Genomic DNA, 56,456 nt, shown 5'->3' with positions numbered 1-56,456 from the left:
ACTTCCACGACATCGCGCTGCTGCTCGAAGTGATCCACCGGCTGCGCGACCAGGGCAACACGGTCGTGATCATCGAGCACAACCTCGACGTGATCAAGACGGCCGACTGGGTGATCGACCTCGGTCCCGAAGGCGGCGCCGGCGGCGGCCAGATCATCGCGCAGGGCACGCCCGAACAGGTCGCGAAGACGAAGGCGAGCTTCACCGGCAGGTACCTCGCGCCGCTGCTCAAGCGCAACGCCCGCAAGGTCGCGGCGGGCTGATCCCGCTCCGGTCACCGCGCGCTGCCGGGAGGCCGCGCGCGCCGCCTCCCCTCCCCCACCCATCGGCAGCCGTCGGCCGCGCGCTTCATCGTTTTCCCTTCTGCGTTTACACCACGCGCCAAACGCCCGGTTGCGGACCATAATGACGGCTATACTTTACGGTCGTAAGGTTCGCCATCCGCACCAATCCGGTGCAGCGACGGGCGGACGCCGCCCGGCCGGACTCGCAAGGTCCGGCGCACGAACAATCGCTTTGCATGGGGCCGGAGCAAGCGCCGAAGCGCTCACTCCGATCGACCGCGAAGCATGGGATCGGAGTAAGTGCTAACCCGCCAACTCCGACCGACCGCGAAGCATGGGATCGGAGTAAGCGCTAAAGCGCCAACTCCGATCGACCGCGAAGCATGGGATCGGAGTAAGCGCTAAAGCGCCAACTCCGATCGACACAGGAAAACACGATGGAGAAACAAGAGTCGCCCCGCGAAGCGCAGAACAAGGAGCCGCACCTGCGCAGCGTGCGGCTGACGAGCGACTTCAGCCTGCCGAAGCTGTCGGCGATCGAGATCGGCAGCTACCTGCTGGCGCTCGTCGCGATGTGGCTCGTCCTCGACCTGAAGCTGCTCGGCGGGCTGCTGGCCGGACTGTTCGTGTACCAGCTGATCCACACGATCGCGCCCGTGATCGAGCGCCATACGACGAGCATGCGGGCGCGCTGGGTCGCGGTCGTGCTGCTGTCCGCCGCGATCGTCGGCGGGCTCGCGAGCCTGACGATCGGCATCATCGAACATTTCGAGCACGCGGTGCCGAACCTGCAAAGCCTGCTCGGCCAAGTGATGCAGATCGTCGAACAGACCCGCGCGCGCACGCCGGCCTGGATCGCGAACCTGCTGCCAGTCGACGTCGAGCAGATGAAGGCGAAGGCCGCCGTGATGATGCATGCGCACATGGACCAGCTGCAGCAGAGCGGCAAGAACGTCGCGCGCGGCTTCGGCCACGTGCTGTTCGGGATGATCATCGGCGCGATGATCGCGATCGGCGTCGAGCACGGCAAGGTGCGCCGGCCGCTGTCGACCGCGCTCGTCACGCGCGTATCGCGCTTCGCCGACGCGTTCCGCCGGATCGTGTTCGCGCAGATCAAGATCTCCGCGATCAACGCGTTCTTCACGGGCATCTACCTGCTCGTCGCGCTGCCGATCTTCCACGAACGGCTGCCGCTGTCGAAAACGCTCGTGCTCGTCACGTTCATCGTCGGCCTGCTGCCGGTGATCGGCAACCTGATCTCGAACACGCTGATCGTCGCCGTGTCGCTGTCGGTCAGCATGGGCACCGCGATCGCGTCGCTCGTCTTCCTCGTGGTCATCCACAAGCTCGAATACTTCCTGAACGCGAAGATCATCGGCGGCCAGATCGAATCGCGCGCGTGGGAGCTGCTGCTCGCGATGCTCGTGATGGAAGCCGCCTTCGGGCTGCCGGGCGTGATCGCCGCGCCGATCTTCTACGCATACCTGAAACGCGAGCTGTACATGCTGCGGCTGATCTGACGCATTGCGCTGCGGCCCGCTCGCGGCACCGGCTCCAGACGAAAACGCCGCGCCCGTTGCCGGGTGCGGCGTTTTTCATTTGACGCAGTCGGACGGCGCGTCAGCGGAACACGACCGTCTTCGTCCCGTTCAGCACGATGCGGTGCTCGACGTGCCACTTCACCGCGCGCGCGAGCGTCACGCACTCGACGTCGCGGCCGATCGCGGTCAGCTGGTCCGGCGTCATGCTGTGGTCGACGCGCTCCACTTCCTGCTCGATGATCGGGCCTTCGTCGAGGTCGGTCGTCACGTAGTGCGCGGTCGCGCCGATCAGCTTCACGCCGCGGTCGAACGCCTGGTAGTACGGCTTCGCGCCCTTGAAGCTCGGCAGGAACGAATGGTGGATGTTGATCGCGCGCCCGGCGAGCTGCTCGCACATGTTCGGCGACAGGATCTGCATGTAGCGCGCGAGCACGACGAGATCGGTCCGGTGCTCGTCGATCACTTCCAGCACGCGCGCTTCCTGCGCGGCCTTCGCGGCGTCGGACGAGCCGCCGACGAGCGGGAAGTGATGGAACGGGATGTCGTAGCTCGCGGCGAGCTGGTAGAAATCCTTGTGGTTCGACACGATCGCCGGAATCTCGATCGGCAGCTGGCCCGTGCGATAGCGGAACAGCAGGTCGTTCAGGCAATGGCCGATCTTCGACACCATGATCACGACGCGCGGCTTCACCGCCGCGTCGTGCAGCTCCCAGCGCATCGCGAACTGCTCGGCGAGCGGCGCGAACTGCGTGCGCAGCGCGTCGAGCGCCGTCGCGACGTCCGCGCTGCTGCCGTCCTGGTCGAAATGCACGCGCATGAAGAATTCGCCGGTGCGGCTGTCGCCGAACTGCGCCGAATCGAGGATGTTGCTGCCGCGCTCGAACAGGAAGCCCGAGACCGCGTGGACGATGCCGTGCCGGTCGGGGCACGACAGTTTCAAGATAAAGCTGTGATCGGCCGACATGACCGCTACTCCCTTCGTTTCCGTATTCGTGATATGGCCCGTGCGGGGCCGCCCGGGCGCACCCGGCGCGCGGGTCAGGCCGCCGGCGCGAACAGCGCGTCGATCCCCGCCGCATCCGCGGACGCGATCCACCGATGCCGCAGCAGCGTGTCGAGCATCGCGAGGCTCGCATCCATCGTCGCGTCGCCGTGCCGCAGCCAGCCAATCACCTCGGGCACGCCGGCCAGCAGGTGCTCGGCGACCTCGCCATCCTGGTTGTGCGGCGCGAAGTCGCGCGGCAGCGGCAGGTCGTAGACGAAGATCAGTTCGGACTGCGTGCCTTCCGGCAGCGAGCACAGCACCTGCACCGCGCGGCCCGCGATCGCGCGCGCCGCCAGTTCGGCCGGAATGCCGGCCTCTTCCCAGCATTCCTTCGTCAGCGTCTCGTGAACGCCGAGCCCCCAGCCGATGCCACCCGCGACGACGTTGTCGAGCATGCCGGGGTCGGTTGCCTTGGTCGCGCTGCGGCGGCCGAGCCACATCTGCGGCGCCGCCGCGCTGCCTTCCTGCCCCGGCGCAGCCGTATATTCTACGATGCCGTTCAGGTGCACCGCATAAGTCTGCGTGCCGAAGAACCGCGACGCGGCCCGCTCGATGTACGCGAGCGGCGGATCGTCGAAACGGTTGCGGATCGCGTAGATCTCGTCGCGCCAGCCGGGAATCGCGCCTTCGGCCGCGAGCGCGCCGATCGCGCTCGCGAGCGCCATGCTGCGCGCGTCGACCGTGTCGTAGCGCTCGGACAGCACGACGCGCTCGTCCGTCAGTTCGAACACGTCGGGCCAGCGCGCAAGCCGTGCGGCGTCGGCACGGCGCACCCAGCCGACCGGTACGCCCGCGATCTCGAAGCGCAGGTGCGCGGCCGGATCGAAATGGCGCGCGGCGGCGATGCAGGGAAACGTCATCGGCCGCTCCGTCAGTCCTTCAGCGCGACACGGATGCCGATCGCGATGAACGTCGCGCCTGCCAGCCGGTCGAGCCACACGCCGACCTTCGGCCGGCGCTTCAGCCACGTGCCGATCGCGCCCGCGCACACGCCGAACAGCGAGAAGATCGCGGCCGTCTGCAGCATGAACAGCGCGCCGAGCTCGAACATCTGCAGCGCCACGCTCTGCACGCCGTGCGGATCGACGAACTGCGGCAGGAACACGACGAAGAACAGCGTGACTTTCGGATTCATCAGGTTGCCGATCACGCTCTGCCGGAAGATCGACCACAGCGGCTGCGGCGGACGCGCGTGCGCGGTCGCGAGGCCCTGGCTGCGCAACGCCTTGATGCCGATCCACACGAGGTACGCGGCGCCCGCGAGCTTCAGGATCTGGAACGCGACCGGCGACGAACGCAGCACCGCCGCGACACCGAGCGCCGCGAGCGTCGTATGGAACGTCACGCCGGCGGCGAAGCCGAGCGCAGCAACGAGGCCCGCCGCACGCCCCTGCGAGATGCCGCGCGCGAGCACCTGCAGGTTGTCGGGGCCGGGCGCGAACGTGATCGCGATCGACGTGGCGAGAAACAGCATGAAATTCGGCATTGTGGCCTCGCTTCGTGGGGGCCGGCGCTCAGTGGCCGGCGAACTCGGTAACGGTGTAGACGGGCAGCCCCGCATTGCGCAGCAGCGCCGAGCCGCCGAGATCCGGCAGGTCGATGATCGCCGCGCCCTCGACGACGACCGCGCCGAGCCGCTGCAGCAGGTTGCGCCCCGCCATCATCGTGCCGCCCGTCGCGATCAGGTCGTCCATCACGATCACGCGGTCGCCGGGCCGGCACGCATCCTCGTGGATCTCGACGGTCGCGCTGCCGTATTCGAGCTCGTACGACTCGCGCTGCGTCTTGTACGGCAGCTTGCCGACCTTGCGGATCGGCACGAAGCCGACGCTCAGCTCGTACGCGACGATCGGCGCGATGATGAAGCCGCGTGCGTCGAGGCCTGCGACATAGTCGAGCTTCGCATCGACATAGCGTTCGACGAACAGGTCGACGAGCACGCGCAGCGCCTTCGGGCTCTGCAGCAGCGTCGTGATGTCGCGGAACTGCACGCCCGGCTGCGGCCAGTCGGGCACCGTGCGGATCTGGCTGTGGATGAAGGCGGCAGGATCGAGCGGTGCCCCCGACGACGAATGCGGCATGAAACTCTCCGAAAAAAACGGTGCGCGACGTTTCGGGCACCGTTCGACAATACGGGTCAGATTATGTATGTGGATGGCCGACGCTCAGACCGCCGCGGCCGGCGGCTCCCGCCGGTGGCGCGACAGGCGCTCCTCCGCGAGCGCGAGCGCTTCGGGCAGCCCGCGCAGCACGACGATGTCGCTCGCGCGCAGCTTGGTCTGCGGATCGGGTTCGACGCCGCGGATCCCGTGCCGGCGGATCGCCGTCACCTCGAGTCCGAGCGCGAACAGCCCGAGCTCGTCCAGCGAGCGTCCGACCGCGTCCGCGCGCGCATCGACCGGCACCGATTGTAGCCGCACCTGCTCGTGGTCGTCGTCGTCCGTGTCGTCGGCACCGCGGAAATAGCCGCGCAGCAGGCTGTAGCGCTCGTCGCGCATCTCCTCGACGCGCCGCACGACCTTGCGCATCGGCACGCCGACCAACACCAGCGTATGCGACGCGAGCATCAGGCTGCCCTCGACGATTTCCGGAATCACCTCGGTCGCGCCGGCCGCGAGCAGCTTTTCGAGGTCGGCGTCGTCGACGGTGCGCACGATCGCCGGCAGCGTCGGCTCGAGTTCGTGCACGTGATGCAGCACGCGCAGCGCGGACGGCGTGTTCGCATAGGTGATCGCAACGGCCGCCGCGCGGTGGATACCGGCCGCGAGCAGCGACTCGCGGCGCGCGGCGTCGCCGAACACGACCGTCTCGCCCGCCGCCGCGGCCGCGCTCACGCGATCGGGGTCGAGGTCGAGCGCGACGTACGAAATGCCCTCCTGTTCGAGCATCCGCGCAAGGTTCTGGCCCGCGCGGCCGTAGCCGCAGATGATCACGTGGCCGCGCTGCTTGAGGCTTTGCGTCGCGATCCGGGTCATCTGCAGCGACTGCATCATCCATTCCGTCGACGACAGCCGCATCACGATCCGGTCCGCGTTCTGGATCAGGAACGGCGCCGCGAGCATCGACAGCAGCATCGACGCGAGGATCGCCTGCAACAACGTCGTATCGACGAGATGCCGGTCGAGGATCAGGTTCAGCAGCACGAAGCCGAATTCGCCGGCCTGCGCGAGGCCGAGGCCCGTGCGCATCGCGACGCCCGGCGTCGCGCCGAACAGCCGCGCGAGCCCCGTGATCATCGTGCCCTTGAACAGCACCTGCCCGACGAAGAAACCAATCACGAGAAGCGGGTGCTCCCAGATCACGCGCGGATCGAGCAGCATCCCGGTCGTCACGAAGAACAGTCCGAGCAGCACGTCGCGGAACGGCTTGATGTCCTCCTCGACCTGGTGGCGGAACGGCGTCTCGGAAATCAGCATCCCCGCGATGAACGCGCCGAGCGCGAGCGACAGGCCGAACTTGTCGGTGATGAACGCAGCGCCGAGCGTGACGAGCAGCAGGTTCAGCACGAACAGCTCCTGCGAGCGGCGCCGCGCGACGACGTTGAGCCAGCGGGTCATGAAGCGCTGCCCGACGATCAGCAGCAGCGCCAGCGCGATCACGATCTTGACGGCCGCGAACCCGAGCGTCAGCGCGAGATCCTTCGACGACTCGGCGCCGAACGCGGCGATCACGATCAACAGCGGCACGACCGCGAGATCCTGGAACAGCAGCACGCCGAAGATGTTGCGGCCGTGCTCGGTCTCGATCTCGAGGCGTTCGGCGAGCATCTTCGACACGATCGCGGTCGACGACATCGCGAGCGCGCCGCCGAGCGCGATGCTGCCCTGCCACGTGATGTGCACCCAGCGCTCGAACAGCATGCCGAGCACCAGCGCGAGCACGAGCGTCGCGACCACCTGCAGCAGGCCCAGGCCGAACACGAGCCGCTGCATCGCACGCAGCTTCGCGAGCGAGAACTCGAGGCCGATCGAGAACATCAGGAAGACCACGCCGAATTCCGCGAGATGCTCGGCCCGTTCGAGATCCGCCGCGATGCCGAACGCGTGCGGGCCGACCAGGATGCCGACGGTCAGGTAGCCGAGCATCGGCGGCAGGTTCAGCGAGCGGAACACGACGACGCCCACCACTGAAGCCAGCAGCAGCATGAGCGTCATTTCGAGCGGGGAAATCACGGGCAAAGCGTCCTCGTTCGTCGGGGCCACGGCAATGCGGGCGCGGGTGGTGGCGGTGGTCCGGCAACATCGGACGAGTCCGACGAGCCGGCGCGGCGAACAAACGCCTTTGCTATACTCCGCGCATGATAGCGAAAATCAATGATGATCGGGCGCTCGCGCTCGCCCGCGACGTGCTCGACATCGAGGCGGACGCCGTGCGCGCGCTCCGTGACCAGCTCGACGGCGACTTCGTCGAAGCCGTCGCGCTGCTGCTCGGCTGCAGCGGCCGCGTGGTGGTTTCCGGAATCGGCAAATCGGGGCATATCGCCCGCAAGATCGCGGCCACGCTGGCCAGCACCGGCACGCCCGCGTTCTTCGTCCATCCGGCCGAGGCGAGCCACGGCGACCTCGGGATGGTCACGTCCGACGACGTGTTCATCGGCATCTCCTACTCCGGCGAATCGGAAGAACTCGTCGCGATCCTGCCGCTCGTCAAGCGCATCGGCGCGAAGCTGATCGCGATCACGGGCCGCCCGGATTCCAGCCTCGGCACGCTCGCCGACGTAAACCTGAACGCCGCTGTGTCGAAGGAAGCGTGCCCGCTGAACCTCGCGCCCACCGCGAGCACGACGGCCGCGCTCGCGCTCGGCGACGCGCTCGCCGTCGCGGTGCTCGACGCGCGCGGCTTCGGCTCCGAGGATTTCGCGCGCTCGCACCCGGGCGGCGCGCTCGGCCGGCGCCTGCTCACCTACGTGCGCGACGTGATGCGCACGGGCGACGAGATCCCGTCCGTCGGGCTCGACGCGACGCTGTCGGACGCGCTGTTCCAGATCACCGCGAAGCGGCTGGGCATGACGGCCGTGGTCGGCGCCGACGGCAAGGTCGCGGGCATCTTCACCGACGGCGACCTGCGCCGCGTGCTCGCGTGCGACGGCGACTTCCGCACGCTGCCGATCGCCGACGTGATGACACGCAACCCGCGGACGATCGCGCCGGACCATCTGGCGGTCGAGGCCGTCGAACTGATGGAGCGCCACCGGATCAACCAGATGCTGGTGGTCGATGCCGATGGTGCGCTGATCGGCGCGCTGAACATGCACGACCTGTTCTCGAAGAAGGTGATTTGATGACCGCTCCGCTGACTGCGGCCGAACGCGCGAACCGCGTGAAACTGATGATTTTCGACGTCGACGGCGTGCTGACCGACGGCGGCCTGCTGTTCACGGCCGCCGGCGACGCGATGAAGTCGTTCAATTCGCTCGACGGCCACGGCGTGAAGCTGCTCGGCGAAGCCGGCATCGCGACCGCGATCATCACCGGCCGGAAGTCGGAGATCGTCGCCGCGCGCGCAAAGGAAATGAAGATCACGCACCTGTTCCAGGGCGTCGAGAACAAGCTGGCGGTGTTCGGCGAGCTGATCGGCTCGCTCGGCCTCGCGCCCGACGCGTGCGGCTACATGGGTGACGACTGGCCCGACCTGCCCGTGATGCTGCGCTGCGGCTTCGCGGCCGCGCCGGCGAACGCGCATCCCGAGGTGATCGCCCGCGCGCACTGGGTCGCCGAGGCCCGCGGCGGCCAAGGCGCCGTGCGCGAAGTCTGCGACACGGTGCTGCGCGCGCAACGCCGCTACGACGCGCTGCTTGCGGCCGCCTGCGGAGCCTGACGGATGAATACCCATTTCCGCTGGACCCAGCTGCTGCCGCTCGCCGCGGTCGCCGCGCTCGCGGGCATCACGTGGTGGCTGCTGCAGGCGACGCTGCCGCCGCCCGGCGAAGGCCCCGCACAGCAAAAGCGCCACACGCCCGACTACTTCGCCGACAACTTCTCGGTCACCGAGCTCGACCAGTCCGGCGCGACCCAGTACCGGCTGACGGCGGAGAAGCTGATCCACTACGAAGATACCGAATCGAGCGACCTGACCGATCCGGCGATGCGCGCGTTCCAGCCCGGCAAGCCGGTCGTGACGACCACCGCGAAGCGCGGCACCGTCAACGGCGATGTGTCGATCGTCGACCTGTACGACAACGCGCGCATCCTGCGCGCGGCAGGCGGCGGCGATCCGCAGATGCAGGCCGATTCCCAGCATTTCCGGATCTTCGTCAATGACGATGTGATCCAGACCGAAAAGCCGGTTAAACTTCAGCGCGGCCTGTCGCTCGTCAACGCGACCGACGGCATGAAGTACAACAACGTCACCCGGGTCATCGAGCTGTATGGCAACGTGCGCGGCACGATTGCCGCGTCGGATGCGTCCGGCGGCTCGAAAGGTCAACCCAAGTAACGCATCCCACACGTGACTGCATGAACGAATCGTTCCCTCGTCAGAATACCGGCGGCGCCGCGCGCGCCGTCCGCGCCGCGCTTGCCGCGACGCTCGTCGCGCTCCCGCTGGCCGGGATGGCGCCGCTCGCCCATGCCGAGAAGGCGGACCAGAGCAAGCCGATCAACGTCGAGGCGGACAACCTGACTTATGACGACCTGAAACAGGTGACCGTCGCGACCGGCAACGTCGTGATCACGAAGGGCACGATCGTCATCAAGGGCGATCGCGTCGAAGTGCGGCAGGATCCGGAAGGCTACCAGTACGCGACGTCGTACGGCAGCAGCAAGAAGCACGCGTCGTTCCGCCAGAAGCGCGAAGGCCTCGACGAATACATCGACGGCGACTCGGAACGCATCGACTACGACGGCAAGCAGGACCTGACGACGCTCACGACCGCCGCGACGGTGCGCCGCCTGCAGGGCACGTCGACGATCGCCGACACCGTGCACGGCAGCGTGGTCACGTACGATGGCCAGCACGACTTCTACACCGCGAAGGGCGGCAAGGACGTCGCGGCGCCAGGCAACCCGAACGGCCGCGTGCGCGCGATGCTGTCGCCGAAGAACGGCGGCCCCGCGCCGCTGAACGGCGCGCCGGCCAAGCTCGCGCCGTCGACCTCGATCCAGGGGGCGCCGGGCCAATGAACGCACTACCGAACCGCCAGCCGGCCGGCACCAGCAGCTCGCTCGTCGTCCGCAACCTGAAGAAGCGCTACGGCTCGCGCACGGTCGTCAAGGACGTGTCGCTCGACGTGAAGAGCGGCGAAGTCGTCGGCCTGCTCGGCCCGAACGGCGCCGGCAAGACCACGTCGTTCTACATGATCGTCGGGCTCGTACCGCTCGACGCGGGCGAGATCTCGCTGAACGGCAGCTCGATCAGCCTGCTGCCGATCCACAAGCGCGCGTCGCTCGGGCTGTCGTACCTGCCGCAGGAAGCGTCGGTGTTCCGCAAGCTGACCGTCGAGGAAAACATCCGCGCGGTGCTCGAGCTGCAATACGGCGACGACGGCAAGCGCCTGTCCAAGGACGCGATCGCGTCGCGCACCGAAGCGCTGCTCGACGAGCTGCAGATCGGCCACCTGCGCGAGAACCCGGCGCTGTCGCTGTCGGGCGGCGAACGCCGGCGCGTCGAGATCGCGCGCGCGCTCGCGACCAACCCGAGCTTCATCCTGCTCGACGAACCGTTCGCGGGCGTCGACCCGATCGCGGTGCTCGAGATCCAGAAGATCGTCAAGTTCCTGAAGCAGCGCAACATCGGCGTGCTGATCACGGACCACAACGTGCGCGAAACGCTCGGCATCTGCGACCACGCGTACATCATCAGCGACGGCTCGGTGCTCGCGGCCGGCGCCCCCAGCGAAATCATCGAGAACGAAAGCGTGCGCCGCGTGTACCTCGGCGAACACTTCCGCATGTAACGCACCGTCACGGCAACGCCCTGTGCGGCCCCGCCCGGCTCTGCCGCGCGGGGCCGCGCCCCGTTTCGCCCCCATTCCTTGCCGCGCGTAATCGCGGATGGCCCAATGCACCTGCGTCGTGGCAAACTCCGGGTATGACTCCCTCCTTGCCATGAAAGCCAGCCTTCAACTCCGCCTGTCGCAACATCTGGCGCTGACGCCGCAACTGCAGCAGTCGATCCGGCTCCTGCAGCTGTCGACGCTCGAACTCCAGCAGGAAGTGGCGATGGCGGTCGCCCAGAATCCACTGCTCGAGAACGACGACGAATGGATCGCGAGCCCGCTGCGCGTTGCAGCGGACGGTTCGCTGATCGCGCAGACGCCGCCCGCATCGAACCCCGAGCCGATGGCCGGCACCAATGGCACCGGCCAGACCGGCGAGCGCGCCGAGCGCGACGAGCCGTCCGGCGGCGACGATTACGACGGCTACGCGAACAGCGACAGCGGCGACGGTCCGCAGTGGAACCTCGACGAATTCGGCCGCGCGAGCGGCGCGTCCGACGACGACGACCTCCCGCCGCTGCAGGTGCAGGAAGCCGCGACGTCGCTGCGCGACCATCTGTCCGCGCAGCTGCGCGTCACGCAGGCCGGGCCGCGCGACCGCGCGCTCGTGATGTTCCTGATCGAATCGCTCGACGACGACGGCTACCTGACCGCGACGCTCGACGAGGTGCTCGCCGACCTGCCGCCCGAGCTCGAGGTCGACTGCGACGAATTGAACGCCGCGCTCGCGCTGCTGCACAGCTTCGACCCGTCCGGGGTCGGGGCCCGCTCTGCATCCGAATGCCTGAAGCTGCAGTTGCTGCGGCTCGATCCGTCCCCGGCGCGCACGCTGTCGCTCGAGATCGTGTCGCAATACCTCGAACTGCTGGCCGCGCGCGACTTCACACGGTTGCGCAAGCACCTGAAGACGACCGACGACGCGCTGCGCGACGCGCACGCGCTGATCCGCTCGCTGGAGCCGTTCCCCGGCGCCGCATACGGCAAGGCCGAGGCCGACTACGTCGTGCCCGACATCATCGTGAAGAAGGCCGGCCAGGGCTGGCAGGCGGAACTCAATCCGGAAGTCGTGCCGCGCCTGCGGATCAACAATCTCTACGCGAACATCCTGCGCAACAGCCGCGGCGATCCGTCCGCCGGTTCGCTCAAGCAGCAACTGCAGGAAGCGCGCTGGCTGATCAAGAATATCCAGCAGCGCTTCGACACGATCCTGCGCGTCGCGCAGGCTATTGTCGAACGTCAGAAGAATTTCTTTGCGCACGGCGAAATTGCGATGCGCCCCTTGGTTTTGCGGGAGATTGCTGATACGCTGGGCCTACACGAGTCAACTGTCAGCCGTGTGACAACCGGGAAGTACATGCTGACCCCGTTCGGGACGCTTGAATTTAAGTACTTCTTCGGATCTCACGTCTCGACCGACACCGGTGGCGCCGCATCGTCGACCGCCATCCGTGCCCTGATCAAGCAACTGATAGGAGCCGAAGACCCAAAATCGCCTCTTTCGGACAGCCGAATTGCCGAACTGCTGGCAGAACAAGGCTTCGTGGTCGCGCGCCGCACGGTTGCCAAGTATCGCGAAGCCCTCAAGATCCCGGCAGTGAATCTGCGCAAGTCTCTTTAAGCCTGCTGCCTGCCCGGCGGCAGGCGTGTTCCGGCCGCCGCGCCTTCGGCGGACAAGCCGGGCGACCTGTCCGCAATCGGCCGCCTCGGGCGGCACGGGCAAGTCGACCGGACGACCGCATCGAAGCGGATTGGTGGTCACTCGCTTGGAGAAGCACTATGAACCTGAAGATCAGTGGACATCATCTCGAAGTCACGCCTGCAATTCGCGAATACGTGATCACCAAGCTGGACCGGGTGCTACGGCATAGCGATCAGGTGATCGATGGCACTGTGATCCTCTCGGTCGACAACCACAAGGAAAAGGACAGGCAACAACGCGCGGAAATCAATCTGCATCTGAAGGGCAAGGACATCTTCGTCGAAAGCGCAAACGGCAACCTGTATGCGGCCATCGATCTGCTGATCGACAAGCTGGACCGCCAGGTCGTCAAGCACATGGAGCGCCTGCAAACGCACGCGCACGAACCGATCAAGCATCAGCCGGCCGTCGAACAGATCGAACTGCCGCCGCAATGACCGCTTCATAACCGCTTCATCGCATCAGTACGCCGCCCGGTTCGCCGGGCGGTTTTTTTATGCCCGCGTGCAACGGCGCGGGCACCGTGCCCCACTCGCGCCAGGCGCCCGAGCGCGTCGCGCCACGCGCTCGGCTGTGTTCTATAATGCTCCGGTTATTGCCGGGGGGCGTTGGGTACGGTCACCGTGCCTTGCAGGTCTCCATCGCCTAACGCCTTGATATTGCCAACCATGGAAAATCAGTCTGCCGCCGCGAGGAGACCCCAGGCCGCCCAATCGCCTGCCAACATGAATCGCCTAGCCAAAATCCTGCCCCTAGAGAACGTCGTCATCGACCTCTCCGTCACCAGCAAGAAACGCGTCTTCGAACAAGCCGGGCTGATGTTCGAGAATCAGAACGGCGTCGCCCGCAGCACCGTCACGGACAACCTGTTCGCGCGCGAGCGCCTCGGCTCGACCGGGCTCGGCGAAGGCGTCGCGATTCCGCACGGGCGCATCAAGGGCCTCAAGCATCCGCTCGCCGCGTTCGTGCGGCTCGCCGATCCGATTCCGTTCGAGGCGCCCGACGGCCAGCCGGTTTCCCTCCTGATTTTCCTGCTCGTCCCCGAGCAAGCCACCCAGCAGCACCTCGAAATCCTGTCGGAGATCGCGCAACTGCTGTCCGACCGCGATGCGCGCGAGCGTTTGCACAACGAAACGGATCGCGTCGAGTTGCATAGCCTGCTCACTCAGTGGCAACCTTGAGTTGATCCGGGCGTAAATTTTCCCGAACGAGGCGGCGCAAGCCGCCGTCCCGGGCCGCCCGGCGCCGGCCCGGCATGGCGACGCCCGTCGCCACGCGCAAGCACCGGCTCACTGGAGTGACGGACTCATGGATACGTCCAGCATCAACGCCCAGAGCATCTTCGACGACAACGCGGCCACGCTGAAGCTGAGCTGGCTGACGGGGCATGAAGGCTGGGAACGCGGCTTTTCGGCCGACACCGTCGCCAATGCGACGTCGAGCGCCGACCTCGTCGGCCACCTGAACCTCATTCACCCGAACCGGATCCAGGTGCTCGGCGAAGCCGAGATCGACTACTACCAGCGGCAGACCGACGAGGACCGTTCGCGCCACATGGCCGAGCTGATCGCCCTCGAGCCGCCGTTCCTCGTCGTCGCCGGCGGCGCCGCCGCGCCGCCCGAACTGGTGCTGCGCTGCACGCGCTCGTCGACCCCGCTGTTCACGACGCCGATGTCGGCCGCCGCGGTGATCGACAGCCTGCGCCTCTACATGTCGCGCATCCTCGCACCGCGCGCGACGCTGCACGGCGTGTTCCTCGACATCCTCGGGATGGGCGTGCTGCTGACGGGCGATTCGGGTCTCGGCAAGAGCGAACTCGGCCTCGAGCTGATCAGCCGCGGCCACGGACTCGTCGCCGACGACGCGGTCGACTTCGTGCGTCTTGGCCCCGATTTCGTCGAAGGGCGCTGCCCGCCGCTGCTGCAGAACCTGCTCGAAGTGCGCGGCCTCGGCCTCCTCGACATCAAGACGATCTTCGGCGAGACCGCCGTGCGCCGGAAAATGAAGCTGAAGCTGATCGTTCAGCTCGTGCGCCGTCCCGACGGCGAGTTCCAGCGCCTGCCGCTCGAAAGCCAGACCGTCGACGTGCTCGGATTGCCGATCAGCAAGGTGACGATCCAGGTCGCGGCCGGCCGCAACCTCGCGGTGCTCGTCGAGGCGGCGGTCCGCAACACGATCCTGCAGTTGCGCGGAATCGACACGTTGCGCGATTTCATGGATCGGCAACGACTCGCGATGCAAGATCCCGATAGCCAGTTCCCCGGCAAGCTTGTGTAACTCGCACCGGCCGGTCGCGCAGCGCGGGTGCGTGTTGCCGGTGCTATGATGAAACGTCAGGATTTTCTGCTTCCCATGCGCATTGTTCTCATCACCGGCATTTCCGGCTCCGGCAAATCCGTCGCGTTGAACGCGCTGGAGGACGCAGGCTACTACTGCGTCGACAACCTGCCGCCGCACGTGCTGCCCGAGTTGACCCGCTACCTCGCCGAAGAGGGCCAGCAGCGGCTCGCCGTCGCGATCGACGCGCGTTCGAGCGCATCGCTCGACGAAATGCCCGGCCTGATCCGCACGCTGTCGTGCGATCACGACGTGCGCGTGCTGTTCCTCAATGCGAGCACGCCGGCGCTGATCCAGCGCTTTTCCGAAACGCGCCGCCGCCATCCGCTGTCCGGCTCCCCGTCGCACGACGCCGACGTCGGCCTGCTGTCGTCGCTCGAGGAGGCAATCGAGCGCGAGCGCGAACTCGTCGCGCCGCTCGCCGAATTCGGCCACCAGATCGACACGAGCAACCTGCGTGCGAACGTGCTGCGCACCTGGGTCAAGCGCTTCATCGAGCAGAAGAACAACGACCTGATGCTGATGTTCGAATCGTTCGGCTTCAAGCGCGGCGTGCCGCTCGATGCCGACCTGATGTTCGACGTGCGCGCGCTGCCGAACCCGTATTACGACCATGAATTGCGCCCGCTCACCGGGCTCGACCAGCCGGTCATCGCGTTTCTCGACGCACTGCCGATCGTCCATCAGATGATCGACGACATCCATGCGTTCCTGATCAAATGGCTACCGCACTTCCGCGAGGACAACCGCAGCTACCTGACCGTCGCCATCGGCTGTACGGGCGGCCAGCATCGCTCGGTCTTCATCGCGGAAACGCTCGCCGCGCGCCTCGCGCGCGAGGCGAACGTGATCGTGCGGCATCGTGACGCGCCCGTGGATGTCGACGCGTCGTCGCGGCTCGTGACCGAGGTCGACAGACCTTAGCGACGCCGCTTCTCCGCAAGCGCCATGTCCTCTCTATCGACCACCCTGCTCGACCTGCCGCTGTTTCCGCTACATACGGTGCTGTTTCCTGGAGGCCTGCTGCCGCTCAAGGTCTTCGAGGCGCGTTATCTCGACATGGCGCGCGCGTGCCTGCGTGACGACGCACCGTTCGGCGTCTGCCTGCTGAAGAGCGGACCGGAAGTCGCGCAGGAAGGCGCCGTATCGGTGCCCGAAACGATCGGCTGCATGGCACGCATCGTCGAATGCGACACCGGCGAATTCGGGATGCTGTTTCTGCAGGCGATCGGCACCCAGCGTTTCGAGCTGCTGTCGTATCGCGTCGAGGCCAACGGGCTGATCGTCGGCATCGCCGAACCGCTGCCCGACGACATTCCGCTCGAGGGCGAGCAGGCGCTCGCACAGTTCGGTGCATGCGCCGAGGTGCTGGAACGCATCATCGACGCACTGAAACAGAAGATCGACAAGGACAAGGAAAAGCTGCCGTTCTGCGAGCCGTTCCGGCTCGACGATCCGAGCTGGGTGTCGAACCGTCTTGCGGAACTGTTGCCGCTCGACTTGCGCGCGCGGCAGAAGCTGATGGAGTTTCCCGACGTCGGTGCGCGCATCGACGCCGTGCATCACGTGCTGAACCGGCACGGCTGGCTCTGACGCGACGGCGCACGCACCGCGGCGCGCGCCCCGCGCATTACATCACATCAGCGGTCACAACAGCGAACCGCCCAATCCGTCGAGCAGCTTGCGCACCGGCGCGGGCACGCCGTACGCATCGAGCCCGCTCAGCGGCACCCATGCAGTCTGCGCGTCCTGTGCGACGAATTCGGCGCCACCGTCCGCCATCTCGCTCAATCGCGGCTCGATCTCGAGCTTGAAATGCGTGAACGTGTGCGTCAGCGGCGCGAGCGGCACCGGGCCGCCGCCGCCGAATCCGCGCGCGCGCTCGGCCAGCGCGGCGTCGCCGTCGGCCTCCGGCAGGCTCCAGAGCCCGCCCCAGATGCCGGTGGGCGGACGCCGCTCGAGCAGCACGGCATCGCCGTCGCGCAGCACGAGCATCCACGTCTTCTTCGTCGGCACCTTTTTCTTCGGACGCGCGGCCGGCAACTCACGCTGGCGGCCCGTCGACTGCGCGACGCAATCCCCCGCGAACGGGCAGCGCGCGCAATCCGGCTTGCCGCGCGCGCACAGCGTCGCGCCGAGATCCATCAGCCCCTGCGTGTACGCGCTCACGTCGGCCGCGTTGGCGGCGTCGGGCAAAAGCGATTCGGCAAGCGCCCACATGTCGTTCTCGACGCGCTTCTCCCCCGGGAAACCCTCGACACCGAACACCCGTGCGAGCACGCGCTTCACGTTGCCGTCGAGAATCGTCGCGTGCGCGCCGAATGCGAACGACGCGATCGCCGCGGCGGTCGAGCGGCCGATGCCGGGCAGTTCGGCGAGCGCGTCAGGCGTCGACGGAAACGCGCCGCCGTGCTCGGCGACCACGACCTGCGCGCAGCGGTGCAGGTTGCGCGCGCGCGAGTAGTAGCCGAGGCCGGCCCACAGCGCCATCACGTCGTCGATCGGCGCGGCCGCGAGCGCGGCGACGTCGGGGCAGCGTTCGAGAAAGCGCAGGTAGTACGGCACGACGGTCGAGACCTGCGTCTGCTGCAGCATGATTTCCGACAGCCAGATGCGATACGGGTCGCGCGTGTTCTGCCATGGCAGGTCGTGGCGTCCGTGCACGCGCTGCCACGCGATCAGGCGCGTGGCGAACGTGCGGTGCAGCGGCGTGACGGGAAACGGAACGGGAGCGGTACGGGGTGGCTTCAAGGTTGCAAGAATGTGGCGAAAGGTTTAACGCTGGCAGGCCGGACAATAGTAGGTCGACCGCTGGCCCTGCACGATCTGCCGGATCGGCGTGCCGCACACGCGGCAAGGCTGCCCGGCGCGATCATAAACGAAGCAGTCGAGCTGGAAGTAGCCGCTCTCGCCGTTGCTGCCGACGAAATCGCGCAGCGTGCTGCCGCCGCGGTCGATCGCATCGGCGAGCGTCGCGCGCACGGCTTGCGCGAGCCGCTCATAGCGCGGCAGCGACACCTTGCCGGCTGCGGTGGTCGGCCGGATGCCCGCGCGGAACAGGCTCTCCGACGCATAGATGTTGCCGACGCCGACGACGATGTCGCCCGCGAGCAGCGCCTGCTTGACCGACACCGAGCGCCCGCGCGTGCGCGCGTGGAGCAGCGCACCGGTGAAGGCCGGCGAAAACGGCTCGACGCCGAGGCCGGCGAGGAGCGGATGGGCGTGCACGTCGCCGGCCTCGCGCGGATGCCACAGCACGGCGCCGAAACGCCGCGGATCGCGAAAGCGCAGCACGAACTCGTCGAAAATCCAGTCGATGTGGTCGTGCTTCGCGGCGGCGGGCGGTGCGCCGGCCGTCGGCAGCACGCGCAGCGTGCCCGTCATGCCGAGGTGCACGATGAACCAGCCGGCATCGACTTCGAACAGCAGATACTTGCCGCGCCGCTCGACGCCGAGCACCTCGCGTTCGCGCAACTGCTCCGCGAGCCCGGCGGGCACGGGCCAGCGCAGCATCGCGGTGCGTACATCGACGCGCTCGACGCGACGGCCGGCGACAAAGGGTTCGATACCCCTGCGCGTCACTTCGACTTCTGGCAACTCTGGCATGTTCTCGGGGTCTTAAACTCGATAATGTCGATCGTGCGTGTATTGTAGCGAGCGCGTTACAATCGGCTGAAACATCGAACGGATTTCCATGACTCTGCCCTCGAAGCTGCTTCAGAAGCGCCCCGCCGCCGACGCGCGTGGCTCGCGCGCCTTCCCGATCCGCCGCGCGCTCGGCGCCGCGCTGGTCGCCGCATGGACGCTCGCCGCCTTCCCGGCCCACGCCCAGGATCCGGCTCCGGACGATGCCGAGTCTCAGAGCACGTTCGATCACGTGTTGCCGGACGAGAAAAAGGATCTCCCGAACGTCGCGCTGACGAGCCAGATCGTCTACCAGGTGCTCGCCGCCGAAGTGGCGCTGCAGCGCAACCAGCCGGCGCCTGCGTTCCAGACCTACATCGCGCTTGCACGCGACACGCGCGATCCGCGCATGGCGCAGCGCGCGACCGAAATCGCGCTCGGCGCGCAGAGCCCGGCCGATGCGCTGTCCGCCGCGAACCTGTGGCGGGAGTACGCGCCCGATTCGAATCGCGCGTCGCAGGTCGACGCCGCGTTGCTGGTGCTCTCCGGCAAGCCGGCCGACGCGCAGCCGATGCTCGCGCGCGAACTGGCACGCGCGGCCGGCGACACGCGCGGCCCCGCGATCCTCGCGCTGCAGGCGCTGCTCGCACGCGGTGCCGACCGCGTCGGCGGCCTCGCGGTGCTGAAGGACATGCTGAAGAACGACATGAACCGTCCCGAGGCGCAGCTCGCGATCGCCCGGCAGCAGCTCGCGGTCGACGACAAGGACGGCGCCGCGCAGTCGCTGAAGCAGGCGCTGCAGCTCCGGCCGGACTACCTGCCCGCGGCGCTGATGCTGTCGCAGATGGGGCCGGCGGAGCGCGCGGCGGGTATCGTGTCGTTCGAGAAATATGTTCAGCAGAATCCGAAGTCGCGCGACGCGCGCCTCGCGCTGTCGCAGCTGTATCTCGCCGACGACCGGCTCGGCGAAGCGCAGAAGCAGTTCGAGACGATGCGCAAGCTCGACGCGAAGGACCCGACGCCGCTGATGGCGCTCGCGCTGATCAAGATCCAGCAGAAGAAACTCGACGATGCGACGGCCTACCTGAAGCAATACGTGCAGCTCGGCGAGAAGGATCCGAATCTCGACGTCGGCCAGGGCTACATCTACCTCGCGCAGATCGCGATCGACCAGGGCAACGACGCGCAGGCGTCGCAGTGGCTCGACAAGGTCGACCAGACGAGCCAGCACTACCTCCCCGCGCAGATCACGCGCGCGGAGCTGCTGCAGAAGCAGGGCAAGACCGACGAGGCGCGCAAGGTGCTCGACAACCTGTCGGTCACCGATCCGCGCGACGCCGCCGTGATCGCGCGCACCGACGCGTCGATCCTGTTCACCGCGAAGCGGTACAACGAAGCGGAAGCGCGCCTGTCGCGGGCAGTCGACGATTTCCCGGACGATCCGGACCTGCGCTACGACTATGCGATGGCGGCCGAGAAGACCGGCCACTACACGACGATGGAAAAGCAGCTGCGCGAACTGATCCGCACGCAGCCCGACAACCCGCAGGCGTACAACGCGCTCGGCTATTCGCTCGCCGATCGCAACCAGCGCCTGCCCGAGGCCAGCAAGCTGATCGAGAAGGCGGTCGCGCTCGCGCCGAACGACGCGTACATCATGGACAGCCTCGGCTGGGTGAAGTACCGGATGGGCGACACGGCCGGTGCGACGAAGATCCTGCAGCGCGCGTACGACCTGCAGCCGAATGCCGAAATCGGCGCGCATCTCGGCGAGGTGCTGTGGAAGACCGGCGCGCAGGAAGAGGCGCGTTCCGCATTGCGTGCGGCGCAGAAGCTCGAGCCGGACAACGACACGCTCGTGCAGACGCTCAAGCGCCTCCAGATCAACGGCCTCTGATGCAGGTATTCCGGATGTTTTCCCCGTCTTCCCGTGTGGCGCGCGGCGCTGCAGCGGCCGCTGCGGCGCTCGCGCTGGCCGGCTGCGCGAGCACGCCGCCATCGGCGAGCGCGCCGTCCGGCGGCGTGCTGCAGAGCGCCGCGACGCACGCGTATCACGGCCGCTTCGCGGTGCAGTACAGCGACCGCCTCGGCAAGCCCCAGAACGTGTACGGCAACTTCGACTGGCAGGAGCACGGCGACGACGTGTCGCTCGAACTGCGCAGCCCGCTCGGCCAGACGCTCGCGATCGTCAGGTCGTCGCCGCGCGAGGCGTCGCTCGAGCTACCGAACCGCCAGCCGAAATTCGCGCCGGACGTCGGCGAGCTGATGCAGAACACGCTCGGCTTCGCGTTGCCGCTCGCCGGCCTGCGCTACTGGCTGCTGCCGACCCCTGCCCCCGAAACGCCTGCGCAGACGGTACGCGACCCCGACGACGGCACGCGCATCAAGCAGATCCGCCAGGACGGCTGGACCATCGATTACCTTGCATACGCGGATGCGCCGGCCACCGGCGTCAAGCGCGTGAACCTCGTGCGCGAGGCGCCTCCGCTCGACATCAAGCTCGTGCTCGACCAGTGAGCACGCACGCAGCCCGACACGACACCAGCATGACCGACTCGACCCGCTCGCTGCGCAACTGCCTTGCGCCCGCGAAACTCAACCTGTTCCTGCACATCACCGGCCGCCGTCCGAACGGCTACCACGACCTGCAAAGCGTGTTCCAGCTGCTGAACTGGGGCGACACGCTGCACTTCACGCTGCGCGACGACGGCAAGGTCGCGCGCGCAACCGACGTGCCCGGCGTGCCCGAGGAAAGCGATCTCGTCGTGCGCGCGGCGAACCTGCTGAAGGCGCACACGGGCACCACGGCCGGCGTCGACATCGAAATCGACAAGCGCCTGCCGATGGGCGCAGGCCTCGGCGGCGGCAGCTCCGATGCGGCGACGACGCTGCTCGCGCTGAACCGCCTCTGGCAAGTGAATCTGTCGCGCGCCGAATTGCAGTCGCTCGCGGTGAAACTCGGCGCGGACGTGCCGTTTTTTATTTTTGGAAAAAATGCATTCGCAGAGGGTATCGGAGAAGAATTAGCTGAGGTAGAATTGCCGACTCGCTGGTTCCTGGTTGTGACGCCGCGAGTTCATGTCCCGACTGCTGAAATTTTTTCAGATAAGTTGTTGACAAGGGATACGAAGCCAGTCACAATAGCAGACTTTCTTGCACGACAAAGCAGCGACGCAGGATGGCCAGACAGCTTCGGCCGGAATGACATGCAGCAAGTTGTGACAAGTAAGTACGCGGAAGTTGCGCAGGTGGTCAAATGGTTGTATGATGTGACCCCCGCGAGGATGACCGGCTCCGGAGCAAGCGTGTTTGCAGTGTTTCGCAGCAAACAGGAGGCAGAAGCGGTGAAAGCCAATCTGCCCGCCGGTTGGAACGGCGCAGTTGCCGAGAGCCTGAACGAGCATCCGCTCTTCGCTTTCGCGTCATGAAGTTTTACTTTGCCGGATGACCTACAGTTCGGCGAGGTTCAAGTTAAGTGTAGGGGAGTCGCCAAGTTGGTCAAGGCACCGGATTTTGATTCCGGCATGCGAGGGTTCGAGTCCTTCCTCCCCTGCCAAAAATTTTCCCGCATTTCCCGCCCAAGCCCGAAGCAGGTGCACGATGAGCAGCCACAGCCATGACGGCCTGATGGTCTTTACTGGCAACGCGAATCCCGCGCTTGCTCAGGAAGTCGTCAACATTCTTGGTATTCCCCTCGGCAAGGCAATGGTCAGCCGTTTCTCCGACGGCGAGATCCAGGTCGAGATCCAGGAAAACGTGCGCGGCAAGGACGTCTTTGTCCTGCAATCCACGTGCGCACCGACCAACGACAACCTGATGGAACTGATGATCATGGTCGATGCGCTGAAGCGCGCATCCGCAGGCCGGATCACCGCAGCCATCCCCTACTTCGGCTACGCCCGCCAGGACCGCCGCCCGCGTTCGGCGCGCGTCGCGATCTCGGCGAAGATCGTCGCGAACATGCTGGAAATCGCCGGCGTCGAGCGGATCATCACGATGGATCTGCACGCCGACCAGATTCAGGGCTTCTTCGACATTCCGGTCGACAACATCTACGCAACGCCGATCCTGCTGGGTGACCTGCGCAAGCAGAACTACTCGGATCTGCTCGTCGTGTCGCCGGACGTCGGCGGCGTGGTTCGTGCCCGTGCACTCGCGAAGCAGCTGAACTGCGATCTCGCAATCATCGACAAGCGTCGCCCGAAGGCGAACGTCGCCGAAGTGATGAACATCATCGGTGAAGTCGAAGGCCGCACCTGCGTGATCATGGACGACATGGTCGACACCGCCGGCACGCTCTGCAAGGCCGCGCAAGTGCTGAAGGATCGCGGCGCGAAGCAGGTATTCGCTTACGCGACGCACCCGGTGCTGTCGGGCGGCGCCGCTGACCGTATCGCCGCTTCGGCGCTCGACGAACTCGTCGTCACCGACACGATCCCGCTGTCCGCCGAGTCGCTGGGCTGCTCGAAGATCCGCTCGCTGACAAGCGCGAGCCTGCTGGCCGAGACGTTCTCGCGGATCCGCCGCGGCGATTCGGTGATGTCGCTGTTCGCGGAATCCTGATCGGATACCGACACACAAAGCATGCGTAGAAAGCGAAGCGGCAACGCTTCGCTTTTTGCACAATCGGCCGGGACTTACGAAACCCCGGTCATTTCATCGGGGGCCGCGCTGTCGTCGGCCCCGTTTTACTGCCTGGTCGCGGGCAGCAAATGGAGAAACACATGAAAGTCGTCGCTTTCGAGCGCCAACTGCAAGGTACGGGTGCGAGCCGCCGCCTGCGCAACGCCGGTAAGACCACGGGTATCGTCTACGGTGGTGAAGCAGCGCCGCAAATGATCGAGCTCGATCACAACGCCCTGTGGCACGCGCTGAAGAAGGAAGCCTTCCACTCGTCGATCCTCGACCTCGAAGTGGCCGGCGCATCGCAGCAAGTCCTGCTGCGTGATGTTCAGTACCACCCGTTCAAGCAACTCGTGCTGCACGTGGACTTCCAGCGCGTCGACGCGAAGAAGAAGCTGCACACGAAGGTGCCGGTTCACTTCGTGAACGCCGAGACGAGCCCGGCCGTGAAGCTGGCAAGCGCGATCATCGCGCACGTCGTGACGGAAATCGAAGTCGAGTGCCTGCCGGCCGACCTGCCGGAATTCGTCGAAATCGATCTGTCGAAGATCGAAGCAGGCCAGTCGCTGCACGCGAAGGACATCGCACTGCCGCAGGGCGTCGCGCTGACCTCGCACGTCGAAGCTGAAAACCCGGTCGTCGCGTCGGCAGCCCTGCCGGCTGGCGCCGTGGCGGACGCGGCTGAAGGCGAAACGCCGGCAGCCTAAGCGCCCTTTCGATCCGTTTCACGAAACGGTCGACGCAACCCGCCGCGGCTTGCCCGGCGGGTTTTTCTTTTTTTGCGCCCAGGCGGCTTGCGGCCGCCATCGAAACGTCATGATCAAACTGATCGTCGGCCTCGGCAATCCCGGGGCGGAATACACCGCGACGCGCCACAACGCCGGCTTCTGGCTGATCGACCAGCTGGCCCGCGACGCGGGCGCGACGCTGCGCGACGAGCGCCGCTTCCACGGCTTTTACGCGAAGGCCCGCCTGCACGGCGAAGAAGTCCACCTGCTCGAGCCGCAGACCTACATGAACCGCTCCGGCCAATCGGTCGTCGCGCTCGCGCATTTCTTCAAGATCCTGCCTGACCAGATCCTCGTCGCGCATGACGAGCTCGACCTGCCGCCCGGCACCGTCAAGCTGAAGCTCGGCGGCGGCAGCGGCGGCCACAACGGTCTCAAGGACATCTCCGCGCACCTGTCGACGCAGCACTACTGGCGGCTGCGGATCGGCATCGGCCACCCGCGCGACCTGATCCCCGAAAGCGCACGCGCCGGCGCGAAGCCGGACGTCGCGAACTTCGTGCTGAAGCCGCCGCGCCGCGAAGAGCAGGACGTGATCGACGCAGCGATCGAGCGCGCGCTCGCCGTGATGCCGATGGTCGTCAAGGGCGAACTCGACCGCGCGACGATGCTGCTGCATCGAAACGGCTGACACCGCGCCGCACACGGCACGCCGCTTGCGCGCGGTGCACGAACGGGAACGCGCACGCCACGTCGCACCGCGCGGCGCGCATGAGGTAATCTCGTGCTTTTACCCGTCAGGAGCCAAGCGGTGAGCCGTTACTGGAGCGACGTCGTTCAGCAACTCGTGCCCTACGTGCCGGGCGAACAGCCCGCACTCGCGCACCCGGTCAAGCTGAACACCAACGAGAATCCCTATCCGCCGTCGCCGCGCGTCGTCGCGGCAATCGCGCATGAACTCGGCGAGGCCGGCGACGCGCTGCGCCGCTATCCCGATCCGCTCGCGCGCAAGCTGCGCGAGACGGTCGCCGCCCATCACCACATCGCACCCGAGCAGGTCTTCGCCGGCAACGGCTCCGACGAAGTGCTCGCGCATACGTTCCAGGCGCTGCTCAAGCACGACCGGCCGCTGCGCTTCCCCGACATCTCGTACAGCTTCTACCCAACCTACGCGCGCCTGTACGGCGTGCGATACGACGCGCTGCCGCTCGCCGACGATTTCTCGATCCGCGTCGACGACTACCTCGGCGATGCGGGCGGCGTGCTGTTCCCGAACCCGAACGCGCCGACCGGCCGCGCGCTGCCGCTCGAGGACATCGAGCGGATCGCGGCGGCGAACCCGTCGTCGCCCGTCGTGATCGATGAGGCCTACGTGGATTTCGGCGCGCAGTCGGCAATCGCGCTGATCGACCGCTACCCGAACCTGCTCGTCGTCCATACGACGTCGAAGGCGCGTTCGCTCGCCGGGATGCGGGTCGGTTTCGCGTTCGGCCACGCCGGGCTGATCGAGGCGCTCAACCGCGTGAAGGACAGCTTCAACTCGTATCCGCTCGACCGGCTCGCGCAGGTCGCGGCACAGGCGGCGTACGATGACGACGCCTACTTCGACGCGACCTGCCGGCGCGTGATCGACAGCCGCACGCGGCTCACGCAGGCATTGGAGGGATTGGGATTCGAGGTGGTGCCGTCGGCCGCGAACTTCGTGTTCGCACGCCATCCGGCGCACGACGCGGCCACGCTCGCGGCGCGGCTGAAGGAACGGGAGATTTTCGTGCGGCACTTCAAGCTGCCGCGGATCGACCAGCATCTGCGCATCACCGTCGGCACCGACGCCGAATGCGACACGTTCGTCGCGGCACTGGGCGACCTGCTGAGGTAAGCAGCGAACGAAGCCGCGAACGGCACAAGCGCGGCGCGGGCGGCACATGCCGCCCGGCCTGTCATTGCGTCACGATGCGTCGTCGCCCTTCGCGGCGATCAGCGCGTGGTACTTCGCCATCAACTGCTCGTGCGTTTCCTCATGCTGCGGGTCACGCGGAATGCATTCGACCGGACACACCTGCTGGCACTGCGGTTCGTCGAAATGGCCGACGCACTCGGTGCACTTGTTGGGGTCGATCACGTAGATTTCCGGGCCCATCGAAATTGCGCCGTTCGGGCACTCGGGCTCGCACACGTCGCAATTGATGCACTCGTCGGTAATCGTCAAAGCCATACTGATCTCACTTCATCGGGCCGGGGGCCGATTTCGCGGAGAAACCGGCCGGCGCCACTTTACGCGGCAGGGCCTGGGGCCTGTTCCCCCGAATAACGCACGTTCCCGTTATTACCAAAATTCACTCGTGGGGCTGGCCGCCAGAAGGGCCGATCGCCACGTCATGCTCCTTGCGAATACGCCGCTGCGTCCCATTCCTTGCGCTCGGCCCTTCTGGCGGCCAGCGCAAGCCCGTTATTCGGGGGAACAGGCCCCACCCATCGTGGCCACTTTTTCCGTCAGCCACTTCTCGACCGACGGGAACACGAACTTGCTGACATCTCCGCCCAACTGGGCGATTTCGCGCACGATCGTCCCGGAAATGAACTGGTACTGATCGGACGGCGTCATGAACATCGTCTCGACGTCCGGCAGCAGATAGCGGTTCATCCCCGCCATCTGGAACTCATATTCGAAATCGGACACGGCGCGCAGGCCGCGCACGATCACCCGCGCGTTGTTGATGCGGACGAAATCCTTCAGGAGGCCGGTGAAGCCCATCACCTTCACGTTCGGGTAATGGCCGAGCACCTCGTTCGCAATCTCCAGCCGCTCTTCCAGCGAGAAGAACGGCTTTTTCGCGCGGCTGTCGGCGACGCCGACTACCAGCGTATCAAAAATGCTCGACGCGCGCCGCACGAGATCTTCGTGCCCACGCGTCAGCGGATCGAACGTACCCGGATACACGGCGACTACCATGTCGCTCCTCCTGTCATCACGCAAATGAGGGTGCAGCCGTGCGACGCGCACACCACTGCCGAGATGGGCGCACGTCGCGGGGACCGCGCGACGCCTCTTTTGGAACGCGCATTATTCATCATTTTCGCGTCGCAGCAAATGATAGTGAACCGCGCCCGCCTTGCCATGCTTTGCAATCTGCCAGCCGGCGAGCGCGTCGTGCGCGGCCGGATCGAGTTCCTCGCCGGTCTCGACGTACAGCGCGCCGCCCGGCGCGACCAGCGGCGCGGTCAGCGCGATCGCGCGGGCGAGCACGGCCGCGTCGCCGAACGGCGGATCGAGGAACACGACGTCGAACGCGCCCGGCGTGAGCCCGGCCGCAAGGCGCAACGCATCGGCCTCGGCGACCTCGACCGCGCGCGCGCCGAGCTTGTCCTTGATCGCGCGCAACTGCTGCGCCGCACGCGGATGGCGCTCGACCATCACCACGCTCGCCGCGCCGCGCGACGCGGCCTCGAAGCCGAGCGCGCCGGTGCCGGCGAACAGGTCGAGACAGCGCTGCCCGTCGAGATCCTGGCCGAGCCAGTTGAACAGCGTCTCGCGCACGCGATCGGGCGTCGGCCGCAGGCCGTCGAGATCCAGCACCGCGAGCGGCGTGCGTTTCCAGTCGCCGCCGATGATGCGGACCATGTGCGGCTTGCCGCGGCTGGTGGGGGCCGCTGGGCGGCCGGGAGATGAACGGGACATACGGAAGGAAGATCGACTACGGAGGACCGGGCGCGCACGGGGCGCGCCGCCAAACAGGCGCACGTTACCACAAGCGGCGCCGCAAGCTGGCGCAAGCGCAGCGCGCTCGCCTGATAAAATGCGTGGTTTCGGCAGTCGCGCGCTGCGCCCGCACGGGTGTGCGCGACGGCCCGCACGCAGTCCGCGCGCCCACCGGTGGCGGCCTGCCCTCTTCCCGACGTCAGACCATGTTCAGTTTCTTCAAACGATTCAAGAAAACGCAGGAGCCGACTCCCGCGGAATCGCTGCCGGAAGACTTGCCGCAACCGGAAGCGCAGCCCGCCGACAGCCGGCCGGCCGATGTGTCTCCGGCGAGCGTGCCGCAAGCACCGCCCGCACGCGCAACGGCTGCGCAGCCGCCGGTTTCGGCCGAACCCGCCGCGCCATCCGTCGTGATGACGGTCACGCCGACCGGCAACGGCCGCGACGAAGTCGTCGAGACGGTCGAGATCGTCCCGCCGCCCGCGCAGGATCCGTCCGCCAGGAAGTCGTGGCTTGCCCGGCTGAAGTCGGGTCTCGCGAAGACGGGCTCGAACATCACGAGCGTCTTCGTCAACACGAAGATCGACGAGGATCTTTACGAGGAGCTCGAAACCGCGCTGCTGATGTCCGACGCGGGCGTCGACGCGACCGAGTTCCTGCTCACCACGCTGCGCGAGAAGGTGCGCGCGGGCCGACTGACCGATCCGCAGCAGGTCAAGGCCGCGTTGCGCGACCTGCTCGTCGAGCTGCTGAAGCCGCTCGAGAAATCGCTGATGCTCGGCCGCGCGCAGCCGCTCGTGATGATGATCGCGGGCGTCAACGGCGCAGGCAAGACGACCAGCATCGGCAAGCTCGCGAAGCATCTGCAGAGCTTCGACCAGTCGGTGCTGCTGGCCGCCGGCGACACGTTCCGCGCAGCCGCTCGCGAACAGCTGACGGTCTGGGGCGAGCGCAACAACGTGACGGTCGTGCAGCAGGAAAGCGGCGATCCGGCTGCAGTGATCTTCGACGCAGTCAGCGCCGCACGTGCGCGCGGCATCGACGTGATGATGGCCGACACGGCCGGGCGCCTGCCGACGCAGCTGCACCTGATGGAAGAGCTGAAGAAAGTGAAGCGCGTGATCGCGAAGGCGCACGACGGCGCGCCGCACGAGGTGCTGCTCGTGATCGACGCGAACACGGGCCAGAACGGGCTCACGCAAGTGAAGGCATTCGACGATGCGCTCGGGCTGACTGGCCTCATCGTCACGAAGCTCGACGGCACCGCGAAGGGCGGCATCCTCGCCGCGATCGCGCGCCAGCGTCCGGTGCCGGTCTACTTCATCGGCGTCGGCGAGAAGGTCGAGGACCTGCAGCCGTTCAGCGCAGAGGAATTCGCCGACGCACTGCTCGGCTGAGCGCGATACGCGGCTGCGAACCCTGGGCGCCATGCAGGCGCCCTTTTTTCATCCCGCGGCGGCCGGCCTCGAGCGGGCTTCGGTCGGCCGCAGTCGACTTCACTCGGCGTCGGGCTGCGCGCCGGGCGCGGCCGCCTCGAACGCGTCGAGCGTCGCCGCGTGGTCGGCAATCCGCTGGATCGTCGGATAACGCGCGGTATCGATCGAGAAGCGATTCGCGTTGAACACCTGCGGCACGAGGCAGATGTCGGCCAGCGTCGGCGTATCGCCGAAGCACAGCTTGCCGGTGCGTGGATCGTTCGCAAGGCGCGCCTCGAGCGATGCGAAGCCCGTCTCGATCCAGTGGCGGTACCAGTCGTTCTTCGCGTCTTCCGGCACCTGCAGCATGTGCTTCAGGTACTTCAGCACGCGCAGGTTATTGAGCGGATGAATCTCGCACGCGATCTGCAGCGCGATCGCCCGCACGTACGCGCGATCGACCGGCTGCTTCGGCAACAGCGCCGGCTCCGGGTGCGTCTCTTCCAGGTATTCGATGATCGCGAGCGACTGCTGCAGCGTCGCGTCGCCGTCGATCAGCGTCGGCACGAGCGAATCCGGGTTCAGCGCGCGATAGTCGTCCTTCAGTTGCTGGCCGCCTTCGCGCAGCAGGTGCACGGGCACGTAGTCGAACGGCAGCTGCTTCAGGTTCAAGGCGATCCGCACGCGATACGCGGCGGAACTGCGGAAATAGCTGTAAAGCTTCATCGGATGTCTCTCGTTGTCGTGATCGGCCGGCGGCGGCGCACGCCGGAAACCGGCCTGCGCGGCATGGGCATCGCGCGTCGCGCCGGCCGGCGGGGCCGGTGCCGGGGCCCGGTCGGGTCGGATCGCGCGTCGCCGGGATCATGAGTGTAGCGCGCCGGCACGCCGCCGCGCGCTTGCAAGAACCGCCCGAATGCGTGCGATACTCGGTAGGTTCCCCATCTGTCACTGCGCGGCCCGCTCGCCGATGCGACGCGAGCCGCCCCACACGCTTCGATGACCGCTACCCACGATCCCGCCGCAGCCGCGGCCGAACCGTTCCACTGCGCCCGCTTCATCAAGGAAATCGGCCGCGGTCCGCATGGCGCCCGCGCGCTGTCCGCCGAAGACACGTTCGAGCTGTATCGCGCGATGCTCGATGCGCGCGTGTCGGACGTCGAACTCGGCGCGATCCTGATCGCATACCGTCTGAAGGGCGAGACTGCCGACGAGCTCGCCGCGATGCTCGCCGCCGCGCACGCGTCGTTCGAGCCCGTGCATGTGCGGGACAGCGCGTTCTGCGCGGTGTCGATCCCGAGCTACAACGGCGCGCGCAAGCAGCCGAACCTCGTGCCGCTGCTCGCGCTGCTGCTCGCGCGCGAAGGCGTGCCGGTGCTCGTGCACGGCGTCACGCGCGATCCGGGCCGCGTGACGAGCGCGGAAATCTTCGCTGCGCTGTCGATCGCGCCGTCGGCGTCGCACGACGCGATCGAGGACATGCTCGCCGAACGCCGCGTCGCATTCGCGCCGATCGACGCGCTCGCGCCGCGGCTCGCACGCCTGCTGGCGATGCGCAGCGTGCTCGGCGTGCGCAACTCGACGCATACGCTCGTGAAGATCCTGCAGCCGTTCGCGCCCGCGGGCCTGCGGCTCGTCAACTACACGCATCCGCCGTATCGCGACAGCCTCGCGCAGCTGTTCCGCGACCATCCGGACGCCGCGCAGGGCGGCGCGCTGCTCGCGCGCGGCACCGAGGGCGAGGCCGTCGCCGACACGCGGCGCCAGGTGCAGGTCGACTGGCTGCACGACGGCGTGTGCGACACGCTGATCGATGCCGAGCGCTCGTCGGCCGACGCGCCGCCCGTCGCGCTGCCGGAATCGCGCGATGCGGCCACCACCGCCGCGTGGACGGACGCGGTGCTGCGCGGCGAGATTCCAGTGCCGGAGACGGTCGCCCGGCAGGTCGACACGATCGTGCGGATCGCGCGCATCGGCACGTGAGTGTGTGCCGGCGCATCGGCGCGCGGCCTCGTGCCGATGCGCCGGGCGCATGGCACCGCCGCCGCACCCGCTACGTCCGTTCCGTAACACCCCGTGAAACGACCCATTTGACACGCGCAGGCGACTTCGCATAGAGTTGTCGCCATGCGTTCCTTTCCGAACACCCTCCGAATTACCTCCGGTCGCCTAGCGCGGCCGCTATCGCTACGCCTAGCCTAAGGCTGTCGTAGCGCCGTGTGCTGTCCGCACGGTCCCTCCTCAGCAGTTCCTCGCAGTACCTTCTCGCAGTTTTTTACAACCCGAAGTCGTCAGCCTTCGTCCGTCTATCCGTCGGCCGAACCGCGAAGATCATCCGCATCCGCAGTGCCATCCGGCGCCACGGTGCGAGGCAGCGTCTACCGCCGCTCATGCCGTCCGTCTTCGCTCGCGACTCGAGACCCGAGGTCCATGAAGATGAAACGCAACCCGCAAGAGAAGTACCGATCGTTCGAACCGGTCCGCATCAACGGCCGCAAATGGCCGACCCGCACGGTCGAGCGCGCGCCGGTCTGGATGAGCACCGATCTGCGCGACGGCAACCAGTCGCTGATCGAGCCGATGAGCATCGAGCAGAAGCTCGAGTTCTTCGAGATGCTCGTCGCGATCGGCTTCAAGGAGATCGAAGTCGGTTTTCCGTCGGCGTCGCAAACCGACTTCGATTTCGTGCGCAAGCTGATCGACGAGAAGCGCATCCCCGACGACGTGACGATCGAAGTGCTCGTGCAGTCGCGCGAAGACCTGATCGCGCGCACGTTCGACGCGCTCGAAGGCGTGCCGCGCGCGATCGTGCACCTGTACAACGCGATCTGTCCGTCGTTCCGCCGCATCGTGTTCGGGATGTCGAAGGAGGACGTGAAGGCGCTCGCGGTCGAGGGCACGCGCGTCATCAAGGAACACGCGGCGGCGCGCCCCGGCACGCACTGGACCTACCAGTATTCGCCCGAGACCTTCAGCATGACCGAGCTGTCGTTCGCGCGCGAGGTGTGCGACGCGGTCGCGCAGACCTGGCGGCCGACCCGCGACCACAAGATGATCATCAACCTGCCGGCAACCGTCGAAGCCGCGACGCCGAACGTGTTCGCCGACCAGATCGAATGGATGGACCGCAACCTCGGCTATCGCGACAGCATCGTGCTGTCCGTGCATCCGCACAACGACCGCGGCACCGCGGTCGCCGCCGCCGAACTCGCGCTGCTCGCGGGCGCCGACCGCATCGAGGGATGCCTGTTCGGCAACGGCGAGCGCACCGGCAACGTCGACCTCGTCACGCTCGCGCTGAACCTCTACACGCAGGGCATCGATCCGGGCCTCGATTTCTCCGATATCGACGCGGTGCGCCGCGTCGTCGAGCGCTGCAACCAGATTCCCGTGCATCCGCGTCATCCGTACGCGGGCGACCTCGTGTTCACCGCATTCTCGGGGTCGCACCAGGACGCGATCCGCAAGGGCTTCGCGCAGCAGCGTCCCGACGCGATCTGGGAAGTGCCGTACCTGCCGATCGATCCCGCCGATGTCGGCCGCAGCTACGACGCGGTGATTCGCGTGAACAGCCAGTCCGGCAAGGGCGGTGCGACGTTCCTGCTCGAACGCGGTCTGGGCTTCACGCCGCCGCGCCGCGTGCAGATCGAATTCAGCCATGCGGTGCAGACGCTCGCCGACGTGTCGGGCGAGGAAGTCACGGGCGACGCGATCTGCGCGCTGTTCTCGCGCGAGTTCCTCGAAACCGACGGTCCCGCTGCCCGCAATGGCGGCAGCGTCCGCTGGGAGAACCGCGAAATCGCCGGCGCGGGCCCGGCCGATGCATCCCCGGAACAGGTCGTGCAGCGCGCGGCCGCGGCGTTCGCGGCGGCCGCGGGTGCGGCGCTCGACGTCGGTTCCTGCGAGCACATGCGCACCGCGGACGGCCGCACGGCCGTGTTCGTCGGCTGCCGGGTCGGCGACGCGCCGGCGCGGCACGGGATCGGTGTGCATGCCGATGCGGCGACCGCCGCGCTGGATGCCGTCGTCAGCGCGGTCAACCGCTCGGCATGGCATTGCGCCGATCGCCGTGCGGCGGCCTGACGGTTCGCATCAGGGTTTGAAGCAGGTCGGCAAGCAGTGCGAGACCGCCCGTGCAACGCGCAACCCGCGCTGCACGCGCCAACAAAAAGCGGCCCAGGAGGCCGCTTCAGACGGGACACGAAAAGGAATGCCACGCGCGTTCATGTCTCGGTCGCGCACCGCGTCGCCTGCCATGCGAGCAGGCGCCAGCGCCCCTGCTCCTGCGTCTGCACGGCCGTGTACGCAATCGGAAACACGAGGCCGCCGTTGTTCGTCTCCATCTCGATCAGTGCGCGCCCGGTGACGATGCAGGTCTCGTCGCCGACGGGCAGCACGTCCTGCGACTGGATCTCGATCTGGCGATAGCGGCGGCGGCCGGCGGCAATGGCGTCGATGAACTGCTGCTTCGTTTCCCGTTTGCCGTTGGTGTGGACATAGAACACCTTGTCCGACAGCAACGACTCGAGCGCCTCGCCGTCCCCGTCCACCATTGCACGGAACCGATCGCGCTCGAGCGCGCGGATCGCATCGACCACCTTCGCCATCGCCTGACTCCTCGGCAACGCGCACGCCGTGCGCGGGCGTGCGGATCAGAAGTTGTACTGCACGTAGAACTGGTGGAAATTTATACCAGGATTCGGCTCTTTGATACCCGCGTTAGACACATGTTGAAAACGGTAGCCGACCTGATACTGTTGGCGTTCTCCGAACTGCGCGCCGACGCCGACCACGTCCACGAACTGGAACGCGGTCGACAGCGACAGATTGGTCGCAATCGTCGGATGGGACAGCAGCCGCACGCCCGCGCCGGCCTCGACGAACGGTCGCACCTCGCCCGCGCTCTTGATGAAGCGGAACATCGGCGTCCCGCCGACTTCCCAGATGCTGCTGTGGATGTTGCCGCCCGTATGCCAGTAGCCGACGTGGCCTTCCATCACGAACGCGAAGTGCCAGCCGCCGACCTCCCACCACGTCCAGCCCGGATCCCAGACGACGCCGAGGTCGCCCTTGTCGATCCCGTGGCGATCGGAAAACCCGCCGCCCGCCTGGATCCCCCAACGATCCGCAAACGCCGCTCCGGACCCGCCAAGCAATGCCGCAGCCAGGACCGCATGCATCGCAAGCCGGCCGCGCAGCCGACCATTCTTCTTATTGTTCATCTGACACTCCAACTCTGTGGGTTGAATGGCACCGGCCGCGGCGCGGCCTGGCACGAGCGAACAGAATGGTATGGTAAAGGACTTTTCCGATCGGCATCGCGTAGCGAAATGGTTTGCTTCCCAAACGACAAAAATCGAAATCGTCTACTGATTCCTCGGAAAAACAACGAGTTACGGAACTTGCTGGCGTTCGAGCGGTCACGCCTAATACTATCGACATCGCAAGATCGATAGAAAACCGGGAACTTGAAAGCCCGTGCCCTCTCTAAGGAATTAGCACTCAGTTGGCTGGAGTGCTAAGATTGACCGCGGAATCATCCGAGTCCGGGGTTCATCCCTGATTCCAAAGGAGTTTTCTTAAGTGAGCAACGCTCTGACCCTCCCGAACACCCTGAGCCCGGCGTCTGCTAAGGCCGAATCGGCAGGCTCGCTGGCGCTCGCAACCCATTCGATGTTGCCGGGCCAGCTGGGCAACATCGACGCCTATATCCAGGCGGTCAATCGTATCCCGTTGCTGACGGCCGAGGAAGAACGCCAGTACGCGACCGAGTTCCGCGAGCAGAACAACCTCGACTCGGCCCGCCGTCTCGTGCTGTCGCACCTGCGGCTCGTCGTGTCGATCGCGCGCAACTACCTCGGCTACGGCCTGCCCCACGGCGACCTGATCCAGGAAGGCAACATCGGCCTGATGAAGGCCGTGAAGCGCTTCGATCCGGCGCAGAACGTGCGTCTCGTGTCGTATGCGATCCACTGGATCAAGGCCGAGATCCACGAATACATCCTGCGCAACTGGCGCATGGTGAAGGTCGCGACGACGAAGGCGCAGCGCAAGCTGTTCTTCAACCTGCGCAGCCACAAGAAGGGCATGCAGGCGATGACGCCCGAGGAGATCGACGGCCTCGCGCAGGAACTCAACGTCAAGCGCGAAGAAGTGACCGAGATGGAAACGCGGCTGTCGGGCGGCGACATCGCGCTCGAGGGCCAGGTCGAGGACGGCGAGGAAAGCTATGCGCCGATCGCGTATCTCGCCGATTCGCACAACGAGCCGACCGCCGTGCTCGCCGCGCGTCAGCGCGACACGCTGCAGACGGACGGCATCGCGCAGGCGCTCGACGCGCTCGACGCGCGCAGCCGCCGCATCATCGAGGCGCGCTGGCTGCACGTCGACGACGACGGCTCGGGCGGCTCGACGCTGCACGACCTCGCCGCCGAGTTCGGCGTATCGGCGGAACGCATCCGCCAGATCGAAGCGAGCGCAATGAAGAAAATGCGCACGGCACTCGCCGCGTACGCATAAATCAGCCGATTCAGAGTATCGCCCCCAAAAACCGCTGCCTGACCGGCAGCGGTTTTTTTTCGTCGATTAATTGACCTGATTTATCGGGTATTCGACGTTCAATGACCATTCCCCGCAACTATTGATCCAGCGCAAGTTCCGGCGCACCGTTCGCGACGGAGTGCCGCAGCGCAGCACTCGGCGCGGAAAAGGCGGCATTTTAAAATTGGCATGTCCGGCGCAACAGGATTAAAACAGCTTAACGGCCGTCATATATCCGACGTAAAGTCGCCCCCAACCCGCGTTAAATCGAATCAGGATTATGGCCTTGACCTCGATCAATAAAGCGGCCGCACGCCCGGCCAGCGCGCCCGGCTGGCGCGGCCGCATCGCCGCTTGGGTACGCGGCCCGACACTCGCCCGCGACATCGCCATTGTGCTGATCATCAAGCTGATCCTGCTGATGGCGCTCAAATACGCGTTCTTCAATCATCCGCAGGCCGAGCACATGTCGCTGCCGCCTGCCGCCGTCGCCGAGAAGCTGCTCTCGGTCCCGGCGCCCCCTTCTACCCAGGGAGACCACCATGATAAGTAGCGAAGTCGTCGATCTGTCACGACTGCAGTTCGGCATCACAGCGCTCTACCACTTCCTGTTCGTGCCGCTGACGCTCGGGCTGTCGTGGCTGCTCGTGATCATGGAAGCCGTCTACGTGATGACCGGCAAGCAGGTCTACAAGGACATGACCCAGTTCTGGGGCAAGCTGTTCGGCATCAACTTTGCGATGGGCGTGACGACCGGCATCACGCTCGAATTCCAGTTCGGCACGAACTGGTCGTACTACTCGCACTACGTCGGCGACATCTTCGGCGTGCCGCTCGCGGTCGAGGGCCTGATGGCGTTCTTCCTCGAATCGACGTTCGTCGGCCTGTTCTTCTTCGGCTGGAACCGCCTGTCGAAGGTCAAGCACCTGATGGTCACGTTCCTCGTCGCGCTCGGCTCGAACCTGTCCGCGCTGTGGATCCTCGTCGCGAACGGCTGGATGAACAACCCGGTCGGCGCCGAGTTCAACTACCAGACGATGCGCATGGAGATGACGAGCCTGTTCGACGTGCTGTTCAACCCGGTCGCGCAGGTGAAGTTCGTGCACACCGTGTCGGCCGGCTACGTGTCGGCTGCGATGTTCGTGCTCGGCGTGTCGTCGTGGTATCTGCTGAAGAAGCGCGACATCGATTTCGCACTGCGCTCGTTTGCGGTTGCGGCCGGCTTCGGCCTCGCGGCGACGCTGTGCGTGATCGTGCTCGGCGACGAATCGGGCTACACGACCGGCGAAGTGCAGAAGATGAAGCTCGCGGCGATCGAATCCGAATGGGAAACGCAGGCGGCGCCCGCGTCGTTCACGCTGATCGGCTTGCCGAACCAGAAGGAGCAGCGTACCGACTACGCGATCAAGATTCCGTACGCGCTCGGCCTGATTGCGACGCGTTCGATCGACGAGCCGGTGATCGGCCTGCGCGAGCTCGCGAAGCGCAGCGAGGAGCACATCCAGAGTGGCATGATCGCGTACGGCGCACTGCAGAAGATCAAGGAAGGCGACACGAGCGACGCGACGCACGCACTGTTCGACCAGCACAAGCAGTATCTCGGCTACGGGCTGATGCTCAAGCAGTTCACGCCGAACGTGACCGACGCGACGCCCGAGCAGATCAAGGAAGCCGCGAAGAAGACCATCCCGCCTGTGGCGCCGGTGTTCTTCTCGTTCCGGATCATGGTGTTCCTCGGTTTCCTGTTCGTCGCGACCTTCGTCGCCGCGTTCTGGTTCTGCGCGCGCCGCGAATTGCTGCAGGACAACCGCCGCTGGTTCCTGCGCTACGCGGTGTGGGCGATCCCGCTGCCGTGGATCGCCATCGAATTCGGCTGGATCGTCGCCGAACTGGGGCGCCAGCCGTGGACGATCGCCGGCGTGCTGCCGACGCACCTGTCCGCGTCGAGCCTGACGCCAACCGATCTGTACCTGAGCCTCGCCGGTTTCATCGTGTTCTACACGGCGCTCTTCATCCTCGAGATCACGCTGATGTTCAAGTACGCCCGCCTCGGCCCGTCGTCGCTGCACACCGGCCGCTATCACCACGAGCTGGCCGCCGCCGAGCGCGCGTCCGCATGACGGCACACGCGTACCCGACACCGAACAAGGAATCGCTATGGACTATGCAACTCTCAAGCTGATCTGGTGGCTGCTCGTCGGCGTGCTGCTGATCGGCTTCGCCGTCACCGACGGCTTCGACATGGGCGCGACTGCGCTGCTACCGTTCCTCGGCAAGACCGACGACGAGCGCCGCATCATCGTCAACACCGTCGGCGCGACCTGGGAAGGCAACCAGGTGTGGCTGATCACCGCCGGCGGTGCGATGTTCGCCGCGTGGCCGCTCGTCTATGCGGCGTCGTTCTCCGGCTTCTACTTCGCGATGCTGCTCGTGCTGTTCGCGCTGTTCTTCCGGCCGGTCGGCTTCGACTACCGCAGCAAGCGGCCCGATCCGCGCTGGCGCGCGGGCTGGGACTGGGGCCTCTTCATCGGCGGCTTCGTGCCCGCGCTCGTGTTCGGCGTCGCGTTCGGCAACCTGCTGCAGGGCGTGCCGTTCCAGTTCGACACCGATCTGCGCGTCACCTATCACGGCAGCTTCTGGGCGCTGCTGAACCCGTTCGCGCTGCTGTGCGGCCTCGTCAGCCTGACGATGCTCGTCGCGCACGGCGCCGCGTTCATCAAGATGAAGACGGACGGCGTGATCGCGCGCCGCGCGTCGGTCGCGCTGCGCGTGTCGGCGTTCCTCGCCGTCGTGCTGTTCGTGCTCGCCGGCGTGCTGATCGCGTCGTACATCGGCGGCTTCCACATCACGCGCGCCGCGCCCACCGACGCGGTCGCGAACCCGCTGCTGAAGGACGTCGCCGCGGGCTCGGGCCTGTGGCTCGCGAACTACGGCGAATATCCGTGGATGATCGCGGCGCCGGTCGTCGGCATCGCGGGCGGCGTGCTCGCGCTGCTGCTCGCGGGCTCGCGCCTCGAGAAGACCGCGTTCGTCTGCACGGGCCTGATGATCGTCGGCGTGATCCTGACCGCGGGCTTCTCGATGTTCCCGTTCATCATGCCGTCGTCGCTCGATCCGCGCAGCAGCCTGACCGTGTGGGATTCGACGTCGAGCCAGAAGACGCTGCAGGTGATGCTGTTTGCCGTGATCGTGTTCCTGCCGATCATCCTGCTCTATACGAGCTGGGTCTATCGCGTGATGCGCGGCAAGGTCACGCGCCAGACGCTCGAAGAGAACACGCACTCGATGTACTGAACCCGGCCGGGGCGCGCACGCGCCCTCGCCCCCCGTTTCGCAAGGAGTCGGATCATGTGGTATTTCAGCTGGATTCTCGGTATCGGCGTCGCGCTCGCGTTCGGCATCATCAACGCGATGTGGCTCGAGGCGCGGCAGCGCAAGCAGGAAGCGCCGGTGCGCGCAAACTGACGCTGCCCGCTGCGTGCGCCGCCTGACGGCCCGCGCAGCGCAAACCCGTCAAAGCAACACGGCGCCCGAGGGCGCCGTGTTGCTTTTCCAGGCGCGGCAACGATCGGGGATCGCTGCCGCGCGAGCCCAGGCCGCTCAGGCAGGCTGGGCAGCCGTACCACCGCCCGCTGCCGGCAGGCGCGCATTGAGCTGTTCCGCGTAGCGCGCGGCCGCGCTGCCGCAGACGATGTGGAACGTGTCGGCGCCGACCCACGCAACGTCGAGCGACTCGAGGCGCTGGCGATCGACCGCCGACGGATCGAGCACGACGACGCGCAGGCGCGTGGTTGCCACCGCGTCGAGCGACGCGACGTTCGTCGCACCGCCGAACACCGCGAGCCAGCGTGCCGGATCCGGATCGAGCGGACCGGCCGCAACGCCCGCGGCCATACCCGCCGGCGCAGCCGCCGCCTTCGGTGCGCTCGCGGCTGCAACTGCGCCGCTGCCGATCGCCGTGCGCATTTCGTCGGCGATGATGTCCGCCTCCGGCCCGATGATCACCTGCACGCTGTTGCCGCCGCGCTTGAGCACGCCGCGCGCGCCGACCGACTTCAGGTCCGCTTCCGACACCTTGCCCGGATCGACGACGGTCAGGCGCAGGCGCGTCGTGCACGCGTCGACGACCGTCAGGTTGCCGGCGCCGCCGAGCGCGGCGATGTAGCGCTGCGCGCGCGGCGCGGCGGCCGCTGCAGCCGCACCTGGTGCGACATAGCCGCCCGCCTCGAACGACTCGGCCGCCGCTTCGGCCGTTGCCGGCTCGCGGCCCGGCGTCGCCATGTTGAACTTGCGGATGAAGAAGCGGAACAGCCCGTAGTACGCGATGCCGTACGCGATGCCGAGCGGAATCGCGACCCAGCCCTTCGTCGACAGCCCGTAGTTCAGCACGTAGTCGATCGCACCGGCCGAGAACGTGAAGCCGAGCTTCACGTCGAGCAGCTGGCAGATCGCGAGCGACAGCCCCGTCAGCACCGCGTGGATCACGTACAGCACCGGCGCGAGGAACATGAAGCTGAATTCGATCGGCTCGGTCACGCCGGTCAGGAACGACGTGAGCGCCATCGAGAACAGCAGGCCGCCGACCACCGCGCGGCGCTCCTTCGGCGCTTCATGCAGCATCGCGAGACACGCGGCCGGCAGGCCGAACATCATGATCGGGAAGAAGCCGGCCATGAAGGTGCCCGCGGTCGGGTCGCCCGCGAAGAAGCGGTGCAGGTCGCCGTGCACGATGTCGCCACCGGCGGCCGGCGTGAAGTTGCCGAACACGAACCACGCGAGCGAGTTGATGATGTGGTGCAGGCCCGTGACGAGCAGCAACCGGTTCAGGAAGCCGAACACGAACGCACCGATCGCGCCCGCGGTCGTCAGCCACTGGCCGGCCGCGTCGATTGCGTGCTGGACCGGCTGCCACACGTAGCCGAACACGATGCCGAGCACGACGCACGCGAGCCCCGTGATGATCGGCACGAAGCGCTTGCCGCCGAAGAACGCGAGGTAGTCGGGCAGCTTGATGTCCTTGTAGCGGTTGTACAGCAGCCCCGCGACCACGCCCGCGATGATCCCGGACAGCACGCCCATGTTCAGCTTCGGATCGATGTCCTTCATGATCGCGGTTTCGATCAGGTAGCCGATCGCACCCGCGAGCGCCGCGACGCCGTTGTTGTCCTTCGCGAAGCCGACCGCCACGCCGATCGCAAACAAGAGCGGCAGGTTGTCGAAGATCGCGCCGCCCGCGTCGGCGATCATCTTGATGTTGAACACGTCCGGCTGGCCGAGACGCAGCAGGATGCCGGCGACCGGCAGCACCGCGATGGGCAGCATGAGCGCGCGGCCCAGGCTCTGTATCTTCAGAAACGGATTCCCGTCCATTCAGTCCTCCTATCCTTGTCTATTCGTTGACCTGATTGCTTTCATATCGAATCTGCGTTGATGCCGAAACGGCACGCGAGTCCTGCCGACGACGCTCAGTCGAGCGGCCAGACCTCGCGGCTTGCTGCCCTTACCGCCTGAGCCGAATCGAGCGCGAGCAGGTCCTGCGCGCGCTGGCGGCACAGCGGGTAATCGAGTCGGCGCACGCGCGCCTTGATGCCTGGCACCGACACCGGATCGACCGACAGCTCGGTCACGCCGAGGCCGACGAGGATCGGCACCGCGAGCGGATCGCCGCCGAGCGCGCCGCACACGCCGACCCACTTGCCGTGCTTCCCGGCGCCGCGCACCGCGATGTCGATCAAGCGCAGCACGGCCGGATGCAGGCCGTCCGCCTGCGCGGCGAGATCGGCCTGGCAGCGGTCCATCGCGAGCGTGTACTGGGTCAGGTCGTTGGTGCCGATCGACAGGAAGTCCGCGTGCTGCGCGAGCTGGTCGGCGAGCAGCGCCGCCGACGGCACCTCGATCATCACGCCGACCTCGATCGGCTCGGTGCGGCCCTGCTCGCGCGCGAACTCGTCGATACGCTTCCTCAGCCGCACCAGTTCGCCCGCGTCGGTGACCATCGGCAGCAGGATGCGCACCGCGCCGAACGGCTTCACCGCGAGCAGGCCCTGCAGCTGGTCGTCGAGCAGGTCGGGACGCACCTGCGCGAGCCGGATCCCGCGCAGGCCGAGCGCCGGGTTCGGCTCGGGCGGCAGCGTCAGGTAGTCGACTTCCTTGTCCGCACCGACGTCGAGCGTGCGGATGATCGCGGTGCGGCCCTGCAGCGCGTCGACGATCGACTGGTAGCTCTGCTGGTGTTCGATGACGGTCGGCGCGGCCTGGCGGTGGATGAACATCAGCTCGGTGCGCAGCAGCCCGACCGCGTCCGCGCCGTTGTCCACCGCGGTGTTCGCGTCGTCGAGCGTCGCGATGTTCGCGGCGACCTCGATCGCGCGGCCATCGGCGGTCGCGGCGGCTTCGCCCGCCAGCTTCCGGTTCGCCTCGCGCACGCCGGCGAGACGTTCGCGCTCGTGGCGCGCGCGCTCGACGTCGAGCGCGGTCGGCGCGTGTTCGAGACGGCCCGCGCTCGCGTCGACGACGACCTGCGTGCCGTCCGGGAGCGCGTACAGCGCATCGCCGACCGCGACGAGCGCCGGGATACCGAGCTGGCGCGCGATGATCGCCGCGTGCGATGTCGCACCGCCGCGCGCCATCACGAGCGCGGTCACGCGCTGGCGATCGAGCGACGACAGGTCCGACGGCGTGAATTCCTCGGCTGCGAGCACGGCCTCGTCGGGCAGCGCGCGCGCCGCGCCGTTCGTGTGGTCGAGCGCGCGCAGCACGCGTTTTTCGATGTCGCGCAGGTCGGCCGCGCGCTCGGCGAGCAGCGCGTCGTCGAGCTTCGACAGCGTGTCGATCTGCGCGCGGATCGTCGCGCGCCACGCGAAGCCCGCACTTTTGCCGAGACTGATCAGGTCGCGCGCCGCGTCGATCAGCGTCGGATCCTCGAGCAGCACGCGGTGCACCGCGAAGATCCCCGCTTCGCCGACCGCGCCGCGCGCCGATGCATTGCGCACCGTGTCGTCGAGTTCGGCGTCGACGGCCTTCAGCGCCTGGTCGAGCTGGCGGCTCTCCGCCGCAGGCGTGCCGGCCGCTTGCTCGGGCGGCACGATCTCCGCATCGTCGAGACGCACCAGCGTGCCGACTGCGATGCCGGGCGCCGCGCACACGCCCGCGAGCGTGTTCGGGTCAAGCGGTGCGCCAACGCTGCGCGTCACGGCCTGCGGCGCGGGCGAAAACGTGCGCGCCGGCTTTTCCTCGACCTCGCCGTGCGCTTCGCGCAGCAGCTCGTGCTCGACCGCGTCGACGGCCTGCTGCGCGTGCGCGCCGCGGCCGACCAGTTCGACCGTCGCCCCAACGCCTGCGCCGAGACCGAGCAGCCCGACGACGCTCACGATGGACGCGTGGTGGCCGTCGAAAAGCACGTCGACGTTCGCGTCGAAGCCGCGCGCGGCCTCCCGTGCACGCGCGGCCGGCCGCGCGTGCAAGCCGCCCGGCTGCGTCAGCACGACCGTGCGACGCACTTCATCGGTCACTGCCGCGCCGGCCCCGGCCGCCTGCGCGGCCGCGCCGCCCTTGCCGCGCAGCAACAGCAGTGGCGTCTCGCCAGCCGTCGCGAAACCGTGCGCGCGATCGATCACCTCGAACGCGTCGGAATTCGCGATCGCGATCACCGACACGAGCGAATGCGCGTTGCGCGCCACCGCGTCCTGATCGAATTCGATCAGCAGGTCGCCCGCGTCGACGCGCGCGCCGGCGTCGACGCGTGCGATGAAGCCCTGCCCGTTGAGCTCGACGGTGTCGATGCCGATGTGCAGCAGCACCTCCGCGCCCTGCGGCGTCGTGATCGTCACCGCGTGGCCGGTGCGCGCGAGGTGCGACACGACGCCCGCGCACGGCGCGACGAGCTTGCCCGCGAGCGGGTCGATGCCGATGCCGTCGCCGAACATCCCGCCGGAGAACACCGGATCGGGCACGTCGGCCAGCGGAACGATCGGCCCCGTCAGCGGGGCCAGCAGAACGATCTGATCGTGGGTGGGGCTCTTCAACTGGGACTCCTCGGCGCGTCTCATCGGCTGTCTCGGCTCGTCAATGCGTTTCGGTGACTTTGTTCAGGTGGCGCGGCGTGTCGGGATTGCGGCCGCGCGCGACGGCGAGATCCGCCGCCATCACGTAGAACGAAAGAATGGCGGCGATCGGATCGAGCGCCGAATGGGCGGTTTGCGCGAGCGGCAGCACCGTGCCCGATACGCCGGGCGTGCCGGCGGGCGCGGCGAGCAGCACGGCGGCGCCGCGCGCGCGCATGTCGCTCGCGAGCTGCAGCAGGCCGGCCTGCTCCGGCCCCGGCGGTGCGAACACGAGCAGCGGGTAGTCGCGGTCGATCAGCTCCATCGGGCCGTGTCGGACTTCGGCGCTCGAGAACGCCTCGGCCTGGATGCCGGACGTTTCCTTCAGCTTCAGCGCGGCTTCCTGCGCGATCGCGAGGCCGAGGCCGCGGCCGATCACGATCATCCGTTCGACCTCGGCGAGCGCCGCGACGGCCGGCGCCCAGTCGAGCGCGCCCGCCTGCGCGAGCGCGTCGGGCAACCCGCGCAACGCGCTCACGAGCTCGGCGTCGCGCTGCCAGAATGCAACGATCTGCGCGGACAGCGACAGCATCGCGATATAGCTCTTCGTCGCCGCAACCGACAGCTCGGGGCCGGCGAGCAGCGGCAGCTGGTGCTCGCACGCGTCGGCAAGCGGCGACGGCAGCACGTTGACGGCCGCGACGGTGCGCGCGCCCGCTTCGCGCAGCGCGGCCATCGTGTTGACGAGATCGGGGCTCTTGCCCGACTGCGAGAATGCGATCGCGAGCTGGTCCTGCACCTTCAGCGGCGCCTGCTGCAGCGTCGCGACGGACATCGGCAGCGACGCGACCGGTACGCCGAGGCGGCTCATCGTCAGGCTTGCGAAATAACTGGCGGCGTGATCCGAGCTGCCGCGCGCGACCGTCAGCGCAACGGCCGGCGGATGATCCGTCAGTTGGCCGGCGAGCGCTTCGACGCGCGACGTGTCGGCGAGCTGCGCGGCGACGACCTGGGCGGCTTCGCGCGCTTCGTTAAGCATATTCGACAATCGATTCTCCTTCGACGTAGGTCGCGGTGAGGTTCAGGTCGCGATCGAACACGACGAGGTCGGCCCACGCGCCGCGCGCGAGGCGACCGCGATCGGCGATGCCGAGGTAGTCGGCCGCATAGCGCGACATCCGGTTCGACACGTCGGCGATCGGCAGGCCGAGCGACACGAGGTTGCGCAGCGCCTGGTCCATCGTCAGCGTGCTGCCCGCGAGCGTGCCGTCGGCGAGGCGCACGCCGCCGAGGCACTTCGTCACGTGCTGGCTGCCGAGCCGGTATTCGCCGTCGGGCATGCCGGTCGCCGACGTGCTGTCGGTCACGACGTACAGGCGCGGAATCGCGCGCAGCGCCGCGCGGATCGCGCCCGGATGCACGTGCAGCAGGTCGGGGATGATCTCCGCGTATTCGGCATGCGCGAGCGCCGCGCCGACGAGGCCCGGGTTGCGGTGATGCAGCGGCGACATCGCGTTGAACAGGTGCGTGAACCCGCACGCGCCGTGCTTGAGCGCGGCGACCGCGTCGTCGTAGGTCGCGAGCGAGTGGCCGAGCTGCACGCGCACGCCGCGCGCGGCCATCTCGCCGATGATCTCGATGTGCCCGGCGATTTCCGGCGCGAGCGTGACGACGCGGATCGGCGCGATCGACAGGTACTTCAGCACTTCGTCGAGCACGGCCGACACGGCCGCGTCCGGCTGCGCGCCGAGCTTGCCGGGGTTGATGTACGGCCCTTCGAGGTGCACCCCGAGCACGCGCGCGCCGCCCGGCGTGCGGGTGCGCGCCACGGTGCCGAGGTTCGCGACGACCTGCATCAGCTCGTCGCGCGGCGCGGTCATCGTCGTCGCGAGCAGGCTCGTCGTGCCGTACTGCGCGTGCGTGCGGGCGATCGTCTCGATCGCGTCGCCGCCTTCCATCACGTCGGCACCGCCGCCGCCGTGCACGTGCAGGTCGATGAAGCCGGGCAGGATGTACGGCGCATCGTTCTTCGCGGGATCGGCAGGCGCGCCGGTGAGCTCGGTGATGCGGCCGTTCTCGCAATCGAGCGAACCGTGGATCCAGCCGTCGGGGGTGAGGATGTTGCCAGTCAGCATGACGTTCTCTTGATGATCTGGTGACGCGGCCATCCGCGTCGTGATTTGCAAATCTGCCGGTTGCGCCGGTTGCCGCACGCCGCGGCAGTCTCGCGCGTCAGCGTTTCAGTTCGGCGACGAAATCATGGTAGTCGTCGCGGCAATACGTTTCGGTCACTTCGATCGCGCGCTGGTCGGCGCCGTAGCCGATGCGCGTGATCACGAGGAGCGCCGCGCCTGGCGCTACCGCCATCCATTTCGCGATGTCGCGCGTCGCATTCACCGCGCGAAAGTGTTGCAACGCACGCACCACGACCGTGCCGCGCGCTTCGAGGTACTCGTACAGCGACGCACCGAGCGCCTGCGGATCGGGCACCCGTTCGGACCAGCCGATTTCCATGAGCCTCCGGGGAGTCGGGCGACGGACGCGAGCCGTCGAATGTGGAGGCATTATATAACCACAATAGTACCAGTCAACGAACTGGTATTAGCCTCGTGAGAATCGCCGGAAGCCTTGTGCGGCAAGCGTTTTAGTCGCCACAAAGCCTTTGTTTACAACGCATTCCAGGATAGGGATTTACCCGGATCGGTATGCAAGGGGCCAGTTCCGGCGCGCCGCCCGTCGGGTTGCAACGCGTGAAAACGAGACCGGAATAGAACCAATCGACGAAGTGGTATGGTTCGCTCGCGTCGGCGGAAGGCGCACGGATTGAAATGGATTGAAATAGAGACGACGCTGCGCACGGCGCTTTCCGAAGATCGCTTTATTTTTCGTCGGCGCACCGTCGCTACAATCGTTTCGTCCGTTCCAGGTTCGGCCATTCGCCCCTGAGCGGCCTCGGGCGGCCTCGGGCGGCCTCGGGCGGCCTCGGGCGGCATACGGTACCGATTTCATCCGACTGTCAGCGGTACATGCCGGTCGTCCTTTGCGGGCGGTGCAACCGGCGCCGGTTCGACCGCGCGTGCCGGTGACACACGCAGGACACGCATGTCGGACGAAAATCGCCCGTTCGTGCCGGTTCCCATGACGAAGGAGTGCATGTTCGACCACGACGCATTCACCGACCCCAAGCCGTGCGCCGCGGGCATCGCAGGCGATCCCGGCAGGCTCGCCGCCGGAAGCCGCGGCACCTTCGCCCCCGGTCTGCCGGACCGGGCGACCTCATGATCCCCTGATGAACGAGGCACGATGAACGGATCGCACGCGCGAATGCAAGGCGGCGGCAGCGGTCGCGCGATCGGCGCGGCGCTGGTGGCAGGGACGGTCGCGTTTGCGGCGGCCGAGTTCATGAGGAAAGCGTTCGGCGCCGGCGTGCCGCTCGCGCCGCTTGCCGATCTGTTTGAACTCGCCGCGCTGCTCGGCATCGTCTACACGCTGATCGCAGCATGCCTCGTCGGCCGCTTTTTCGCGCGCGAGCCCGTCGTGCCCGCCCGCTTTCCCGCCATCACGATCGTCAAGCCGTTGCACGGCAACGAATGGCATCTCGAAGAGCATCTCGCGAGCTTTTTCGAGCACGACTATCCGGGCCCGGTCCAGTACCTGTTCGGCGTGCACGACGCGAAGGACGTCGCGTTGAACACGGTCGACGCGCTGCGGATGCGCTATCCGGACGCGCACGTGACGATCGTCGCGGACGCGCGCCTGTACGGCCCGAACCGGAAGATCGGCAACCTCGTCAACATGCTCGAGCAGGCGGAGCACGACGTGCTGTGCTTCGCGGACAGCGACGTGCAGTTCGGCCCCGACACGTTGCGCCAGCTCGTCGGCGCGTTGCAGCAGCCGGGCGTCGGCCTCGTCACCTGCGTGTACCGCGGGATGCGCGCACCGGGATTCTGGCCGCGCGCGGCCGCGGCATCGACGAATTACCTGTTCCTGCCGGGCGTCGTCACAGGCCTCGCGACCGGTCTCGCACGCCCCTGCTTCGGACAGACGATCGCGATCACGCGCGCGACGCTCGACGAAGTCGGCGGTCTCGCGCAGTTCGCGCATCATCTGGCCGAGGATCATGCGCTCGGCGAGGCGGTTCGCGGCATCGGTGCGAGCGTCGCGATTCCGCCGACGCTCGTCGGGCACGCGTGCGTCGAAACGACGTTGCGCGAGCTGTTCATTCATGAGCTGCGCTGGAGCCGGACGATCCGGGCAGCCGACCGGCTCGGGCACCTCGGCTCCGCGCTGATGCATCCGGTGCCGTTCGCGCTGCTCGCGGCGATCGCGTCCGGCGGCACGCCGCACGCATGGGCGCTCGCCGGTACGGCGCTGGTGGCGCGCTTCGCGCTCAAGTGGCGGACCGATCGGGCGATCGGGCAACCGTTCGCCGACTGGGCCGTGCTGCCGCTGTCCGATCTCGTTCAGTTCGCGGTGTTCGTCGCGAGCTTCTTCTCGTCGCATGTGATCTGGCGCGGCACGCGCTTTCGCGTCGACCGGCACGGACGGCTGTCCAAGGCTGGCGAGTCGTGATCGGTCGCGGCATGGGCACCAACGATCCGCGTGCGCGAGGCAGCGCGTGGACCCGGTATTCGGGACGGGCAGCGGCGCTGGTCGGGCTGGCGATCGCCGGATGGTTGATCTGGCGCGCGCATCCGCTGGACGTGCTGCATCGGCTGCAGACCGCGGGCGTCGGGCTGGTGCTCGCGGCGCTGGCCCACATCGTTCCGATGCTCGCGAACGCGTGGGACTGGCGGATGCTGATACGCGGCACGCGGCGGCCCACCTTCGCGGCCATGCTGAAGCTCGTGTGGATCCGCGAATCGATCAACGGGTTGCTGCCGGTCGCCCGGATCGGCGGCGAGATCGCGTCGTTCGGGCTGCTCCGGCGCATGGGCGTGCGGCCGGCGGCGGCGGCGGCGAGCCTCGTCGTCGACATGCAGCTCACGCTGATCAGCCAGCTGGTGTTCGCCTTCGCAGCGATCGGCTACGTGCTCTGGAACGTGCCGTCCGGCGTCGCGCACGCGGCCGCGCAACTCGCGCTCGGCGTCGCGGCGCTGGTACCGGTGCTGCTGCTGTTCGCGCTGGTTCAGCACGTCCGGCCTTTCGAGCGCACGATGCGCGCGATCAACCACGTGACGAGCGGCAAGGTCTATGCGCTCGTCGGCGAATCGGCGCGTATCGATCAGACGATCCGGCTGCTGTGGCGCAAGACGGATGTCGTGATGTCCTATCTCGCGATCTGGCAAACGCTGCAGTTCGCGGGATACGCGCTCGAGATCTGGATCGCGCTCCACTTTCTCGGCGCGAATCCGACCGTGTTGCAGGCGCTCGTGATCGAGGCGCTGATCCAGCTCGTCAGCAGCGTTGCGTTCCTGATGCCGGGTGGCCTCGGCGTGCAGGAAGGCGGATTCGTGCTGATCGGCGGCCTGATCGGTTTCGATCCGCCGACCTGTCTCGCGCTGGCGGCCTCGCGACGCGTGCGCGATCTGCTGTTCTACGTTCCGGGACTGCTGGCCTGGCAGTTTGCCGCCGCCTCCGGAGATCGTCACGGTTCCTCGAACCGGTCGGCGCCGCGCGCCTGCGAGCCGGACGAACCGCGCTAGGGGCCGTTCACGCCGATAGCGGGCCCGGGCCTGACGGCACGCGTGCCCGGACGCGCGTCAATGGAACTCGCGGCTCGACGTGCGCAGGCCGCCGAGCAACGGCGTCAGATCCTCGAAATGCTGCGCGACGAGGTGCCTCACGTCGCTCTCGACCTGCCAGACGCCCGACGCCGCGAGCAGCCGCGAATCGAGCGTCTCGCGGCGTTGCCGCGCGAGCAGTTCGGGCCGGACGATCACGTTCACGCAGCCCGTTTCGTCCTCGAGCGTCATGAACATCACGCCTTTCGCGGTGCCCGGCATCTGCCGCGCGATCACGAGCCCGCACGCGCGCGCAAGCCGGCCGTTGCGGCGGTCGCGCAGCTCGGCCGCGGATGACAGCCGCTGCGCGCGCAGCACCGGACGCAGCAGCGCGACGGGGTGACGGTTCAGCGTGAGGCCTGTCGTGCTGTAGTCGGCGAGGATGTCGTCGGCTTCCGACGGCGCGCCGAGCGCGGGCCGTTCGGGTTCGTCGATCGGCGCAGCGGCGAGCAGGTCGCGCTCCGGCGCCGCGGCGACGGCCTGCCACAGCGCATCGCGGCGGTGCCCGGCGAGCGTCGCGAGCGCGTTCGCGGCGGCGAGCGCTTCGAGGTCGCGGCGTTCGAGCTGCGCGCGGCGCGCAAGCGCGTCGACGTTCTCGAACGGCCCCGCCGCGCGCGCCGCTTCGATTCGCCGCGCGGCCGCCTCGCCGAGACCGAGCACGAGCGACAGGCCGAGCCGCACCGCGGGCCGGCCATGCGGCGGCGCCTCGCCGGGCAGCGCTTCGAGCGCGGCTTCCCAGCCGCTGTGCGTCGCGTCGATCGGCAACACCGTCACGCCGTGGCGCTTCGCGTCCTGCACGAGCTGCGCGGGCGCGTAGAAACCCATCGGCTGGCTGTTCAGCAATGCGGCGAGGAAGATCTCGGGTTCGTGGCATTTGAGCCAGCTGCTCGCGTAGACGAGGTGCGCGAAGCTCGCCGCATGGCTTTCCGGGAAGCCGTATTCGCCGAAGCCCTTGATCTGCTCGAAGATCTGCTCGGCGAATTCCGGCGGATAGTCGCGTTCGCGCATTCCGTCGACGATCTTGCGGTGATATTTCTCCAGATTGCCCTTGCGCTTCCACGCGGCCATCGCGCGGCGCAGCTCGTCGGCCTCGCCGGGCGTGAAGCCCGCCGCGATGATCGCGATCTGCATCACCTGCTCCTGGAAGATCGGCACGCCGCAGGTGCGCGCGAGCGCGGGCTTGAGATCGTCTTTCGGATAGACGATGGGTTCGATCCCCTGCCGCCGTTTCAGGTACGGATGCACCGCGCCGCCCTGGATCGGCCCGGGCCGCACGATCGCGACCTCGATCACGAGGTCGTAATACTCGCGCGGCCTCAGGCGCGGCAGCATCGACATCTGCGCGCGCGATTCGATCTGGAACACGCCGACCGTGTCGGCGCGGCAGATCATGTCGTAGGTCTCGCTGTCGTCCTGCGGGATGTCGTCCATGCCGAACGGCTCGCCGTCTGGCTCGCCGTCCCGCTTCGGCGGCCCGCGCCACGCGGTGACCATGTCGAACGCGCGATGCAGCGCCGACAGCATCCCGAGCGCGAGCACGTCGACCTTCATCAGCCCGAGCGCTTCGAGATCGTCCTTGTCCCACTGGATCACGCGCCGCCCGTCCATCGCCGCGTTCTCGACCGGCACGAGCCGCGTGAGCTTGCCGCGGCTGATCACGAAGCCGCCCGAGTGCTGCGACAGGTGGCGCGGAAAGCCGAGCAGCCGCGCGGCGAGTTCGGCCCACGCGCGAATCAGCGGCGTGTCGGGATCGAGATCGACCGATGCGAACTGGTTCAGCAGATCGCGGCTGCCATCGAACCAGCGATGCCCTTTCGCGACGCGCTCGATCAGCATCGGATCGACGCCGAGCGCCTTGCCGGTCTCGCGCAATGCGCCGCGCGGACGATAGGTCGATACGGCCGCGGCGAGCGCGGCGCGGTCGTGCCCGTATTTCTCGTACAGGTACTGGATGACCTCCTCGCGCCGCTGGTGCTCGAAGTCGACATCGATGTCGGGCGGCTCGCCGCGCTCGCGGCTGATGAAGCGCTCGAACAGCATCGTGCTGCGCTCCGGGTCCACCTCGGTGACGCCGAGGCAGTAGCAGACCACCGAATTCGCAGCCGAGCCGCGCCCCTGGCACAGGATGTCCCGGCTGCGCGCATAGGTGACGACGTCGTAGACCGTCAGGAAGAATGGCTCGTATTCGAGCGCCTCGATCAGCTCGAGCTCGTGCCGGATCAGCTTCTGCACCTTCTCCGGCACACCGTGCGGATAACGCCGGTGCGCGCCCGCCCAGGTCTCCTGCTGCAGATAGCTGGCCGGCGTATGTCCGTCCGGCACGAGTTCGAGCGGATATTCGTAATGCAGTTCGTCGAGCGAAAAGTCGCACGCATCGAGAATCGCGCAGGTCTGCGCGATCTCGTCCGGCGAAAACAGCGTCGCGATCCGCTGCCGCCCGCGCAGATGCTGCTCCGCGTTCGGTGCGAGCGCGTACCCGCATTCGGCGATCGACGTCCGGTGCCGGATCGCCGTCATCGCATCCTGCAGCGGCTTGCACGAACGCGCGTGCATCGTCACATCGCCGAGCGCGACGACGCGCATCTCGCGACGCGCACCGGCCGCGCGGATTTCCTCGCGCTGTGCGCCATCGAACGCGCGCTGCAACTGAACGAGCCCGAGCCGCGCACGCTCGCCGAACGTCGCGCGAAACCACGCGACCTGCGCATCGAGCACGTCCGCACGCACCGGATACACGGGCACGAGGATGGCGAAGCAGTCGGGCACGCCGCGCAGATGCGCGAATTCCGCGGGCGGCATCGACAGCATCTGCGGCGTCAGCCGGTACGTACCCTTCGGCGCCGCCATCCGCCGCCACGAAATCAGCTCGGACAGGTTGCCGTAGCCTTCGCGGTTCTGCGCGAGCAGCACGAGGCCGAACGCGCCGGGGCCCGGGTCGTGGCCCGGCGCGACGTCGTCCGGCGTCACGTCGAAGTACGAGCCGATGATCAGCGGCAGCTTTGCCGCCTGGGCCGCGACATGCATCCGCGGCGCGCCCGCGAGCGAGCATTCGTCGGTGATCGCGATGCCTCGGTAGCCGAGTTCCGCCGCGCGCTCGACGAGTTCCTCGGCATGCGACGCGCCATGCAGGAACGAGAAGTTCGACCGGCAGAACAGCTCCGCGTAGTCGGGCAGGAACCTGAATTCCGCATTCATCGCCGCTTACCCGAACAGGCCGTGCAGGAACCAGTGCGGGCCGGTGGCGTTGCGGCTGCCCGGTCGCTCCTGAAAGATCCAGTAGCACGCGCCGTCGTCGTCCTGCGCGACGAAGTAGTCGCGCGCGACCAGCTGGCCGTCGAACCACCCCGCCTCGATCCGCTCTGCCGACGACATCATCCTGAGCGGCGTGCGAAACACCGGCCGGTTCTCGCGCATCAGCAGCGGCTGCGGCTCGGCCAGCAGCCACGCGGGACGCGGCGGTGCAGCGGCCGAACCGGCGGCCGCCCTGCCCACCTGCGCATCGAGCGGCAGCCAGCGGTTCGCAGCCTCGGGCCGATAGTCGGCAACGGGCGCCGCGCGCAGCACGTTGTCCGCGCCGAGCCGCGCGACGAGCAGCTCATAAAGCCGCGCGCGCGTCTCGCGCGTACCGCCCGGTTCGGGAAACAGGTCGTCGGCCGGCGGCGCGACCGATTCGACGCGCGTGGCCGTCAGGCGCACCGCGATCACCGCGGCCGGCAAATCGACGCGCGCCAGCCGCTCGCCGAGCAGCCGCATGAAGTGCGCTTCGTCGCGCGCCGGCTCGGCGAACGCGAGCTCGAGCGACGTCGGCGGCACGGCCTGGCGGCCGCGCTCGTGCTCGAGGCCGAACGTCATCGCGGCCAGCGACAGCTGCCGCGCGGCCAGCCAGCCGCACAGCTGCACGACGAGCCGCCGCGCGACGAACAGCACGGCCTCCGCGTATTCGACGCGCTCCGGCAATTCGAGCCGCGCATCGAACACGGGCGGCACGGGCATCCACGCGAGCGGCTCCACCGCATCGCCGTATGCTCGGTCGAGCGCGGCCAGCAGCGCGGGACCGCAGCGGCGCTGCAGCCCCGCACGCGGCAGGCGGCGCAGATCGGCCAGCGTGCGGCAGCCGAGCCCGTCGAACCAGCCCGCGTACGGGCGTGCGTCCGGCAGCAGCACGCACGGCAGCGCATCGAGCGCGCACACGAGCGACGCCTGGCGCGCGACGCGCCGGCGCATGCGCGCACGACCCGACGCGCGCGCGAGCAGCCATGCGCCGCGCCCGGTCGGCGCGGCGGACAAGCGCGCCGCATAACCGAGCGCCGCAAGCGTCGCGCGCACCTGGCGGCACAGCGACGGCAGGCCGCCGAACAGGCGCAGGCTCGGGCCGACGTCGACGACGAGCGTCGCTTCGTCGTCGAGCGCGACGCACGGCGAGAAGCGCAGCAGCGCGAGCGCGACCGCACGCAGCGCGTCGGCCTCGCGCGCGGGGTCGCGTTCGACGAGCTGCGTATCGGGCGCGAGCGTCAGCACGCCGCCGCGCTTCATGCCCGCGCGCACGCCCTGCCTGCGCGCGGCTGCGTCGGCGATCAGCACGACGCCTTGCTCCAGCACCGCACAGCCGGCCTCGCCGTCAGACGGCGGCGGGGCGCACACGTCGAGCGGCAGGCGCGGCAGATGGATGCCGAGCAAGACGCGCATAGCGGCTCTCCACGATGGGCGACGGCAGGTCGAGCACGAGCGGCTCGCCGCGCGCAGGCCCGCGACGCTTGACGATATCGAGCGACACGCCGCCCGGCACGGGATGCAGCGCGACGCGCAGCACGGCGGGCGACGGCTGCCGCGCGGCCTGCAGCGGGCGCAGCATCACGAACAGCGTGTCGCCCGTGCGCGCGGCCGCGAGATGCAGGCGCCGCAGCGCATCGGGCCGCGCGTCCTGCCAGAGCAGCAATGCGCCGCAGCAGCCGGTCTTGAGCGCCTGTTCGGCGGCCCACAGCGCATCCGTGCGGCTGCCGGCGCGCAGCCACAGCAGCGCGTCAGCCGGCACGCCGAGACCGGCGAGCGCGGTCGCATGCGGCGACTGCGGAGGCGCGACGAGTGCGAGCGGCCGCCGGGCGCTGACGGTGCGCGCGAGCGCGGGCGCGAGCAGCCGCATCTCGCCGCAGCCCGGCTGCGCGGCCAGCAGCTCGACGAGCCCGCCGACCGGCCAGCCGCCGCCCGGCAGCTCGGCCGACAGCGATGCGAAGCCCGTGTCGATCGTGCGCGGACCGCCGCGCGCGAGCTGCGAGCCGCGCCAGAGCGACGGATGAAGGGATTCAGGGGAAATGGAGGATGCGAGCATGACGCCACCCACAACTGTATGGATATACAGTATATGGCAATGCGCTTGCGTCGCACAGCGCCGCTGCAAAACCGGCTTTTCGTCGGAAGAAATGCATCGGGAACATCCGGGCGCCCGTCATCGCGCGACGCCCCCGGTCAAACTCGGCGCGACGCAGTCGTATCGCCCGGCGCGCCGCGTAAACGTCGCGCTATCCATCCGGCCCGATGCGTCCCTCATGCACCACCCGGAGCCGGCCGAACCCGCCGGACGAATCGGCCCGACCGGCCGATGCAACGCGTCGCATCGCGCCGGTCCGGCCCGCTTCAGCCGAGCAGCAACGCGTCGTCGTCGAGCTGCTCGTGCCGCACCCTCTCGAACATCTGCAGCAGGTCCGGCACGTCGAGCCCCTTGCGCGCGTCGCCCGACACGTCGAGCACGACCTGCCCCTGGTGCAGCATCACCGTGCGGTCGCCGTAATCGAGCGCCTGCCGCATGCTGTGCGTGACCATCATCGTCGTCAGCCGGCTCTCGGCGACGATGCGCGCGGTCAGCTCGAGCACGAACGCGGCCGTCTTCGGGTCGAGCGCGGCCGTATGCTCGTCGAGCAGCAGGATCCGCGACGGCCGCAGCGACGCCATCAGCAGGCTCACTGCCTGCCGCTGGCCGCCGGACAGCAGCCCGATCCGGTCGGTCAGCCGGTTCTCGAGGCCGAGGTTGAGCAGCCGCAGCTTGTCGCGGAACAGCTCGCGCGACGCGCGGTCGAGCGCCGGCTTGAAGCCGCGGCGCGCGCCGCGCGCCATCGCGAGCGCCATGTTCTCCTCGATCGTCAGCGCCTCGCAGGTGCCCGCCATCGGGTCCTGGAACACGCGCGCGACGAGATGCGCGCGATCCCATGCCGGCTGGCGCGTGACGTCCGCGCCGTCGATCGTGATACGACCCGAATCGACCGCCTGGTCGCCGCAGATCGCGTTGAGAAAGGTCGACTTGCCCGCGCCGTTCGAGCCGATCACCGCGACGAACTGGCCGTCCGGAATCTCGAGCGACAGGCCGCGCAGCGCGCGCGTCTCGATCGGCGTGCCGGGATTGAACGTGAGCTTCAGGTCTTGTGCGGACAACATGTCATGCCCCTCCGTTCTTGCGCGCGAACAGCTTCTTGCGCGTCGCCGGCAGCACCAGCGCGATCGTGACGAGCGCGGCCGTCACGAGGTTCAGGTCCTGCGCCTTCAGGCCGATGAATTCGCTGTTCAGCGCGAGCGCGATGAAGAAGCGGTAGACGATCGCGCCGAGCACGACGGCGAGCGTCGTCAGCACGAGCCGGCGCGCGGGCAGCAGCGTTTCGCCGATGATCACCGCGGCGAGGCCGATCACGATCGTGCCGATCCCCATCGAGATGTCCGCGCCGCCCTGCGTCTGCGCGAACAGGGCCCCCGCGAGCGCGACGAGCGCGTTCGACAGCGCCATCCCGGCAAGCGTCGCGCGGCCGGTCGCGATGCCCTGCGCGCGCGCCATCCGCGGGTTCGCGCCGGTCGCGCGCATCGCGAGGCCGAGCTGCGACGAGAAGAACCAGTCGAGGCCGAGCTTCGCGATCACGACGACGACGGCGAGCAGCGCCGGGCGCAACACGTAGTCGGGCAGCCAGTCCGGCTGCAGCACGGTAAACAGCGTCGGCTCGGTGATGAGCGGCACGTTCGGCCGGCCCATGATCCGCAGGTTCACCGAATACAGCGCGATCATCATCAGGATGCTGGCGAGCAGGTCCATGATCTTCAGGCGCACGTTGAGCCAGCCCGTGACGAAGCCGGCCGCCGCGCCAGCGACGATCGCGAGGCCGGTCGCGGCGAACGGGTCGAAGCCCGCCGAGATCAGCGTCGCGGCCACCGCGCCGCCGAGCGGGAAGCTGCCGTCGACGGT

53 protein-coding genes, 1 tRNA gene and 1 pseudogene (2 of these 55 running past the window's edge) are annotated in these 56,456 nt (G+C 67.7%); 32 read left to right on the top strand and 23 right to left on the bottom strand.

What is annotated here, in order from left to right; translation table 11 throughout:
• Together uvrA and ACV229_RS15265 are read left to right on the top strand one after the other, a co-directional pair.
• On the top strand, positions 1 to 263 hold the end of the coding sequence (gene uvrA, locus ACV229_RS15270) for an excinuclease ABC subunit UvrA (protein WP_448083943.1). 2,623 nt of this gene lie to the left of the window's left edge; only the last 263 of its 2,886 coding nucleotides appear in the window; its start codon lies beyond the left edge, outside the window; the stop codon is at positions 261 to 263.
• Between the two features lie 458 nt (positions 264 to 721).
• Positions 722 to 1,804 carry an AI-2E family transporter gene (locus tag ACV229_RS15265; protein ID WP_448083942.1) on the top strand — a complete coding sequence of 361 codons (1,083 nt, stop codon included), beginning with the start codon at positions 722 to 724 and terminating at the stop codon, positions 1,802 to 1,804.
• A gap of 100 nt (positions 1,805 to 1,904) precedes the next feature.
• On the opposite strand, the gene purU is transcribed toward ACV229_RS15265, so the two are convergent.
• From purU to ACV229_RS15240, 5 genes are all read right to left on the bottom strand, one after another.
• Entirely contained in the window at positions 1,905 to 2,789 is an 885-nt protein-coding gene (purU, locus tag ACV229_RS15260) for a formyltetrahydrofolate deformylase (RefSeq protein WP_448083941.1), read from the bottom strand.
• A gap of 74 nt (positions 2,790 to 2,863) precedes the next feature.
• Positions 2,864 to 3,730, bottom strand: coding sequence for a DUF4743 domain-containing protein (locus tag ACV229_RS15255; protein ID WP_448083940.1), 867 nt, complete (start codon positions 3,728 to 3,730; stop codon positions 2,864 to 2,866).
• Between the two features lie 11 nt (positions 3,731 to 3,741).
• Positions 3,742 to 4,356 (bottom strand): LysE family translocator, encoded by a 615-nt coding sequence (locus tag ACV229_RS15250; protein WP_448083939.1) that lies wholly within the window; start codon positions 4,354 to 4,356, stop codon positions 3,742 to 3,744.
• Positions 4,357 to 4,384: 28 nt separating this feature from the next.
• Positions 4,385 to 4,951, bottom strand: a complete 567-nt coding sequence (locus ACV229_RS15245; RefSeq protein ID WP_448083938.1) for an adenine phosphoribosyltransferase — start codon at positions 4,949 to 4,951, stop codon at positions 4,385 to 4,387.
• A gap of 84 nt (positions 4,952 to 5,035) precedes the next feature.
• Complete coding sequence (locus ACV229_RS15240; protein WP_448083937.1) at positions 5,036 to 7,042, bottom strand: cation:proton antiporter domain-containing protein; 2,007 nt, start codon at positions 7,040 to 7,042, stop codon at positions 5,036 to 5,038.
• 125 nt (positions 7,043 to 7,167) lie between these two features.
• Here ACV229_RS15240 and kdsD point away from each other — a divergent pair, with 125 nt between their 5' ends.
• The 11 genes from kdsD to ACV229_RS15185 all read left to right on the top strand — a co-directional run bounded on the left by kdsD (position 7,168) and on the right by ACV229_RS15185 (position 16,435).
• Positions 7,168 to 8,151: an arabinose 5-phosphate isomerase KdsD gene (gene kdsD, locus ACV229_RS15235; protein ID WP_448083936.1), complete on the top strand. Its 984-nt coding sequence runs from the start codon at positions 7,168 to 7,170 to the stop codon at positions 8,149 to 8,151.
• The gene (locus tag ACV229_RS15230) at positions 8,151 to 8,687 is read left to right on the top strand and encodes a KdsC family phosphatase (protein WP_448083935.1); all 537 of its coding nucleotides are present in this window, start codon (positions 8,151 to 8,153) and stop codon (positions 8,685 to 8,687) included. Before kdsD ends, ACV229_RS15230 begins: the two co-directional genes overlap by 1 nt.
• Positions 8,688 to 8,690: 3 nt before the next feature.
• Positions 8,691 to 9,305 (top strand): LPS export ABC transporter periplasmic protein LptC, encoded by a 615-nt coding sequence (gene lptC / locus ACV229_RS15225; protein WP_448083934.1) that lies wholly within the window; start codon positions 8,691 to 8,693, stop codon positions 9,303 to 9,305.
• Positions 9,306 to 9,325: 20 nt separating this feature from the next.
• A complete protein-coding gene (gene lptA / locus ACV229_RS15220) occupies positions 9,326 to 9,991 on the top strand; it encodes a lipopolysaccharide transport periplasmic protein LptA (RefSeq protein WP_448083933.1) in 666 nt (221 codons plus the stop codon).
• Entirely contained in the window at positions 9,988 to 10,764 is a 777-nt protein-coding gene (gene lptB / locus ACV229_RS15215) for an LPS export ABC transporter ATP-binding protein (RefSeq protein WP_448083932.1), read from the top strand. Before lptA ends, lptB begins: the two co-directional genes overlap by 4 nt.
• Positions 10,765 to 10,915: 151 nt before the next feature.
• Positions 10,916 to 12,424 carry an RNA polymerase factor sigma-54 gene (locus ACV229_RS15210; RefSeq protein ID WP_448083931.1) on the top strand — a complete coding sequence of 503 codons (1,509 nt, stop codon included), beginning with the start codon at positions 10,916 to 10,918 and terminating at the stop codon, positions 12,422 to 12,424.
• A gap of 158 nt (positions 12,425 to 12,582) precedes the next feature.
• Positions 12,583 to 12,942 carry a ribosome hibernation-promoting factor, HPF/YfiA family gene (gene hpf / locus ACV229_RS15205; RefSeq protein ID WP_448083930.1) on the top strand — a complete coding sequence of 120 codons (360 nt, stop codon included), beginning with the start codon at positions 12,583 to 12,585 and terminating at the stop codon, positions 12,940 to 12,942.
• Between the two features lie 231 nt (positions 12,943 to 13,173).
• Positions 13,174 to 13,686 carry a PTS sugar transporter subunit IIA gene (locus ACV229_RS15200; protein ID WP_448083929.1) on the top strand — a complete coding sequence of 171 codons (513 nt, stop codon included), beginning with the start codon at positions 13,174 to 13,176 and terminating at the stop codon, positions 13,684 to 13,686.
• Between the two features lie 127 nt (positions 13,687 to 13,813).
• Entirely contained in the window at positions 13,814 to 14,782 is a 969-nt protein-coding gene (gene hprK / locus ACV229_RS15195; protein WP_010090664.1) for an HPr(Ser) kinase/phosphatase, read from the top strand.
• 75 nt (positions 14,783 to 14,857) lie between these two features.
• Positions 14,858 to 15,766 carry an RNase adapter RapZ gene (gene rapZ, locus ACV229_RS15190; RefSeq protein ID WP_448083928.1) on the top strand — a complete coding sequence of 303 codons (909 nt, stop codon included), beginning with the start codon at positions 14,858 to 14,860 and terminating at the stop codon, positions 15,764 to 15,766.
• A 24-nt stretch (positions 15,767 to 15,790) separates the two neighbouring features.
• The gene (locus tag ACV229_RS15185) at positions 15,791 to 16,435 is read left to right on the top strand and encodes an LON peptidase substrate-binding domain-containing protein (protein ID WP_448083927.1); all 645 of its coding nucleotides are present in this window, start codon (positions 15,791 to 15,793) and stop codon (positions 16,433 to 16,435) included.
• Between the two features lie 54 nt (positions 16,436 to 16,489).
• Here the strand turns inward: ACV229_RS15185 and mutY are convergent, their stop codons facing one another.
• Both mutY and mutM read right to left on the bottom strand, forming a co-directional pair.
• Entirely contained in the window at positions 16,490 to 17,593 is a 1,104-nt protein-coding gene (mutY, locus tag ACV229_RS15180; RefSeq protein ID WP_448083926.1) for an A/G-specific adenine glycosylase, read from the bottom strand.
• A gap of 24 nt (positions 17,594 to 17,617) precedes the next feature.
• The gene (gene mutM, locus ACV229_RS15175; RefSeq protein ID WP_448083925.1) at positions 17,618 to 18,448 is read right to left on the bottom strand and encodes a bifunctional DNA-formamidopyrimidine glycosylase/DNA-(apurinic or apyrimidinic site) lyase; all 831 of its coding nucleotides are present in this window, start codon (positions 18,446 to 18,448) and stop codon (positions 17,618 to 17,620) included.
• An 88-nt stretch (positions 18,449 to 18,536) separates the two neighbouring features.
• Here mutM and ACV229_RS15170 point away from each other — a divergent pair, with 88 nt between their 5' ends.
• From ACV229_RS15170 to hisC, 8 genes are all read left to right on the top strand, one after another.
• Positions 18,537 to 20,363 carry a tetratricopeptide repeat protein gene (locus ACV229_RS15170; protein WP_448083924.1) on the top strand — a complete coding sequence of 609 codons (1,827 nt, stop codon included), beginning with the start codon at positions 18,537 to 18,539 and terminating at the stop codon, positions 20,361 to 20,363.
• Positions 20,363 to 20,983: a lipoprotein insertase outer membrane protein LolB gene (lolB, locus tag ACV229_RS15165; RefSeq protein WP_448083923.1), complete on the top strand. Its 621-nt coding sequence runs from the start codon at positions 20,363 to 20,365 to the stop codon at positions 20,981 to 20,983. Before ACV229_RS15170 ends, lolB begins: the two co-directional genes overlap by 1 nt.
• A 29-nt stretch (positions 20,984 to 21,012) precedes the next feature.
• Positions 21,013 to 21,894: a 4-(cytidine 5'-diphospho)-2-C-methyl-D-erythritol kinase gene (gene ispE / locus ACV229_RS15160; RefSeq protein WP_448083922.1), complete on the top strand. Its 882-nt coding sequence runs from the start codon at positions 21,013 to 21,015 to the stop codon at positions 21,892 to 21,894.
• A 51-nt stretch (positions 21,895 to 21,945) separates the two neighbouring features.
• Positions 21,946 to 22,022: transfer RNA gene (locus tag ACV229_RS15155), tRNA-Gln, on the top strand.
• Positions 22,023 to 22,066: 44 nt separating this feature from the next.
• Positions 22,067 to 23,029, top strand: a complete 963-nt coding sequence (locus tag ACV229_RS15150) for a ribose-phosphate pyrophosphokinase (RefSeq protein ID WP_448083921.1) — start codon at positions 22,067 to 22,069, stop codon at positions 23,027 to 23,029.
• Between the two features lie 161 nt (positions 23,030 to 23,190).
• Entirely contained in the window at positions 23,191 to 23,796 is a 606-nt protein-coding gene (locus ACV229_RS15145) for a 50S ribosomal protein L25/general stress protein Ctc (protein ID WP_448083920.1), read from the top strand.
• 109 nt (positions 23,797 to 23,905) lie between these two features.
• The gene (gene pth, locus ACV229_RS15140) at positions 23,906 to 24,508 is read left to right on the top strand and encodes an aminoacyl-tRNA hydrolase (RefSeq protein ID WP_448077099.1); all 603 of its coding nucleotides are present in this window, start codon (positions 23,906 to 23,908) and stop codon (positions 24,506 to 24,508) included.
• A gap of 120 nt (positions 24,509 to 24,628) precedes the next feature.
• The gene (gene hisC / locus ACV229_RS15135; protein WP_448083919.1) at positions 24,629 to 25,696 is read left to right on the top strand and encodes a histidinol-phosphate transaminase; all 1,068 of its coding nucleotides are present in this window, start codon (positions 24,629 to 24,631) and stop codon (positions 25,694 to 25,696) included.
• 69 nt (positions 25,697 to 25,765) lie between these two features.
• Here the strand turns inward: hisC and ACV229_RS15130 are convergent, their stop codons facing one another.
• From ACV229_RS15130 to rsmD, 3 genes are all read right to left on the bottom strand, one after another.
• Positions 25,766 to 26,032, bottom strand: a complete 267-nt coding sequence (locus ACV229_RS15130) for a YfhL family 4Fe-4S dicluster ferredoxin (RefSeq protein WP_448077097.1) — start codon at positions 26,030 to 26,032, stop codon at positions 25,766 to 25,768.
• 234 nt (positions 26,033 to 26,266) lie between these two features.
• The gene (gene coaD / locus ACV229_RS15125) at positions 26,267 to 26,770 is read right to left on the bottom strand and encodes a pantetheine-phosphate adenylyltransferase (protein ID WP_448083918.1); all 504 of its coding nucleotides are present in this window, start codon (positions 26,768 to 26,770) and stop codon (positions 26,267 to 26,269) included.
• A 111-nt stretch (positions 26,771 to 26,881) separates the two neighbouring features.
• The gene (gene rsmD, locus ACV229_RS15120; protein WP_448083917.1) at positions 26,882 to 27,496 is read right to left on the bottom strand and encodes a 16S rRNA (guanine(966)-N(2))-methyltransferase RsmD; all 615 of its coding nucleotides are present in this window, start codon (positions 27,494 to 27,496) and stop codon (positions 26,882 to 26,884) included.
• 227 nt (positions 27,497 to 27,723) lie between these two features.
• On the opposite strand from rsmD, the gene ftsY reads away from it, so the two are divergent.
• The gene (gene ftsY / locus ACV229_RS15115; protein WP_448083916.1) at positions 27,724 to 28,914 is read left to right on the top strand and encodes a signal recognition particle-docking protein FtsY; all 1,191 of its coding nucleotides are present in this window, start codon (positions 27,724 to 27,726) and stop codon (positions 28,912 to 28,914) included.
• Positions 28,915 to 29,013: 99 nt separating this feature from the next.
• Here ftsY and maiA read toward each other — a convergent pair whose 3' ends face one another.
• Positions 29,014 to 29,658, bottom strand: coding sequence for a maleylacetoacetate isomerase (gene maiA / locus ACV229_RS15110; protein WP_448083915.1), 645 nt, complete (start codon positions 29,656 to 29,658; stop codon positions 29,014 to 29,016).
• Positions 29,659 to 29,931: 273 nt separating this feature from the next.
• Between maiA and ybiB the strand changes: the two genes are divergently transcribed.
• Both ybiB and leuA read left to right on the top strand, forming a co-directional pair.
• Positions 29,932 to 30,915, top strand: a complete 984-nt coding sequence (gene ybiB / locus ACV229_RS15105) for a DNA-binding protein YbiB (RefSeq protein WP_448083914.1) — start codon at positions 29,932 to 29,934, stop codon at positions 30,913 to 30,915.
• A gap of 453 nt (positions 30,916 to 31,368) precedes the next feature.
• A complete protein-coding gene (gene leuA / locus ACV229_RS15100; RefSeq protein WP_448083981.1) occupies positions 31,369 to 33,015 on the top strand; it encodes a 2-isopropylmalate synthase in 1,647 nt (548 codons plus the stop codon).
• Positions 33,016 to 33,155: 140 nt separating this feature from the next.
• Here leuA and ACV229_RS15095 read toward each other — a convergent pair whose 3' ends face one another.
• On the bottom strand, positions 33,156 to 33,539 hold the full coding sequence (locus ACV229_RS15095) for a nuclear transport factor 2 family protein (protein ID WP_448083913.1): 384 nt from the start codon (positions 33,537 to 33,539) through the stop codon (positions 33,156 to 33,158).
• A 45-nt stretch (positions 33,540 to 33,584) separates the two neighbouring features.
• The gene (locus ACV229_RS15090) at positions 33,585 to 34,154 is read right to left on the bottom strand and encodes an acyloxyacyl hydrolase (protein WP_448083912.1); all 570 of its coding nucleotides are present in this window, start codon (positions 34,152 to 34,154) and stop codon (positions 33,585 to 33,587) included.
• 361 nt (positions 34,155 to 34,515) lie between these two features.
• Here ACV229_RS15090 and rpoH point away from each other — a divergent pair, with 361 nt between their 5' ends.
• The 5 genes from rpoH to cydX all read left to right on the top strand — a co-directional run bounded on the left by rpoH (position 34,516) and on the right by cydX (position 38,937).
• A complete protein-coding gene (gene rpoH / locus ACV229_RS15085; RefSeq protein ID WP_084905584.1) occupies positions 34,516 to 35,451 on the top strand; it encodes an RNA polymerase sigma factor RpoH in 936 nt (311 codons plus the stop codon).
• A gap of 301 nt (positions 35,452 to 35,752) precedes the next feature.
• Positions 35,753 to 36,025, top strand: coding sequence for a cytochrome oxidase putative small subunit CydP (cydP, locus tag ACV229_RS15080; protein WP_448083911.1), 273 nt, complete (start codon positions 35,753 to 35,755; stop codon positions 36,023 to 36,025).
• Entirely contained in the window at positions 36,015 to 37,592 is a 1,578-nt protein-coding gene (locus tag ACV229_RS15075; protein WP_448083910.1) for a cytochrome ubiquinol oxidase subunit I, read from the top strand. The genes cydP and ACV229_RS15075 overlap by 11 nt, the downstream gene beginning before the upstream one ends.
• Positions 37,593 to 37,629: 37 nt before the next feature.
• Entirely contained in the window at positions 37,630 to 38,766 is a 1,137-nt protein-coding gene (gene cydB, locus ACV229_RS15070; protein ID WP_448083909.1) for a cytochrome d ubiquinol oxidase subunit II, read from the top strand.
• Positions 38,767 to 38,820: 54 nt separating this feature from the next.
• On the top strand, positions 38,821 to 38,937 hold the full coding sequence (gene cydX / locus ACV229_RS15065; RefSeq protein ID WP_448083908.1) for a cytochrome bd-I oxidase subunit CydX: 117 nt from the start codon (positions 38,821 to 38,823) through the stop codon (positions 38,935 to 38,937).
• 135 nt (positions 38,938 to 39,072) lie between these two features.
• On the opposite strand, the gene nagE is transcribed toward cydX, so the two are convergent.
• From nagE to ACV229_RS15040, 5 genes and pseudogenes are all read right to left on the bottom strand, one after another.
• Positions 39,073 to 40,842 carry an N-acetylglucosamine-specific PTS transporter subunit IIBC gene (nagE, locus tag ACV229_RS15060; RefSeq protein WP_448083907.1) on the bottom strand — a complete coding sequence of 590 codons (1,770 nt, stop codon included), beginning with the start codon at positions 40,840 to 40,842 and terminating at the stop codon, positions 39,073 to 39,075.
• A 95-nt stretch (positions 40,843 to 40,937) separates the two neighbouring features.
• On the bottom strand, positions 40,938 to 43,520 hold the full coding sequence (gene ptsP / locus ACV229_RS15055; RefSeq protein WP_448083906.1) for a phosphoenolpyruvate--protein phosphotransferase: 2,583 nt from the start codon (positions 43,518 to 43,520) through the stop codon (positions 40,938 to 40,940).
• 16 nt (positions 43,521 to 43,536) lie between these two features.
• A complete protein-coding gene (locus tag ACV229_RS15050) occupies positions 43,537 to 44,553 on the bottom strand; it encodes an SIS domain-containing protein (protein WP_448083980.1) in 1,017 nt (338 codons plus the stop codon).
• A complete protein-coding gene (gene nagA / locus ACV229_RS15045) occupies positions 44,546 to 45,649 on the bottom strand; it encodes an N-acetylglucosamine-6-phosphate deacetylase (protein ID WP_448083905.1) in 1,104 nt (367 codons plus the stop codon). Before nagA ends, ACV229_RS15050 begins: the two co-directional genes overlap by 8 nt.
• Before the next feature lie 97 nt (positions 45,650 to 45,746).
• A pseudogene (locus ACV229_RS15040) lies at positions 45,747 to 46,004 on the bottom strand (UTRA domain-containing protein); the annotation flags it as partial.
• Between the two features lie 612 nt (positions 46,005 to 46,616).
• Between ACV229_RS15040 and ACV229_RS15035 the strand changes: the two are divergent.
• From ACV229_RS15035 to ACV229_RS15025, 3 genes are all read left to right on the top strand, one after another.
• Complete coding sequence (locus ACV229_RS15035) at positions 46,617 to 46,796, top strand: hypothetical protein (protein WP_448083904.1); 180 nt, start codon at positions 46,617 to 46,619, stop codon at positions 46,794 to 46,796.
• Between the two features lie 120 nt (positions 46,797 to 46,916).
• Positions 46,917 to 48,086 carry a bacteriohopanetetrol glucosamine biosynthesis glycosyltransferase HpnI gene (gene hpnI / locus ACV229_RS15030; protein ID WP_448083979.1) on the top strand — a complete coding sequence of 390 codons (1,170 nt, stop codon included), beginning with the start codon at positions 46,917 to 46,919 and terminating at the stop codon, positions 48,084 to 48,086.
• An 11-nt stretch (positions 48,087 to 48,097) separates the two neighbouring features.
• A complete protein-coding gene (locus ACV229_RS15025; protein ID WP_448083903.1) occupies positions 48,098 to 49,159 on the top strand; it encodes a lysylphosphatidylglycerol synthase domain-containing protein in 1,062 nt (353 codons plus the stop codon).
• A gap of 57 nt (positions 49,160 to 49,216) precedes the next feature.
• Here the strand turns inward: ACV229_RS15025 and ACV229_RS15020 are convergent, their stop codons facing one another.
• The 5 genes from ACV229_RS15020 to ACV229_RS15000 all read right to left on the bottom strand — a co-directional run.
• Positions 49,217 to 52,432, bottom strand: coding sequence for an error-prone DNA polymerase (locus ACV229_RS15020; RefSeq protein ID WP_448083902.1), 3,216 nt, complete (start codon positions 52,430 to 52,432; stop codon positions 49,217 to 49,219).
• A gap of 6 nt (positions 52,433 to 52,438) precedes the next feature.
• Positions 52,439 to 53,923, bottom strand: a complete 1,485-nt coding sequence (locus ACV229_RS15015) for a Y-family DNA polymerase (protein WP_448083901.1) — start codon at positions 53,921 to 53,923, stop codon at positions 52,439 to 52,441.
• Positions 53,856 to 54,563, bottom strand: a complete 708-nt coding sequence (imuA, locus tag ACV229_RS15010; protein ID WP_448083900.1) for a translesion DNA synthesis-associated protein ImuA — start codon at positions 54,561 to 54,563, stop codon at positions 53,856 to 53,858. The genes ACV229_RS15015 and imuA overlap by 68 nt, the downstream gene beginning before the upstream one ends.
• 305 nt (positions 54,564 to 54,868) lie before the next feature.
• The gene (locus tag ACV229_RS15005) at positions 54,869 to 55,663 is read right to left on the bottom strand and encodes an ABC transporter ATP-binding protein (protein ID WP_448083899.1); all 795 of its coding nucleotides are present in this window, start codon (positions 55,661 to 55,663) and stop codon (positions 54,869 to 54,871) included.
• Between the two features lies 1 nt (position 55,664).
• Positions 55,665 to 56,456 carry the 3' portion of an ABC transporter permease gene (locus tag ACV229_RS15000; protein ID WP_448083898.1) on the bottom strand. The gene runs 105 nt beyond the window's last position, so only the last 792 of its 897 coding nucleotides appear in the window; its start codon lies off the right edge, out of view; it ends in the stop codon at positions 55,665 to 55,667.

The sequence above is a fragment of the Burkholderia sp. MR1-5-21 genome (assembly GCF_053427715.1).
This window is presented reverse-complemented; position numbering and strand designations above follow the sequence as displayed.

Coding starts and splice junctions, on each gene's coding strand:
- ACV229_RS15265 (WP_448083942.1), top strand. CDS start 722: ATGGAGAAACAAGAGTCGCCCCGCGAAGCGCAGAACAAGGAGCCGCAC.
- purU (WP_448083941.1), bottom strand. CDS start 2,789: ATGTCGGCCGATCACAGCTTTATCTTGAAACTGTCGTGCCCCGACCGG.
- ACV229_RS15255 (WP_448083940.1), bottom strand. CDS start 3,730: ATGACGTTTCCCTGCATCGCCGCCGCGCGCCATTTCGATCCGGCCGCG.
- ACV229_RS15250 (WP_448083939.1), bottom strand. CDS start 4,356: ATGCCGAATTTCATGCTGTTTCTCGCCACGTCGATCGCGATCACGTTC.
- ACV229_RS15245 (WP_448083938.1), bottom strand. CDS start 4,951: ATGCCGCATTCGTCGTCGGGGGCACCGCTCGATCCTGCCGCCTTCATC.
- kdsD (WP_448083936.1), top strand. CDS start 7,168: ATGATAGCGAAAATCAATGATGATCGGGCGCTCGCGCTCGCCCGCGAC.
- ACV229_RS15230 (WP_448083935.1), top strand. CDS start 8,151: ATGACCGCTCCGCTGACTGCGGCCGAACGCGCGAACCGCGTGAAACTG.
- lptC (WP_448083934.1), top strand. CDS start 8,691: ATGAATACCCATTTCCGCTGGACCCAGCTGCTGCCGCTCGCCGCGGTC.
- lptA (WP_448083933.1), top strand. CDS start 9,326: ATGAACGAATCGTTCCCTCGTCAGAATACCGGCGGCGCCGCGCGCGCC.
- lptB (WP_448083932.1), top strand. CDS start 9,988: ATGAACGCACTACCGAACCGCCAGCCGGCCGGCACCAGCAGCTCGCTC.
- ACV229_RS15210 (WP_448083931.1), top strand. CDS start 10,916: ATGAAAGCCAGCCTTCAACTCCGCCTGTCGCAACATCTGGCGCTGACG.
- hpf (WP_448083930.1), top strand. CDS start 12,583: ATGAACCTGAAGATCAGTGGACATCATCTCGAAGTCACGCCTGCAATT.
- ACV229_RS15200 (WP_448083929.1), top strand. CDS start 13,174: ATGGAAAATCAGTCTGCCGCCGCGAGGAGACCCCAGGCCGCCCAATCG.
- hprK (WP_010090664.1), top strand. CDS start 13,814: ATGGATACGTCCAGCATCAACGCCCAGAGCATCTTCGACGACAACGCG.
- rapZ (WP_448083928.1), top strand. CDS start 14,858: ATGCGCATTGTTCTCATCACCGGCATTTCCGGCTCCGGCAAATCCGTC.
- ACV229_RS15185 (WP_448083927.1), top strand. CDS start 15,791: ATGTCCTCTCTATCGACCACCCTGCTCGACCTGCCGCTGTTTCCGCTA.
- mutM (WP_448083925.1), bottom strand. CDS start 18,448: ATGCCAGAGTTGCCAGAAGTCGAAGTGACGCGCAGGGGTATCGAACCC.
- ACV229_RS15170 (WP_448083924.1), top strand. CDS start 18,537: ATGACTCTGCCCTCGAAGCTGCTTCAGAAGCGCCCCGCCGCCGACGCG.
- lolB (WP_448083923.1), top strand. CDS start 20,363: ATGCAGGTATTCCGGATGTTTTCCCCGTCTTCCCGTGTGGCGCGCGGC.
- ispE (WP_448083922.1), top strand. CDS start 21,013: ATGACCGACTCGACCCGCTCGCTGCGCAACTGCCTTGCGCCCGCGAAA.
- ACV229_RS15150 (WP_448083921.1), top strand. CDS start 22,067: ATGAGCAGCCACAGCCATGACGGCCTGATGGTCTTTACTGGCAACGCG.
- ACV229_RS15145 (WP_448083920.1), top strand. CDS start 23,191: ATGAAAGTCGTCGCTTTCGAGCGCCAACTGCAAGGTACGGGTGCGAGC.
- pth (WP_448077099.1), top strand. CDS start 23,906: ATGATCAAACTGATCGTCGGCCTCGGCAATCCCGGGGCGGAATACACC.
- ACV229_RS15130 (WP_448077097.1), bottom strand. CDS start 26,032: ATGGCTTTGACGATTACCGACGAGTGCATCAATTGCGACGTGTGCGAG.
- coaD (WP_448083918.1), bottom strand. CDS start 26,770: ATGGTAGTCGCCGTGTATCCGGGTACGTTCGATCCGCTGACGCGTGGG.
- rsmD (WP_448083917.1), bottom strand. CDS start 27,496: ATGTCCCGTTCATCTCCCGGCCGCCCAGCGGCCCCCACCAGCCGCGGC.
- ftsY (WP_448083916.1), top strand. CDS start 27,724: ATGTTCAGTTTCTTCAAACGATTCAAGAAAACGCAGGAGCCGACTCCC.
- maiA (WP_448083915.1), bottom strand. CDS start 29,658: ATGAAGCTTTACAGCTATTTCCGCAGTTCCGCCGCGTATCGCGTGCGG.
- ybiB (WP_448083914.1), top strand. CDS start 29,932: ATGACCGCTACCCACGATCCCGCCGCAGCCGCGGCCGAACCGTTCCAC.
- leuA (WP_448083981.1), top strand. CDS start 31,369: ATGAAACGCAACCCGCAAGAGAAGTACCGATCGTTCGAACCGGTCCGC.
- ACV229_RS15095 (WP_448083913.1), bottom strand. CDS start 33,539: ATGGCGAAGGTGGTCGATGCGATCCGCGCGCTCGAGCGCGATCGGTTC.
- ACV229_RS15090 (WP_448083912.1), bottom strand. CDS start 34,154: ATGAACAATAAGAAGAATGGTCGGCTGCGCGGCCGGCTTGCGATGCAT.
- cydP (WP_448083911.1), top strand. CDS start 35,753: ATGGCCTTGACCTCGATCAATAAAGCGGCCGCACGCCCGGCCAGCGCG.
- ACV229_RS15075 (WP_448083910.1), top strand. CDS start 36,015: ATGATAAGTAGCGAAGTCGTCGATCTGTCACGACTGCAGTTCGGCATC.
- cydB (WP_448083909.1), top strand. CDS start 37,630: ATGGACTATGCAACTCTCAAGCTGATCTGGTGGCTGCTCGTCGGCGTG.
- cydX (WP_448083908.1), top strand. CDS start 38,821: ATGTGGTATTTCAGCTGGATTCTCGGTATCGGCGTCGCGCTCGCGTTC.
- nagE (WP_448083907.1), bottom strand. CDS start 40,842: ATGGACGGGAATCCGTTTCTGAAGATACAGAGCCTGGGCCGCGCGCTC.
- ptsP (WP_448083906.1), bottom strand. CDS start 43,520: ATGAGACGCGCCGAGGAGTCCCAGTTGAAGAGCCCCACCCACGATCAG.
- ACV229_RS15050 (WP_448083980.1), bottom strand. CDS start 44,553: ATGCTTAACGAAGCGCGCGAAGCCGCCCAGGTCGTCGCCGCGCAGCTC.
- nagA (WP_448083905.1), bottom strand. CDS start 45,649: ATGCTGACTGGCAACATCCTCACCCCCGACGGCTGGATCCACGGTTCG.
- ACV229_RS15035 (WP_448083904.1), top strand. CDS start 46,617: ATGTCGGACGAAAATCGCCCGTTCGTGCCGGTTCCCATGACGAAGGAG.
- hpnI (WP_448083979.1), top strand. CDS start 46,917: ATGAGGAAAGCGTTCGGCGCCGGCGTGCCGCTCGCGCCGCTTGCCGAT.
- ACV229_RS15025 (WP_448083903.1), top strand. CDS start 48,098: ATGGGCACCAACGATCCGCGTGCGCGAGGCAGCGCGTGGACCCGGTAT.
- ACV229_RS15020 (WP_448083902.1), bottom strand. CDS start 52,432: ATGAATGCGGAATTCAGGTTCCTGCCCGACTACGCGGAGCTGTTCTGC.
- ACV229_RS15015 (WP_448083901.1), bottom strand. CDS start 53,923: ATGCGCGTCTTGCTCGGCATCCATCTGCCGCGCCTGCCGCTCGACGTG.
- imuA (WP_448083900.1), bottom strand. CDS start 54,563: ATGCTCGCATCCTCCATTTCCCCTGAATCCCTTCATCCGTCGCTCTGG.
- ACV229_RS15005 (WP_448083899.1), bottom strand. CDS start 55,663: ATGTTGTCCGCACAAGACCTGAAGCTCACGTTCAATCCCGGCACGCCG.